Consider the following 57,671-nt stretch of genomic DNA (forward strand, 5'->3'; position numbering starts at 1 on the left):
CCGCGGCGCCGCGGCTCCGCGCTGCACTGCCGCGCCGCGCTCCCGCGCCGCGCCGCGCTGCCGCGCCGCGGCGCCGCGCTGCTCTGCCGCGATCTTGCACTTCCGGTCGGCCTTTTGCGGCTTATGGGGCATAGGTAGAGGCAGCAAGTGCAAGATCGCCGCGCCGGGTGGGGCGGGCCGCGCCAGGATGGGGCTCGCCGGGTCGCGCCGGGGTGGGGCGGGTCGCGCCAGGATGGGGCTCGCCGCGCCGCGCCGGGGTGGGGCGGGCCGCGCCGGGGTGGGGCGGGGCGCGTCCCGTGTCCTGCGTCGATCGTGGGGTTGTGGTGTCTCAGATTTGATGGTTGGCGGCTTTTGTGGCCTGCCTCAACTCCATGATCGACGCGGGTTGTCGTGGATCAGGTCACCCTGCGGCGGGGGCGGGGTGTGGGAGGACGGTGGGTAGGCTGAAGGGAGGGAAGGGAGTTCGCTGGTGAGGGTGTTGGCGGCGATGTCGGGCGGGGTTGACTCGGCCGTGGCGGCGGCGCGTGCGGTGGCCGCCGGGCACGATGTGACCGGGGTGCACCTCGCGTTGGCGCGCAATCCGCAGACGTACCGGACCGGGGCGCGGGGCTGCTGCACGCTCGAAGACTCCCGGGACGCCCGTCGGGCAGCCGACGTGATCGGCATCCCGTTCTACGTCTGGGACATGGCCGACCAGTTCCACGAGGACGTGGTGGACGACTTCGTCGCCGAGTACGCGGCTGGTCGTACCCCGAATCCCTGCCTGCGCTGCAACGAGAAGATCAAGTTTGCCGCGGTGCTGGACCGGGCGGTTGCTTTGGGCTTCGACGCCGTGGTGACCGGGCACCATGCCCGGCTGGGCTCGGACGGGCTGCTGCGGCGCAGCGTCGACGTGGCCAAGGACCAGTCCTACGTGCTGGCCGTGCTCACCCGCGAGCAGTTGGACCGGTCGATCTTCCCGCTCGGCGACTCGACCAAGGCGCAGGTCCGCGCCGAGGCCGCCGAGCGTGGCCTGGCGGTGGCCGACAAGCCCGACTCGCACGACATCTGCTTCATCGCCGACGGCGACACCCGAGGCTTCCTCGCCGGCCGTCTGGGCGAGGCGCCCGGCGACGTGGTGGACGCGAGCACCGGCGCGGTGGTCGGCAGCCACAGCGGCGCGTACGCGTACACCGTGGGCCAGCGGCGCGGGCTGCACCTGGACCGGCCCGCCGCGGATGGCCGGCCACGCTACGTGCTCTCCATCACCCCGAAGACCAACACCGTGACCGTCGGCCCGGCCGAGGCGCTGGAGGTGTCCCGGGTGCGTGCCCAGCGTCCGGTCTGGACGGGTGGCCCGCGACCGGACTCCCCGGTCGAGTGCGAGGTGCAGTTGCGCGCGCACGGCGACGTGGTGCCCGCCACCGTCGATCTCGACGGCGACACGCTGCACGCCGAGCTGCGCCGTCCGGTACGCGGCGTCGCCGCCGGTCAGGCCGTGGTGGCGTACCGGCCGGACCCGGCCGGCGACGTGGTCCTCGGCTCCGCCACCATCGCCGTCTGAGCGGTCGAGGTTCCCGAGCGGCCGGTGGAGACACCGGATAGCCTTCGGCCGTGACAGATCAGGCGTGGCCCTGGCCGGCCGGCGCGGCGACCGGTATCGGTTCGTTGCCCGGCACCGACATCGCCGAGGCCCAACGGGTGGTCCTCGGTGAGCTTCCCGAGCTGCCCCACCTGCCCGAGCTGCCGGCCCGTGGCCCCGGGGCCGACCTGATCGGCCGTACCGCCGGGCTGCTGGTCGAGCTGCCCGTCGAGCTGTACACGGGGCGTTGGCGGGTCGCCCCACGACCGGGCCGCGATCTGCGTCGGGCCCGTGACCTCATGGAACGCGACCTGGACCAGCTCGGCGAGCAGGCCGAGGAGTACGCCGGGACGATCAAGGTGCAGGCCGGTGGCCCACTGACCCTCGCGGCCGCCCTGGAGCTGCCGATCGGTGGCCGGCTGCTGCGTGACCCCGGCGCGGTGCGCGATCTCACCGGCTCGCTCGCCGAAGGGCTGCGCGCGCACGTCGCGGCGGTCGCCCGTCGACTGCCCCGCGCCTCGGTGCTGCTCCAGTTGGACGAGCCCTCGATGCCGACGGTGCTGGCCGGGCGGGTGCGCACCGAGAGCGGGCTGGGTGCGTACCGGGCCATGGAGTCGGTGGATGCCGCGGCGCTGTTGCGGGTGGTCGTCGAGGCGGTCGGCGTGCCGACCGTGGTGCACTGCTGCGCCCCCGACGTGCCGTTGGAGCTGATCCGTTCGACCGGCGCTGTCGGCGTCGCCCTCGACCTGGACCTGGTGAAAGACCTGGACCCGCTGGGTGAGGCGATCGACGCCGGCCTCGGGTTGTTGGCCGGGGCCGTGCCGACCCGGTCGCCGTCGGCCGGTTCCGCGCCGACCTCCGGGCAGGTCGCCGATCGGGTACGCCAGGTCTGGGATCGACTCGGCTTCCCCCGCCGGCAGCTCGCCGAGCAGGTGGTGGTCACCCCGGCCTGTGGGCTGGCCGGGGCGTCGCCGGAGTACGCCCGCGCGGTGCTCGCCGCGTGCCGGGATGCCGGGCGGCGACTCGCCGAGAGCTGAGTTTTCCTGTCGGACCCGGTGGGCAGGATGACGGTCATGATTGGACAGCTACGCACAGTGGTGATCGACTGCCCGGATCCGCGGGCGCTGGCGGCGTTCTACTCGGAGCTGCTCGGCATACCCCTGGTCGAGGATGACTGCGAGGACGACTGGGTGGTGCTGGGCGGCCCACGCGGGCAGCACCCGCGCCTCGCCTTCCAGCAGGCACTCAACCTGCGTCAAGCGGACTGGCCGGACCCGGAGCGTCCACAGCAGTTCCACCTGGACGTGACGGTGACCGACATCGAGGCCGCCGAGAAGGCGACGCTCGCGCTCGGCGCCCGTCGGCTGCCGGGCGAGGGCGAGGGCTTCCGGGTCTATGCCGACCCCGCCGGCCACCCGTTCTGCCTCTGCTGGGACTGACCCCGCCGACCCCACCCGCTGCCGCGCCGCCCGATGCGGTCAGCGGGTGGGCAGGTGGTGCAGACTGCGGACCCGCCGCCACAGGTTGGCGTCGCAGTTGCCGGCACGGTCGGCGAAGGCGTCCGGGCTGATCCGTGTCGGCTCGGTGAGACTGAGATAGCTGTCGTGCTCGGCGTCGGGATCCCAGGCCCGGGTGGGGATCGGCACGTGGTCGTCCCGGTCACTCTTGTCCTGACTGGTGATCTTCAGTACGTCGGCGCTCCGGGAGTCGACGCGCAGCACCAGACACGGCCGGACCTTCGACCCGGTGCCGTCCGCGTAGGGCACCTCGGCCCACCAGATCTCGCCCGGTGCCGGCGCGCCGGCCCCCCGATCGGTGCCGCGCGAGCCGGGTCGGGTGGCTGGCCGGTCGCTGCCCCGCGCGCCGGGCTTGGCGGCCGGCTCGCTGGTGCCGCGCGGTCGAGGCGGTGCGGGGCGGCGGCCACCGGTGCGGGCCGTGGTGCCCGACCCCGGTCGCCGGCTCGCCACCCGGTGCCGCCAGCTGTTCCACGCCCAGCCGGCGGCCACGGCCAGCAGGATCGTCATGGCCCAGAGCAGGGCTTCCGGCATGCTGACCTCCGCCTCGGGGTGACGCCGCCAGCGGCCACCGTGCGGCGATCGTCGCATGCCGTCCACTCCGCCGCTCGTCGGCCGCGCCGCCGGTTGGACTGCTGAGCTGCAGTGATCGAGGGGACGCACTGGACGGCGTGGCTGGGTGGGCGGCGGATTGTCTCACCGGCCCGCTACCGTGCCGGAGTAGCGTGATCAGGGGAGGTCGCAGGCGTGTCCGAAGGTGGCGGGGTGTCCGAGGAGCAGGTCGGTCAAGAGGTCAGCCCGGCGCAGGAGGCGGCGGCCGGCCCCGAGCCGACGCCGCAGGCGCGGGAGCAGCATGCGACGCTCAGCCGCGAGCTGACCGAGCACCAGTACCGCTACTACGTGTTGGACGCGCCGACCATCGCCGACGCCGAGTTCGACCGGCAGTTGCGCGAGCTGGAGGCGCTGGAGGGGGAGTTCCCGGCGCTGCGTACGCCGGATTCGCCGACCCAACGGGTGGGCGGCACGTTCTCCACCGACTTCACCCCGGTCACCCACGCCGAGCGGATGCTCTCGCTCGACAACGCCTTCGCCGACGAGGAGTTGGCCGCCTGGTCCGAGCGTGTCGAACGGGACGCCGGTGGGCCGGTGCCCTACCTCTGCGAGCTGAAGGTCGACGGGCTCGCGATCAACCTGACCTACGAGCGCGGCCGGCTGATCCGGGCGGCCACCCGGGGTGATGGCCGCACCGGCGAGGACGTCACCGCCAACGTGCGCAGCATCCGGGGTGTGCCCGGCGAGCTCACCCCGTCGGCCGAGTTCCCGGACGTGCCCGAGCTGCTCGAGGTCCGGGGCGAGATCTACTTTCCGATCGCCGCGTTCGCCGACCTCAACGCCGGCCTGGTGGAGCAGGGGCGGGCCCCGTTCGCCAACCCGCGCAACGCCGCTGCCGGCAGCCTCCGGCAGAAGGACCCTCGGATCACCGCCTCCCGGCCGCTGCGCCTGGTGGTGCACGGCATCGGTGCCCGGCGCGGGTTCCAGCCGGCGGCGCAGTCCGAGTCCTACACGGCGCTGAAGGCGTGGGGGCTGCCGACCAGCGACCGGTGGCGGGTGGTGCCCGACCTGGCCGGCGTCGCGGAATACATCGCCTACTACGCCGAGCACCGGCACGACGTCGAGCACGAGATCGACGGCGTGGTGGTCAAGATCGACCCGGTCTCCATCCAGGGTCGACTCGGCTCGACCAGCCGCGCCCCGCGCTGGGCGATCGCGTTCAAATACCCGCCGGAGGAGGTCACCACCAAGCTGCTCGACATCGACGTCAACGTCGGCCGCACCGGGCGGGTCACGCCGTTCGCCGTGCTGGAGCCGGTGCACGTGGCCGGCTCGACGGTCGCGCTCGCCACCCTGCACAACGCTCGCGAGGTGGAGCGCAAGGGCGTGCTGATCGGCGACACGGTGGTGCTGCGCAAGGCCGGCGACGTGATCCCCGAGGTGCTGGGCCCGGTGGTCGACCTCCGTCCCGCCGACGCCCGCCCGTTCGTGATGCCCTCGAGCTGCCCGTCCTGCGGCACCCCGCTCGCTCCGGCCAAGGAGAGCGACGTCGACATCCGCTGCCCCAACACCCGCAGCTGCCCGGCGCAGTTGCGCGAGCGGGTGTTCCACCTCGCTGGCCGGGGCGGCTTCGACATCGAGGTGCTCGGCTACAAGGGTGCGGCCGCGCTGCTCGACGCGGAGATCATCAGCGACGAGGGTGACCTCTTCCACCTCGACGCCGAGCAGCTGTCGCGGTCCCCGTTCTTCGTCAACAAGGACGGCAGCCTGGGCAGCAACGCCGTCAAGCTGCTGGACAATCTGGCGGTCGCCCGGGAGCGCGAGCTGTGGCGGGTGCTGGTGGCGCTCTCGATCCGGCACGTCGGCCCCACCGCCGCCCAGGCGCTGGCCCGGCACTTCCGCTCCATGCCGGCGATCGACGCGGCGAGCGAGGAGGAGCTCTCCTCGGTCGACGGGGTCGGGCCGACGATCGCGGCCAGCATCCGAGAGTGGTTCGCCGTGGACTGGCACCGCGAAGTGGTCGACAAGTGGACCGCGGCGGGCGTCCGGATGGCCGAGGAAGCGGTCGACGAGGGGCCACGTCCGCTGGAGGGGCTGACCGTGGTGGTGACCGGCACACTCGCCAGCTTCTCGCGGGACCAGGCCGCCGAGGCCGTGCAGAGTCGGGGCGGCAAGGTCAGCGGGTCGGTCTCCAAGAAGACGAGCTTCGTCGTGGTGGGTGACAACCCGGGCTCCAAGGCCGACAAGGCGGCCAGCCTCAAGGTGCCGGTGCTGGACGAGGACGGGTTCCGGGTGCTGCTGGACGCCGGCCCGGACGCCGCACGAGAGGTTGCCCAAGTCGAGGGCTGAGCGGTGTTGAGTGGGCGACGCGCCCGAGGCGCCGACGGCTGGCCGCGTATACCAACTTAATTACGACTACGACCGATTCGTGACTGTCATACCGGGAAACCTGGGCCTGGGGGCGTTTCATTGGGTCACGGCGTGCGCACGGGCACGCCGACCGTCGGTCGGGAGGTGTAGTGGAGGTCGCCGACCCGCGCAACTCCGTCCCGCCCGGGCGAGTGGCGCCGTTCGCCACCTTCATCACCGGCATCCTCGTGGTCGCCGTGCTGACCGCGGCCGGTCCACTCGCGACGCTCCCGGACCGGCTGCCCCGGCTGCCGGTGGCGTTCTGGACGATGGCCGCGCTCGCCGTGATCTGCGATGCCCGTCCGTTCGTCCCCCCGGGCCGCCGGCACTCCTCCGCGGTCTTCCCCTCGACCTGCTTCACCTTCGCGATCCTGCTCGGCTGGGGGCTCGGCCCGGCGGTGGCGGTGCAGGCCGTCGGGGTGGTCGTCGCGGGTTGGCGGATGCGGCACGCCGCGTGGCGGACGGCCTTCAACGTCGGCCAGTACGCCTGCGCACTCGCCGCCGCGTACGGGGTCACCCAGCTCGGGCCGGGCCCCATCTTCTCGGACGGTCGGCTGCACTGGACCGACCTGGCCGCCGTCGGCGGTGCCACGGTGGCCTGGTTCGCGGTCAACTACGGCCTGGTCAGCTGGGCCGTGCGGCTGCGCTTCGGTGACCGGTGGTGGCCCACCGTCCGGCAGGGCATCGGCTTCGAGCTGCTCTCCACCGGCTCCCTGTTGCTGCTCGCCCCGGTGCTGGTGGCCGCCGCGCGCACCAGCGCGGCGCTGATCCCGCTGGTGCTGGTGCCTCTCTTCGCCGTGTACCGGATGGCCCGGCTCACCGTCGAGCAGCAGCATCTCGCCGCCGCCGACCCGCTCACCGGGCTGCCCAACCGCAAGGCCCTGCTGGCCGAGGTGGCCGAGCAGGTGCACCTGCACGCCGACCGAGTGGCCCGTGGCGACCCCGACGGGCACCTGGCGCTGCTGCTGATCGACCTGGACCGCTTCAAGACCGTCAACGACGCGCTCGGGCACGCGGTGGGCGACCGGCTGCTGGTCGAGGTCAGCGCCCGGCTCGGCGAGTTGGAGCCCCGGCCGCAGATGATCGCCCGGCTGGGCGGGGACGAGTTCGCCATCGTGATGACCGGGCTGACCGACGCCGGTCAGGCACGGGAGCTGGCCGACCGGGTGGTCGGTGCGCTGGCCGAGCCCGTGCCGCTGGACGGGCTGCCCCTGGACGTGGGCGGTTCGATCGGCATCGCCCTGTTCCCCGAGCACGGCGAGGATTTCGCCACCCTGATGCGCCACGCCGACGTGGCGATGTACGACGCGAAGCACCGCAACGACACGGTGGCCGTCTACGCCCCGGAGTCCGACCACAACTCCGCTGAGCGGCTCGGCCTCCTCGCCGACCTGCGTCGGGTGCTGGAGTCCAGCCCATCGGCCGACGGTCCGCCCGACGCGCGGCAGGCCGGCGGGGACGGCGCGCACGCCGCACCGGCTGAGCCGGCTGATCCCGAGCGGACTGCCGACGTACCCCTCGGGTCGTCGTCGGAGGTGCGCGGCGGTGACGGCGCGGCGCTGCCCACCGGAGACGTGCCTGCCGCCGGTGCCGCGCCGCACGCGGCCGCGTCGCCGGTGATCGCCGCGGTGTCGCCGGCGCTCGGCGGCCGCTGGTGGAGTCGCCGTCGACGGCCGGGCACGGAGCTGGTGCACGCCGACGAGCTGATCAACCGGATCGCCACCGGGGCCGACCCGATCCGTGGCCGGAACGCCCGTGCCACGATCCCCGGCACCCGCCCGCACGCGCCGCGACCCGGGATCGGGCGGCGACCTCCGAACGGGAGTGCGGTGCCTGCTCCGCCGCTCGATGCCGGCCCTGCCGCGGGCGACGACGTCGGGCTGGGCACCCCGGCCGAGCGGCCGTCGTCGGCGGGCTGGGCGCACCCGGACGGCGAGTCCGTCGGCGACGCCGGTGAGATCACGATGTATTACCAGCCGCAGATCGCCATCGCCACCGGCGAGGTGGTCGGCGTCGAGGCGCTGCTGCGCTGGCGGCACCCCCGGCGGGGGATGGTCGACCCGGAGGAGCTGATCCGGGTCGCCGAGCAGAGCGCGGTGATGCGGCTGCTGACCCGGCGGGTCGTGGACGACGTCGTGGAGCAGCTCGCCAAGTGGTCGGCGGCCGGCATCGGGCTGCGGGCGGCGCTGAACGTGAGCGTGCGTGACCTGCACACCGGTGAGATAGCCGATCAGATCGCCGATCGGCTGGCCCGCTACGAGGTGCCGGCCGAGCGGCTGCAACTGGAGATCACCGAGGGTGCCCTGATGGCCGACCCGCGCCGGGTCCTGGCCACCATCTCCCGGCTGCACGGGCTCGGGGTGGCCATCGCGCTGGACGACTTCGGCACCGGGTACTCCTCAATGCAACACCTGCGTCGGCTGCCGCTCTCCGAGGTGAAGGTCGACCGCTCGTTCGTGCTCGGCATGGCCGACGACGCCGACGACGCGGCGATCGTCCGGTCGATGATCGAGTTGGCCGGGGCGCTCGGGCTGCGGGTCGTCGCCGAGGGGGTGGAGGACGAGCGGACCTGGCGGATGCTGCACGCGGCCGGCTGTGACGCCGCGCAGGGCTGGTTCTACGCCCGACCGATGCCCGCCGAGGAGTTGGTCACCTGGCTGGCCCGGTACCGGCCGGTCCGCCCGACCGGCGGCCCGGAGCCGGACGCCGGCCGTCGCCCCGCCCGCTGACCCGCCCGCTGCGGCGGCCGACGGACCGGCGGAGGGGGAGTCGGGGACGCGGCACCGGAGCGGAACAATAGACTCGCTCCGGTCACCGCGCGTCACGCTCCACCGCCGCGCGGCCGGCACATCGCCCGACCAGCAGGACATCAGAAGGGGGCACGGATGGCCGCCATCTCCCGCGAGGAGGTCGCGCACCTGGCGCGCCTGTCGCGGCTCGCCGTCACCGAGGAGGAGCTGGACACGTTCGCCGGCCAGCTCGACGTGATCCTCCAGGCGGTCGCCCAGGTCGGCGAGGTCGCCGCCGTGGACATCCCGCCGACCTCGCACTCGGTGCCGCTGACCAACATCCTGCGGGAGGACGTCGTCACGCCGTGCCTGACCCCGCAGGAGGCGCTGTCGGGCGCGCCCGACGCCGAGGACCAGCGATTCCGCGTGCCGCGGATCCTGAGTGAGGATGTGGCGTCATGAGCGGGCGGCAGCGAGCGAATCATCGATGCGGCGCGCTGATGCCTCGTGGCGTCGCGGAGCGAAGCGGAGTGACGGCATGAGTGATCTCACCAGAATGACCGCGGCGGAGATCGCTGCGCTGGTCGCCGGCGGCGAGACCTCCGCCGTCGAGGTGACCCAGGCGCACCTGGACCGGATCGCCGAGGTCGACGACCGGGTCCATGCCTTCCTGCACGTGGACGCCGACGGCGCGCTGGCCGCGGCCAGCGCGGTGGACGAGCGTCGAGCGGCCGGCGAGGAGCTGGGCCCGCTGGCCGGCGTTCCGGTCGCCGTGAAGGACGTGCTCGCCACCCGGGGTGTGCCGACCACCGTGGGGTCGAAGATCCTGGAGGGTTGGCGCCCGCCGTACGACGCGACGATCGTGCAGCGCCTGCGCGACGCCGGCACCGTGATGCTCGGCAAGACCAACATGGACGAGTTCGCGATGGGCTCCTCCACCGAATACTCGGCGTACGGCCCCACGCACAACCCGTGGGACCTGAGCCGGATCCCGGGCGGTTCGGGTGGCGGCAGCGCCGCCGCGCTGGCCGCGTACGAGGCGCCGCTGGCGATCGGCTCGGACACCGGCGGTTCGATCCGCCAGCCTGGCGCGGTCACCGGCACCGTCGGCGCGAAGCCCACCTACGGCGGCACGTCCCGCTACGGGCTGGTCGCGTTCTCCTCGTCGCTGGACACTCCCGGCCCGTGTGCCCGTACGGTGCTCGACGCGGCCCTGCTGCACCAGGTCATCGCCGGGCACGACCCGCGCGACTCCACCTCGATCCCCCTGCCGGTGCCGGACGTGGTGGCGGCGGCGAAGCTCGGCGCGACCGGCGACCTGACCGGCGTACGGCTCGGCATCGTGAGCGAGTTCGTCGGCGAGGGTGCCGAGCCGGGTGTGATGACCGCGTTCCGCGAGTCGGTGGACGCGCTCACCAAGATGGGCGCCGAGATCGTCGAGATCTCCTGCCCGACCTTCGGCTACGCGCTGCCGGCGTACTACCTGATCGCGCCGAGCGAGTGCTCCTCCAACCTGGCCCGGTTCGATGGCGTCCGGTTCGGCCTGCGGGTCGGCGACGACGGCAACCGGTCGCTGGAGGAGGTCATGTCGCTGACCCGCGAGGCCGGCTTCGGCCCGGAGGTCAAGCGCCGCATCATGCTCGGCACGTACGCTCTGTCGTCGGGCTACTACGAGGCGTACTACGGGCAGGCGCAGAAGGTCCGGACGTTGATCACCCGGGACTTCACCGCCGCTTTCGAGCAGGTGGACGCGCTGATCTCGCCGACCACCCCGTTCACGGCCTTCCCGATCGGCGCCCGCACCTCGGACCCGTACCAGATGTACCTGGCCGATCTGTTCACCATCCCGACCAACCTGTACGGCGGACCGGGCATCTCGGTGCCCTGCGGCCTCTCCGACGGCCTGCCCGTCGGCCTTCAGGTGATGGCCCCCACGATGGCCGACGACCGGATGTACCGGGTCGCCGCCGCGTTGGAGTCCGCGGTCGGCACGTTCACCCCGCCGACGCTCTAGCTCGGATGTCACCGCATCGGCGCCGAGGGACATGTCCCTCGGCGCCGATCGCGCGTCCGGGCAGGCGGGCGTCGTATCACGGCTGGCTCGGCGGCCCGGCGAGGTAGCGGCGGGCCTCCCGCAGACCACGCCAGCGGAACCAGGCGAGTCCTCCCCAGCCCAGGATCGCCAGTACGGCCAGCACGCGGGTGAACGGGTTGACCGGGCTCACCAGGGACCCCAGTTGGCTGAGGAGGCCCACCGCGAACAGCAACAGCAGCCAGCGTTGACTGACCCGGGTTCGCGCCTCCTTGCGAGCCAGCGCGTCCAGGCGAGGGTCGTCGGTGGACCCGTCGCGTAGCGCCTGCGCCATCCGCCGCCGCGTCGTCCGGTCGGCACCGGCCGTCCGGGGTAGCCGCCTCAGCAGCCGGCGGCCGAAGACGAGGGCGACGGCCGCGCCGACCAATGGAGGGATGAGCATCAGCCCGAACGACCCGAGCAGTTGATCGGACTTCACGCTGCCCGGGCTGACAAAGGTGGCGGTGCCCAGCACGGCCGCGCCGACCACGACGAGCGCGGCGATGGCGTAGGTGCTGCGGTCCGGCCTCTGCGTCACCTGCTCGTCGGTGGCGCCAGGTCCCTCGGCGGTCACCGCCGCCCTCGCTCCGGAGGCCGCCGGTTCAGCAGGTGCACCACGGCGTACGCGATCGCCACCGCGACCATCCCGGGCAGCGCAACACCGAGCACCAACGCGGCCGCCGAGTCCGGGTTCCGGTCCTCTCCGGCGGCGAGCCAACTGATCACGGTGACCACGGCGGCCACCGCCCACACCGCGACGACCGCGAGGATCGCCGGTCGGGCCGACGCCACGCGTGCCGGCCTCACGACTTCTCCCGGCCGCGCTCGCGCGAGTCCACCCACCTGCCCGCCGCCCTGGCGGCGGGCCACACCAGGAACGGGATGGCGAGCAGGAGCACCAGGAGCCCAAGGTCTCCCGGCGTCCGCTCACCGCCGGCGGCAAGCCAGAGGACCAGCGTCACCACCCACGCGGCCAGCACCGTCAGCAGGAACCGCCCGGTGTTGTTCCGTTGCCCCGACCCGGCCTGTCGGAGAGATCGATCATTCCCCGTATTCGTCATGGTCGACAGATACCCACGTGTCGGCGCGGACACACCCGGTCACGACCACTGCCGGTGTCTCGGGGAAACCCGGGCGACAGGCGGCCCGACAACCCCATTAGGCTGGACAGGTTCTGTCCGGATCGCGTCTGGAGCGTCTCATGACCACGACACTGCCCGCGTACGACGAGGTCGTCGCGCGCTACGAACCGGTGATCGGCCTCGAGACCCACGTCGAGCTGGGCACGAACACCAAGATGTTCTGTGGCTGCCCGACCGACTTCGGTGGCGAGCCGAACACCCGGGTCTGCCCGGTCTGCCTGGGTCTGCCCGGCTCGCTGCCGGTGGCCAACAAGGCGGCCATCGAGGCGATCATCCGGATCGGTCTGGCGTTGAACTGCTCGATCGCGGAGTGGTGCCGGTTCGCCCGGAAGAACTACTTCTACCCGGACATGCCGAAGAACTTCCAGATCAGCCAGTACGACGAGCCGATCTGTGTCGACGGTTACCTGGACGTCGAGGTCAACGGCGAGACGGTGCGGATCGAGATCGAGCGGGTGCACCTGGAGGAGGACACCGGCAAGACGCTGCACGTCGGCGGCGCCACCGGTCGTATCCACGGTGCGACCGAGTCGCTGGTCGACTACAACCGCGCCGGTATCCCGCTGGTCGAGATCGTCACCCGGCCCATCCCGGGCACCGGCGCGCTCGCTCCCGACGTGGCTCGGGCGTACGTCGGTGAGCTGCGGGACGTGATCCGTACGCTCGGCGTCTCCGACGTGCGGATGGAGGAGGGTTCGCTGCGCTGCGACGTGAACACCTCGCTCAACCTGCCCGGTCAGGAGTGGGGCACCCGCACCGAGACCAAGAACGTCAACTCGCTGCGCGCGGTGGAGCGGGCGGTCCGCTCGGAGATGCTGCGGCAGGCGTCGGTGCTCGACGCCGGTGGCCGGATCACGCAGGAGACCCGGCACTTCCACGAGGACACCGGCGAGACCACCCCGGGCCGCTCGAAGGAGACGGCGACCGACTACCGGTACTTCCCGGAGCCGGACCTGGTGCCGCTGGCACCGGACGCGGCCTGGGTCGCCGAGCTGAAGGCCGCCCTGCCGGAGCTGCCCCGGGTGCACCGGCGTCGGCTCCAGCAGCAGTGGGGCCTGTCCGACCTGGACATGCAGTCGGTGCTGAACGCGGGCGCGGTCGAGCTGATCGAGGCCACGGTCGCCGCCGGCACCACCCCGGCCGCCGCCCGTAAGTGGTGGCTCGGCGAGCTGTCCCGCCGGGCCAACGAGAGCGGTGTCGAGCTGGCCGACATCGGTGCCACCCCCGCCCAGGTCGCCGAGCTGCAGGGGCTGGTCGACGCCGGCAAGCTCAACGACAAGATGGCCCGTACGGTGCTGGAGGGCGTGGTCGACGGCGAGGGTTCGCCCACCGAGATCATGACCAGTCGGGGCCTGGAGGTCGTCTCGGACACCGGCGCGCTCACCGCCGCCGTGGACGAGGCGATCGCCGCCAACCCCGCCATCGCGGACAAGATCCGTAGTGGCAAGGTCGCCGCGGTCGGCGCGCTCGTCGGCGCGGTCATGAAGACCACCCGCGGTCAGGCCGACGCGAAGACGCTGCGTGAGCTGATCCTGGAGCGCCTCGGCGTGCAGGGCTGACAACCCGGATCGGGCCGCCGCCGTGACCCGGCGGCGGCCCAGCACCATGCGCGGCCACCCCCGCCGCCTCCCCTCGCGTGGGCGTCAACGGCGACGCCCGGATGGAGCCACCGTGAACGAGCACGACCTCGACGTCCTCGACGAGATCCAGCGGCGGGTGCTCTGGCTCGCCACCCGGATCGTGGACGCCGCCAACCACGACCGGGCCACCGGCGACGGCGTGAAGGTCGGCGGGCATCAGGCGTCCAGCGCGTCGCTGGTCACCGCGATGACCGCGCTCTGGTTCGCGCACCTGGACGCCGAGGACCGGGTGGCGGTCAAGCCGCACGCCTCCCCGGTGTTCCACGCCATCCAATACCTGCTCGGCAACCTGGACCGCTCGTACCTGCCCCGACTGCGGGCGCGCGGTGGTCTCCAGTCGTACCCGTCGCGCACGAAGGACCCCGACGAGGTGGACTTCTCCACCGGTTCGGTCGGTCTGGGCGCGGCGGCGCCGCTGTTCGCGGCCGCCACCCGGCGCTACGTCGACGCGCACTTCGGGGCCCGTCCGCACTCCCGGTTCGTCGCGCTGATCGGCGACGCCGAGTTGGACGAGGGCAACATCTGGGAGGCGGTCGCCGACCCGGCCACCACCGGCCTGGGCAACGTCATGTGGCTGGTCGACTTCAACCGCCAGTCGCTGGACCGCGTGGTGCCCGGCATCCGGATCAACCAGTGGCGCGGTCAGTTCGAGGCCGCCGGCTGGCACGTCGTGGAGGTCAAGTACGGCCGCCGGCTCGCCGAGGCGTACGCCCGGCCGGGCGGCGAGGCCCTGCGCGACTGGATCGACGCGATGCCCAACGAGCAGTACCAGTCGCTGTTCGGGCTGACCGGTCCGGCGCTGCGCAAGCAGTTCCTCGACGGTGCGCCGGCCGGCATCGGGGAGTTCATCGCCGACATCACCGACGAGGAGCTGGGCCCGCTGGTCACCGACCTGGGCGGGCACGACCTGGAGGCGATGCTCGACGCGTACGCCCAGTGCGACGCGGTCACCGACCGGCCCAGCGTCGTCTTCGCGTACACCGTCAAGGGGTGGGGGTTGCCCATCGCCGGCAACCCGCGTAACCATTCGGCGCTGCTCAGCACCGACCAGGTCGACGTGTTGCGTACCGCGCAGGGGTTGACCCGGGAGACCGAGTGGGACCGCCTCGACCCGGCGTCACCCGCCGGCATCCGGGCCGGCGCCCGCCGCGAGGCGCTGTCCCGCGCGCCCCGCGAGCGGTCGTTGGGGGTCACCGTCCCGGAGAGCACGGGAGTACGCGCCAACAAGCCGATCTCCAGCCAGGAGGTCTTCGGTCGGGTGCTCGTGGACCTGGCCCGGAACCGGGAGGTGGGCCGCTACCTGGTCACCACCGCGCCGGACGTGGCCACCTCCACCAACCTGGCCGGGTTCATCAACAAGACCGGGGTGTTCGCCCCCACCGAGCAGCGTTCCTGGACCGAGGACCGGATGCTGCGCTGGACCGAGAGCCCCGCTGGGCAGCACATCGAGCTGGGTATCTCGGAGATGAACCTGTTCCTGCTGCTCGGCCAGCTCGGCCTCTCCTGGGACCTGTCCGGGCAGCCGCTGCTGCCGGTGGGGACGGTGTACGACCCGTTCGTGCTGCGCGGCCTGGACGCGTTCCTGTACGGCACCTACTCCGGCTCCCGGTTCGTGGTGGCCGGCACCCCGTCGGGCATCACCCTGGCCCCGGAGGGCGGCGCACACCAGTCCACGATCACCGCGTCGGTCGGCTTGGAGCTGCCCGGGGTGACCTTCGTCGAGCCGGCGTACGCGACCAGCCTGGACTGGCTGCTCTGCGACGCGCTCGGGCAGATCGCCGGCGGTTCGGCTCCGGCGGCGACCGCCGCGCCGACCGAGGACGGCGCGTACTACTTCCGGCTGAGCACCCGACCGCTGGACCAGGCGCCGTTCGAGGCGGCCCGGGCCCGGCTCGGCGACGCGGTGCTGCGCCGGCAGGTGGTCGCCGGGGCGTACCGGCTGGTCGACGCGCACCAGTCGTACCCGCACCTGGTCGACGCGCCGGTGGTGCAGCTCGCCGCCTCCGGTGCGGTGCTGCCCGAGGTGCTGGCCGCCGCGGCGGAGCTGGCCGAGGAGGGCGTCGCGGCGCACGTGGTGGACGTGACCTCGCTGGACCGGCTCTACCGGGCCTGGCAGCGCACCCTGCGGCAGGGCGTCCGCACCGCCACGGTGCCGAGCGTGCCGGGCGCGCTGCGGTCCGCATTCGCCGACCGGGTGCCGGTGGTGACCGTGCACGACGCGGCGTCGCACGCGATGGCCTGGCTCGGTTCGGCGGTCGGCGCACCGGCGGTGCCGCTGGGGGTGGACGAGTTCGGCCAGTCCGGCAGCGTCGCCGACCTGTACGAACTGCACGACCTGCTGCCCGGCAGCATCGTCAACGCGGCCCTGGCTGCCCTCGCCCTGCGCTGACCGTCTCGACGCCGAAGGCTCAGCGCGTCGGGGTGGGGGAGACCGAGGCGGGCGCGCCGGCGGCGGGGTTCTCCACGACGTGCCGTTCCAGGTTCACCTGGGACTGCCCGGTGCCGCCGATGGTGATGTCGTCGTAGGCCTGGAGCATCTTCTGCTGGTCGAAGTAGAGCACGCTCATCGACAGCGGGGTCGGCTTCTCACCCTCCAGGCCGCGCAGCCCCGCGCCACCGGTGGAGCCCTCCACGAGGAGCGCGGTGGGCTGCTGCCCCGGCGCCTGGGGCAGCTTGGAGACCTGCCGGGCGTGCGTGTGCCCGGCCAGCACCAGTGGGCAGGTGCCGGCGAGCGGTCCGGCCGACGCCGGGTCGTGCACCAGCGCGATGTTCACCGGTCGCGGCGAGTTGCGGATCGTGGCGGCGAGCTGCTCGCCGGCCCCGATCACCTGGTCGGCCACCTGCTGGGTCAGCCCACTGCCGGCCGGGGAGGTGTTCTTGTCGGGGGTGAAGCGCGGGTCGCCGATGCCGGCGATGGTCAGCCCGGCGACCGTGGTCGTCGCGTTGTTCAACACGATCGCGTTCGGCTGGCGGGCCACCGCGGCACCCGTGCTGCCCGAATCGTGGTTGCCGCGGATGAAGACGTACGGCTTCTTGAGCAGGCCGATCGAGGCGACGAAGGAGGCCTCCGGCTCGCTGCCCCAGTCGGTGATGTCGCCGGTATCGATGACCGCGTCGATGCCGAACTGCTCCACGACGGTCCGGATCAGCGTCCAACCGGTCGGGTTGAGGTGCATGTCGGACACGTGCAGCACGCGGGTGGTGCCCGGCGCCGGCTCGTACACCGGCAGCGCCGACACCGTGGTGTAGAGCTGACTGACGTTGCCGACCAGGCGCTCGAGCTGCTCGGCGTACTTCGTGTAGTCGTTGGCGATGCGGCGGGCGTCGCCGACGATGGCCGGCGCGTTGACCAACAGCCCCTCGTAGCGCGGCTCCTCGATCGCCTGTGGCCGTATGGTGGCCACGGCCGTGCCGAGGCTGCCGGCGGTGACCAGCAGGGCCAGCCCGCCCGCCCAGGCGGTCCGTCGCATGTCGCGGAAGACGAGGCCGGCCAGCACCAGGGTGACCAGCACCGCCGCGGCGAGGGTCCGCAGCCCGAGCCGCATCACCCCGGAGCGGACGTCCTCGACGGCGCTCTGGCTGGCCCGGGCGATGCTGGCCGGGTCGCCGATCAGCGCCTCGGTGCGCCGCTGGTCCAGTGCGCCCAGCCGCACCGTGAGGTGTGTCGGCCCGTCGTGGCTGTCCAGTTGGAGCGCGCCGAGCGGCGGCACGTCGACCGTGGTGCTGCCGTCGGTGGCCGGCGCGAGAGTGACGGTGGCCCGGAACGGGCCGATGTCGGTGTCCATCCGACCACCGCCCAGCACCCCGAGCACCACCCCGGCCAGGGCCACGGCGAGCACGGCGAGGATCACGCCGGCGCGACGCAGCGGCCCGAGCCACCGGGCGCCGTCCATCAGCTCCGACCGCCGTCGCCGCCGGCGAAGACCACCCGCAGGAGCCGGTCGTCGTCGGGTGCCGGGGTGCCCCGCCCGTCGTGGTTGGAGGTGCTGACCCAGAGCGAGCCGTCCGGTGCGGCGGCCACCGCGCGCAGCCGACCGTACCGGTCGGTGAGCAGCTCGGTGGGCTGGCCGAGCATGGTGCCGGTGTCGGTCAGCTCCAACACCCAGAGCCGCTTGGCGCGGAGGCAGGCGGTCACCAGCAGCCGGTCCGTGGCGGCCAGGCCCGAGCAGGACGCGTCCGAGGTCGCCCACTGGGTGATCGGGTCGACGTACCGTTTGTCGCCGGCCCGCCCCTCGACCTGCGGCCAGCCGTAGTTGCCGCCCTTGGTGATCTGGTTGATCTCGTCCCAGGTGTTCTGGCCGAACTCGACGGCGTACATCCGCTTGGCGGCGTCCCAGGTGAAGCCCTGCACGTTGCGGTGCCCCAGGGACCAGACCGGCGAACCGGGGTACGGGTTGCCCGGGGCCGGCTTGCCGGCCGGGGTGATCCGCAGGATCTTGCCGCCGAGGCTCTTCACGTCCTGGGCGCGCGGGCGCTCACCGGCGTCGCCGGTGCTGACGTAGAGCTGGCCGTCCGGCCCGAAGCCCAGCCCACCGCCGTTGTGCACACCGGCCTTGGGAATGCCGGTGAGGATCGGGGTGGGCTGCCCGCCGAGTTGCAGCTTGGCGACCCGGTTGTCCTGCTCGGTGGTGTAGTAGACGTAGACCGTCTTGTCCCGGTCGTAGCCGGGGGAGATGGCGATGCCGAGCAGGCCACCCTCGCCGGCCGCGGCCACGTCGCTGATCGTCTGCACCGGCCGGACCCGCAGCCCGTCCGGCCCGGACTCGGGGCCGACCTGGAGGATCCGGCCCCGGTCCCGCTCGGTGACGAGCGCGCCGCCGTCCGGGAGGAAGGCGATGGCCCACGGCACCCGGAGCCCCTTGGCCAGCACGGTCGCCACCGCCTGCTGCCCTCCGCCGGGGTCCGCCGAGGACGATGGGGTGGGCAGGTTGGGTGGCTCGCCGGCCGGGTCCGGAGCTGGCTCGCCGAAGCTGCAACCGGCGGTGACCAGCAGGGCCGCGCAGGATGCCGCGAGGGCCGCGCGCAGGCGGCGGGTGCGAGGGTACGAGGGACGGGCGCTCACCCGGCCCAGCGTAGCCCGACCGGGCGTCCCGGGCGGGGCTCGACAGGATTCGACGGCGGGGTCGGCGGTCCCGGGTGGACCGCTCAGCGGGCCCGTACGGCCAGCAGCGCGGTGTCGTCCTCACGATGCTGGATCGAGGCGAGCAGCAGGTCACACAGCTCGTCGAGGGGCAGGGTGTCGGTGCCGGTCAGCCGGTCCACCAGATCGGCCAGCCCGACGTCGATGGGCCGGTCCCGCCGCTCGATCAGCCCGTCGGTGTAGAGCAGCAGGGTGTCACCGGCCGACAGACTGGTCGACTGGCTGGTGCGCAGCACCGGCCGGGCCAGGCCGAGCAGTGGCTCCGGCGGCGCTTCGAGCGTCTCCACCGTGCCGCCGACGCGGACCAGCAGGGCCGGCGGGTGCCCGGCGTTGCACCACGTCACCGTCCGGTTGCCGGACCGCTCGGGACAGATCCGGACCAGCGTCGCGGTGGCCGCCGTCGGCAGGCGCAGACCGCTGATCGCGCCATCCAGGTGGGTCATCAGCTCCCCGACCGCGTCCGGCCGGCCGAACGCGTTGCCACGGACCAGGTTGCGCAGCTGACCCATGGTCGCCGCCGCCTCGATGTCGTGCCCGGCCACGTCCCCGATCGCCGCGATCACGTCCCCGTCGGGCTGGACGAAGGCGTCGTACCAGTCGCCGCCCACCTCTACCCGATGGGCCGCCGGCTGGTAACGCGCCGCCAACTCCATCTGCGGTACGACCGGCAGCCGCGGCAGCATGCTGTGTTGCAGCACCTCGGCGACGTGCCGCTGCTCGCCGTACATCGAGCTGTTGCCGATCGCCTGCCCGGCGCGGCGGCCGATGTCCACGGCGGTGAGCAGGTCACGGTCGTCGAACTGCTGGCGCTTGGCGTCGTTGACCAGGGTGATCGCGCCGAGCACGGTGCCGCCGGCGGCCCGGACCGGAACGCTGAGGTAGGAGGCGATGCCGAGCCGGTCGGCGATCGACGCCATCTCCGGATCCGTGGTGCCCCGGGACACGTCGGCCAGCGATGCGACGCCGCCGAGCCGGGGCTGACCGGTTCGCAGCACCGCCCGGATGATCGACTCCGGGCTCAATCCGGTGCGCAGCAGCTCCGCGAAGCGGTCGACGTCCGCCCTTCGGGCCGGATCGCGGTGTACCGCGGCCACCTCGCGTGGCTGACCGGTCGGCCCGACCACGGTGAGCAGACACCAGTCGGCGAGCAGCGGCACCATGGTGTCGGCGAGCCGGCGCAGCGCGGTGCCCACGTCCAGGGTGCCGGCCAGCGTCTCGCTCACCCCGGCGAGCATCTCCAGCCGCTCGTGCGCCTGCACGACCCGTCGTCGCGCCTCCTGCGCACCGTCCAACGCGATGCGCAGCCGCAGCTCCGACGAGCAGGCGGCGGCCAGGTCGGCGAGCGTCCGCAGCTGCCCGGCTGTCCAGGCGCGCGGCTTGCTGTCGATGGCGCAGAGCGAACCGAGGACCCGGCCGGCGAGGTCGGTCAGCGGCATCCCGGCGTACGCGACCACGCCGAGGTCCTCGATGGCCAGGTTGTCCCGTACCCGGGGGTAGAGCCGGGCGTCCGGCAGCACCATCGGCGCCTCGACGTCCACCACGTGCTGGCAGAACGAGTGGCTCAGCGGCGTCTGCCGGCGTTCCGCCCAGGGCTCCGGCAACCCGACCGCGCCGGGGAAGAACTGTCGGTCGGCGGAGACCAGCGAGACCAGCGCGACCGGCACGTCCAACAGGTCGCTGACCAGCCGGGCGAACCGGTCGAACGCCTCGTCCGGGGCGGCGTCCAGCCCGGTGTCGGCGAGTGCCCGTAGCCGTGCCGGGTCGCTGAGCGCCGGTGGCGGGGCGATCGCGCGCCGGGGGCGTGCGGGAGAGCCGTCGGTCATCGAGCACCTGTCTGCTGGGGCGGAGGCCGACCGGCGCTCCGACCCCTCGTTATACCTTCCCCGCGCCCGGGCCGAACCACGGTGTGCCGAGTCTCGCCTCCTCCGGCGCGCAGCGCCACCCCCGGGGCGTCGCGGGTTCGTCGCCGTGCCCGCCGCACCGGGGACTATCGTCGGCGGACGTGAAGGTATGGATTCCGCACCGGGCCGGTTTGGACCTCATCGGCGAGCTGCCGCAGGACGTGACGGTCGAGGTGGTCGAGCACGCCGACCAACTGCCGTCCCCGGTGGCCGGGGTGCGGTTCTGGGTGCCGCCGTTCCTGTCCGGCTCGGACGCGACCGCGCTGCTGCACGAGCTGCCCGATCTGGCGGTGGTGCAGCTGCTCTCCGCCGGGGCGGACGCCTGGACCAGCCGGATGCCGACTGGCGTCACGCTCTGCGACGCCCGGGGCGTGCACGACCCGTCCACCGCCGAATGGGTGGTCACCGCGATCCTGGCCCAGCTGCGCGCCTTCCCGACTTTTGTCCGGGCTCAGGCGGACCGGCGGTGGGCGTACGACGGGGTCGCTCCGACCGACGAGCTGACCGGCAAGCGGGTACTGATCGTCGGGGCCGGTTCGATCGGCACCGCGGTGCGGGCCCGGCTCGCCCCGTTCGAGGTCGACTTCACCCTGGTCGCCCGGACCGCCCGGCCCGAGCAGGGGGTGTACGCCGTCGAGGAGCTGCCCCGGCTGCTGCCCGAGGCCGACGTGGTGGTGGTGCTGGTGCCGCTCACCGACCAGACCCGTGGCCTGATCGACAAGGCGTTCCTGGCCGCGATGCCGGACGGCGCGCTGCTGGTCAACGCCGCACGGGGGCCGGTGGCACACACCGACGCGCTAGTCGCGGAGCTGGGCACCGGTCGGATCTCGGCGGCGCTGGACGTCACCGACCCGGAGCCGCTGCCCGCCGACTCGCCGCTCTGGACGATGCCGAACGTGCTGCTCACGCCGCACGTGGCCGGATCGGTGCGAGGGCTGCTGCCGCGGGCCTACCGATTGGTCGGCGACCAGGTACGCCGATTCGCCGCCGACCAGCCGCTGATCAACGCGGTCGTCGACGGCTACTGACCGGTCGACCCCGCCGCCGGGTCGGGCAGCGCCTGACCGGTGGCGGCGACCAGCCGGGGCAGGTCCGCGCCGCGGACCGCCGGCAGGACGACCTGCTGACCGTCGTCGAGCCGGGCGACCGCCCGCCCGCGCGGGTCTGTGGTGAGCTCGACGACGCGGTCCCAGCCGATCCGGCGCTGACCGGCCAGCGCCCGCAGGCGCAGCCCGTCGGCGTTGGCATCGGTGCCGGCCCGCCAGGCCCACAGCCCGACGGCGAGCGGGACGAGCAGCACCGGCAGCAGGTACGCCCGTGCGGCGGCGAGCGGCAGGGCACCGATGAAGGCGATGACCGCGGCGGCCAGGATGGCTTGGCTGTACCGGAAGCGGACCGTGTTGGACGTACTCACCCTGCGATGATCCCACCCCGGCCCGGTCCGGCTCACGGCGGGCGGTGCCGGCCGGCCTGCTCACGTCGTACAGTGACACGGGCCACTGCTTCGTTCCGGTGACTTACGCGTTACCGATTCCTCCGCCGATCGTTCTCAATCTGTTGGGCAGCGGACCACGCACCGTCCGATGCCCCGTCGCACCGTCGCACCGCCCCCGTGCCCCCTCACGAAGGCGACCGCCGTGCTCCTCGCGTACCCGTTCCGCGCTCTCGTCACTCACCAGGTGGCGCCGGAGGTCGCCGTCTCCACGGCGGTGGCGCTGCTCGTCCTCGCCGGCACCGGCGGCCTGGTTCCGCCGCCGGTGGTGATCGCGCTGGCCGGTGGCGCGGGCGCGACCCTCGCCGGGGTGCGGCTCTCCCGACTGGCCACCCGTCGTCGGGCCACGCAGCGTATGGCGGGCGTGCTGCTCGATGCGGCGGTGGTGGCGGCCGGTCTCACGGTCGCCGTGCTGCCGCTGGTCGACAGCGGGCACCGGGTCGCCGCGCTGGTCGGGTCGCTCGTGGTCGCCGTCCTGGCCGCGGCCGGGCTGACCCGGCTGCCCGGCCGGCCCCAACCGACGGTCCGGGTCCGGCTGCGCTGGCTGGTCGAGGGCATCGGCCCGGCCATTGGGCTGGCCCTCGCCGGCTGGCTGCTGCTACCCCACGACGTCGCGCCGGCCCCGGCCCGGCTGGCCGCCGTGCTGGTGCTCGGCGGGCTGGGAATGGCCGCGCTCTGTGCGTTCACCGGCCCGCACCGGCGTACGGGCGCGGCGACCTGCCGGGGTGGCGTCCTGCTCACCCTGGTCGGGTTGACGCTGCTGGCCATCCTGCCGCCCGCGGCCGCCGGGCGTGAGGCGTTGCTGGCCGTACCGCCGCTGGTCCTCGGCATGCTGCTCACCGCGCTCGGTGCGGGGGAGGCGCTGGACGCGGTTGACGTGGAGCCGGCAGCCGACCGGGTCGCACCGGCCTGGCCGCGGGCGGTGCTTCCGGCGGCGGTGCTGCTGCTCGCGGCGGGCCTCTACCTGGGCGCGGGCTGGGCACCGGACCGGACGACCGTGCTGCTGGCCCTGGCGACCGTGCCGCCACTGGTGCTGCGCGAGTTGCTGCGCGCCGGTGAGCCGTCCACCTCCGACCGGCCCGCGGCGCACCGACGGCCGACCCGCCGAGGGATCCGCCGCCGTCGCGCGGCTGCCGACGTGCCCTGGTTCGGGCTACCGGACCGTCCGGCCGGGCAGCCCGACGACGGGCCGTCCACCTCGAGCGATCTCGGGTCGACCTGGCCGCCCGAGGACGGGCCGGGCTGGTCCCCGCTGACCCGCCGGTCCGCCTCGGCGGGCAGCGCCGGCCCGGGCGACCGGGCGGCTCTGTTGGATGCCCTCGCCGCGATCGGCGACGTGCCGGAGCCGGTCGGCGCGCTGCTCCTGGTCGACCTCTACTCCGTCGACGGCGTCGGCCCCGCGCTCCGGGAGGATCTGCTGACCGACGCGGTTGGCCGGGTCCGTCCGATCGTCGGCCCCGGCGACCTGGTCACCGGATGCGCGGGTACGGGTTTCGCCGTGGTCACCGCGGCCGGCCCCGTGCTGGCGTACGCGCTCGGCACCCGCCTGCTGACCGCGCTCGCCCCGCCCTACCTGCTCGGCGGCACGGTGCTGCGGGTGCAGGCGAGCATCGGGCTGGCCGAGGTCAGCGGCGCCGGGCCGGCGGACGTGCTCCGTCAGGCCGAGCTGGCCCGGCGGCGGGCCGTGCAGCTGGGCCGGGACCGGGTCGAGTGGTACGACGCGTTCCTGGAGGAGCAGCTGGTCCGGCGGCTCGACCTGGAACGTGAGTTGCCCGGTGCGGTGGCGCGCGGCGAGTTGGACCTGGTCTACCAGCCGGTGCTCGACCTCGCCGACCGGCAGCCGGTGGGCGCCGAGGCGCTGTTGCGCTGGCGCAGCCCGGTGCTGGGCACGGTGCTGCCGGCCGAGCTGCTGCCGGTCGCCGAGGATCTGGATCTGGTCGGCGAGCTGGAGTGGTGGGTTCTGGACCGGGCCTGCCGGCAGTTGGCCGAGTGGTCGGCGGGCACCCGCGAGCTGTGGATGGCGGTCAACGTCACGACCCGGGAGCTGACCACCCCCGACTTCGTGCAGCGCACCGCGGCGGTGCTGGCCGCGTACGGGGTGCCGACGGAACGGCTGGTGATCGAGGTCGCGGAGCCGAGAGTCGCGGCTGATCTGTCGACCGTGGTGGCGCGGCTGGCCGGGCTGCGGTCGTTGGGCGTCCGCACCGCGCTGGACGATTTCCGGGCCGAGCACGCCTCACTGGCCCAGCTCCGCCGGCTGCCGATCGACCTGCTCAAGGTCGGCCCGGAGCTGGTGGGCGCCCGGCCGGACGGGCAGCCACCGCTGATCGACGTGGTGGTCAACGTCGGCGAGCGACTGGGCGTGGAGATCGTCGCCGAGGAGTTGGAGTCACCCGAGCAGGTCGAGGGCGCGCATCGGGCCGGCTGCCGGTACGGGCAGGGGTTCGCGTTGGCGCGTCCGGCCACCGCGGAGCGGGTCGAGGCGTACTTCGAGGAGTTCCCCTCGGCGTCTCGCTGACCACCGAGATGATCTACCGTCAGGTGCCCGCCGGGGCGCATGACGGAAGGTGCGGTGAAAGTCTTGAGTCGACAGGCACTCCACGACGGCTGGACCCTGCGGGCGGCGGCCGGAGCGCCGGTGCCGGACGACATCGCCGGGCGGGCCGTGCCGGCGACCGTGCCCGGCAGCGTGCACACCGACCTGCTCGCCGCCGGGCTGATCCCCGACCCTTACCTCGACGACAACGAGCGGGCGCTGGCCTGGATCGGCCGCACCGACTGGGTCTACCGGACCACCTTCGCTCACCAGCCGGGCGACGACGACCGCGTCGACCTGGTCTGCGCCGGGCTGGACACGGTCGCCACGCTCACCCTCAACGGCGTCGAGGTCGGCCGCACCGAGAACATGCACCGGGGCTACCGGTTCGACGTCCGGTCGCTGCTGCGCGACGGCGACAACGACCTGGTCGTCGCGTTCGACTCCGCCTACCGGTACGCCGAGGCGCAGCAGGAGCGGCTCGGCGACCGACCCAACGCCTATCCCGAGCCGTTCCACTTCATCCGCAAGATGGCCTGCAACTTCGGCTGGGACTGGGGCCCGACGCTGGTTACCGCGGGCATCTGGCAGGAGATCGGCCTGCACGCCTGGTCCACCGCCCGGCTGGCCACCGTCCGCCCGCTGGTCACCGTGGCCGGCCGGGACGGGCAGGTCGAGCTGCACGTCGAGGTCGAGCGGGTCGCGGCCGTCCCGCTGACCGTCCGGGCCACCGTCGCCGGTGTCAGCGCCGAGGGGGTCGTCCCCGCCGGGCAGCGCACGGCCGTGCTGACCCTCACCGTCGCCGAACCCGCACTGTGGTGGCCCCGGGGATACGGGGAGCAGGCACGCCACCCGCTGGAGGTGACCCTGCACGCGCCGGACGGCGAGGTGCTGGACAGCTGGTCCCAGCGGATCGGGTTCCGGTCGGTCCGGCTGAACACCAGCGCCGACGAGCACGGCACCCCGTTCGAGTTGTCGGTCAACGACGTTCCGGTCTTCGTCCGCGGGGTGAACTGGATCCCGGACGACGTGTTCCCCACCCGGGTCACCCGGGAGCGGCTGGCCGAGCGGTTCGACCAGGCTCTCGCGGCGAACGTCAACCTGCTGCGGGTCTGGGGTGGTGGCCGCTACGAGTCGGCGGACTTCTACGACCTCGCCGACGAGCGGGGGCTCCTGGTCCAGCAGGACTTCCTGTTCGCCTGCGCCGCGTACCCGGAGGAGGAACCGTTCGGCAGCGAGGTGGCCGCCGAGGCCGCCGAGCAGGTGACCCGGCTGGCGCCGCACCCGTCGCTGGTGCTCTGGACCGGTAACAACGAGAACATCTGGGGCTGGCACGACTGGGACTGGCAGCAGGCCCTCGCCGGGCGCACCTGGGGGCGCGGCTACTACCTCGACGTGCTGCCCCGGATCGTCGGCGAGCTGGACCCGACCCGCCCGTACTGGCCGGGCAGCCCCTGGTCGGGCACCGACGAGATCCACCCCAACGATCCGGCGCACGGCACCACGCACATCTGGGACGTGTGGAACACCGACGACTACGTCAAGTACCGGGAGTACGTGCCGCGTTTCGTCGCCGAGTTCGGCTACCAGGGTCCACCGACGTACGCCACGCTGCGCCGGGCGATCAGCGACGAACCCCTCGCGTACGACTCGCCGGGCATGGCGCACCACCAGAAGGCGGCCGGTGGCGACGCCAAGCTCCAGCGGGGCCTGGACGCGCACCTGCCCGCCCCGGCGGACTTCGACGACTGGCACTACCTGACCCAGCTCAACCAGGCCCGGGCGATCCAGCTCGGGGTGGAGCACTTCCGCTCGCACCGGGGCGTCTGCGCGGGCACCATCGTCTGGCAGCTCAACGACTGCTGGCCGGTCACCTCCTGGTCGGCCGTCGACGGCGACGGCCGGCGCAAACCCCTGTGGTACGCGCTGCGCCACGCGTACGCCGATCGGTTGCTCACCGTGCAGCCCCGCGAGGGTGGCCTGGCCCTGGTGGCAGTGAACGACGGTGGCACGCCCTGGCGGGCGTCCGCTTCGGTGACCCGGCTGACGCTCACGGGCGATTCCCGGGCCAAGACGACGCTGGAGCTCGACGTCCCCGCGTACTCGACGGTCACGCTGGCGCTGCCGGCGGACCTGGCGCGGCCGGAGGAGGCCCGGCGGGAGCTGCTGGTGGCTTCAGCCGGCCCGAGCGCGCGGCGGGCGCTCTGGTTCTTCGCGAAGGACCGGGACGTCGAATGGCCGACAGCGGCCTGGGACGCGACGGTCGAGCCGGTCGACGGAGGGCAGCGGGTCCGGGTCGCCGCCCGCACGGTGCTCCGCGACCTGACCCTCTACGCGGACCGGCTGGACCCAGCGGCGTCCGTCGACGAGGCCCTGGTGACCCTGCTGCCGGGTGAGTCGGTCGCCTTCACCGTGCGGTCGGCTGGGCCGCTGGACCCGGCGGCACTCGTGGCCCGGCCGGTGCTGCGCTGCGTCAACGACATCGCGCGGAGCTAGGCCGTCCGCGGCCGCCGCTTGATCAACACGACTTCGCTGATATGGCGGTATCCGGGTCGACCGGATACCGCCATATCGCTGATTTCGTGTCGATCATTGCGGCCGACGGCGCGGCCGGCTGCGGCGCGCGTGGAAGGTCAGGCGCGAGCGGCGGCGAGCACCTGGCCGACGAGGGCACCGGACGTGCCGGAACGCTCGTACTCGGGCCGGTGCAGGGTGCCACCCATCAACGGCGCGAGGTTGCGGTGCACCGCCGGGCCGTCCGACTTGACCAGCGCCGCGAAGTGGTACTCCGACGCGCCGGTGGCCTCGACGATCCGGGCGATGTTGCGGGGCGTGATGCCGCCGCCCGGCATGATGATGATCCGTCCGGCGGCCCGCCGGACCAGCTCGGCGATGAGCGGTGCGCCCTCCAGCACGCTGACCTCCTGACCCGAGGTCAACACCCGGTGTACGCCCAGCTCGATGAGCTGCTCCAGCGCGGCGTACGGCTCACGGACCATGTCGAAGGCCCGGTGGAAGGTGATGCTGGCGTCGCCGGCGGCGGCGATCAGTCGACGCGTGGTGGGCACGTCGATGTCGCCCTCGGCGGTGAGGGCGCCGATCACGATGCCGTGCGCGCCGGCCGCGACGGCGGCCTGTACGTCACGTTCCATCGCGTCGACCTCGAGCGCCGAGTAGATGAAGTCGCCAGCGCGCGGCCGGACGATGACGTGCACCCGGATCCGGCTCACGGTGCGCAGGGCCGTCTCGATGGTGCCGAGGCTGGGGGTCAGCCCGCCTTCGAAGAGCGCGGAGCAGAGCTCCACCCGGTCGGCGCCGGCCTCCTCGGCGGCTACCGCTCCCTCGACGCTGTCGATGCAGATCTCGAATGTGCTCATCAGTTTCCCTCTTCGCTGCGGGACGGGCCCGCGGTCCAGTCGATGTCGGCGGTGATGGCGCCCACGGGTACGCCGCCACCGAGCACCGGTACTCGGCGCAGCGCCTCGGCGCCACCCACCGGCACGCCGGCGGCGTCCAGTGCGGCGAGCGCGATCGCGGTCGTCGCCCGAGGGCTGCCGTCGATGGCCTTCACGGCCACCGCGTGACCGTCCGGGGTGGCCACCGCGAGCACACCCTCGGCACCGCCCTTGGCGAGGACGCCGGGCAGGGCGCGCATCAGGTCGGTGTTCGGATGTCCGTGCCAGCCGCCGACGTACTCCGGGTGTCGTCGCATCGCCGCGGCCACCCGCGCCTCGTCGGTGCCGGCGGGTGCGGTGACCAGGGCCTGGAACGTCCGGGCCAGGCCGGTCAGCGGGAGCCCGAACAGCGGGGCTCCGCAGCCGTCGACCGCGAGGTGCGTGACCGGGGTGCCGGCCAGCCGGGCGACGGTGTCGGCGGTCTCCCGCTGCACCGGATGCGCCGGGTCCAGGTAGTCGTGCGTGCTCCAGTTCCGGCGGGCGGACGCGACCAGCATCGCGGCGTGCTTGCCGGAGCAGTTCATCCGGATCCGGTCGCGCTGTGCGCCAACCCGAAACAGTCGCTCCCGGGTCGCCTCGTCCTCCGGCCAGTCCTCGGGGCAGCCGAGGGCGTCCTCGGTCAGGCCCGCGGCGGCCAGCATCGCGCGTACCACCGTGACATGGCGGTCGTCGCCGGTGTGGCTGCCGGCGGCGATGGCCAGGGCCGGCCCGGTCAGGGCCTCGCCGCCGCGCGCCGAACCCGGCGCGGCGGTCGCGGCGATCAGGCAGGCCAGCGCCTGTACCGGCTTGAGGGTGGAGCGCGGCAACACCGGTTCATCGGGTACGCCGGCGGACAACGCGACGCGGCCGTCCGGATCGAGCACCACGACGCTGCCGTAGTGGCGGCTCTCGACGAAGCCGTTGCGGGTGACCCGGGCCAGTTCGGCGTGGTGGGTAGCGGTCACCGGGGCGTACTCCCTTCGGTGAGCAGCGGAGGCACGTTCCCGACGGCCTGCCGGCGGCGGCCGGTGCGGCGGCCGTTGCGGGCCTGGAGCACGCGGGCGAACTTCGACAGCGAGGCGTTGACCACCAGGTAGAGCAACGCCACCATCAGGAACGTCTGGATCAGCAGCTGGGTGTACGACGAGAGCACCTGGCCGCTGTAGAGCAGCTCGGTGTAACTCACGACGAACCCGAGCGAGGTGTCCTTGAGCAGCCCGACGAGCTGGCTGACCAGGGACGGGGCGAGTTGCATCAGCGCCTGCGGGAGCACCACCAGCGCCATGACCTGCCCTCGGCGCAGCCCGACGGCCAGCCCGGCCTCGGTCTGGCCCTTGTCGAGCGCCCGGATGCCGGCCCGGAAGATCTCCGCGAACGCCGCCGAGTTGCTGACCACCAGCGGCACCACGAGCTTCCAGAACAGCGGGAAGTTGAGCCCGTACTGCGGCAGGGCGAAGAGCGTCACGTAGATCAGCAGCAACGCGGGCACGGTCCGGAAGATCTCCACGTACGCGCCGGCCAGCCAGCGCAGCGGCCGGTGCGCCGACAGCCGGCCGAGGGCCAGCAGCAACCCGATCGCGGAGCTGAGCACGGCGGTGGCCGCGGCGGCGCGCACGGTGGCCCAGAGGCCGTTGAGTAGGTACCGCCAGATCGGCCAGGTGGTGAACGGCTGCCAGCGGTCGGCAGCCAGCTCACCGTGGCTGGCGAACTGGTGCACGGCCGCGACCAGCGCGCCGAGCAGGGCCACCGCGCCCAGCACGGTGGCGATCCGGATCCGCCGTCGGGCCCTGGGGCCCGGTTCGTCGAAGAGGAGCTGTGTGCTCTGGGTCATCGGACGATCGCCAGCCTTCGTTCCAGCGCGCCGGTGCACTGACCGATGATCAGCGCCAGCAGCATGTAGGCGAGGCCGGCACCGGTGAAGACGGCGATCGGCTGGGCCTCGACGAGGTTCACGTTGTTGGCGGCCTGGGTCAGCTCGACCACCCCGACGGCCGCGGCCAGCGAGGTGTTCATCAACAGCGCGATCAGGATGTTGCCGATGGGCTGGATCACCGCGCGCAGTCCCTGCGGCAGGATCACGTGCCGCAGGGACTGGCTGAAGGTGAGCCCGATGGCGCGGGCCGCCTCGGCCTGCCCGATGCCCACCGTGTTGATGCCGGCCCGGATCGCCTCCGCGAGGTAGGCGCCCTCGTACGCGGCGATCACGATGGCGGCTGAGGTGAACAGCGGGAACGTGATGCCGATGGTCGGCAGCGCGAAGACGAAGAGGACCAGCAGCGCCAGCAGCGGCAGGTTCTGCAGCACCTCGACGTAGACCGTGCCCACGCCGCGCAGCGTGGGCACGGGAGCGATCCGCAGGGTGGCCACCACGATGCCCAGCAGCATCGCGCCGATGGTGGTCACGACGGTCAGTTCGACCGTCGTGACCAGCCCGTGGCCGAGTTCACTGAGATGTCCGGTGAGGGCGTTCATCGTCGCGGCAGGGCCCTCAGGAGCCTTCGACCGAGCCGATCGCGGGCGGCGTGGGCTTGCCGCCCTCCACCACCGAGCCGAGGGTGCCCTCCCAGACCTTGGCCCAGGTGCCGTCGGCCTGGATCTTCTTCAGCCAGTTGTTGACGAACTCCTTGAACTGCGCGTCCTCGCGGTTCAGGCCGATGCCGTACGCCTCGGTGGTGAACGGCTCGCCGACCACCTTCATGCCCGGGTTCGACTTGGCGTCCGAGGCGAGCAGCGTGAAGTCCTGCACGTACGCGTCGCCGCGCTTCTGCAGCAGCGCCTGCACGGCCTGCGGGTCGGTGCCGAAGGCGATCTGCTTCGAGCCGGGGGCGGCGGTGGGCAGCGCGGTGACGGCCGGGGTGTTCGCCCCGACGATCACGTTCTTGCCGGCGAGGTCCTTGACGCTCTTGATCGAGGTGTCGTCCTTGCGGACGGCGACCGCCAGGCCGGAGGTGAGGTACGGCCCGGCGAAGGCGATCTGGGTGGCCCGCTGCGGGGTGATGGTGTACGTCTGGAAGACCACGTCCACCGACTTGGCCTGGAGCAGGGCCTCCCGGGTCTGGGTGCCGATGGTCGTCGTCTTCACCTCGGGCTTGCCGATGATGTACTTGGCCAGCAGCTTGGCCATGTCGGCGTCGAAGCCCTCGATGGTGCCGGTCACCGGGTTCTGCTGGGCGAGCAGCGGCGCGTCCAGGGAACCACCGATGTTGAGGTAGCCGCGCTTGCGGATCTCCGCCATCGTGGAGCCGGCCGGAATGTCGGCGTCCGAGGCCACCGGGGCGGCGTCGTACACCGACTGGGCGATGACGCCGTCGGCGCCGGCGCCGGGCTTGCCGGGCAGCGCCGGCGCGGAGCTGTCGCCATCGCCGCAGCCGGTCGCCGCGAGCGCGACGGCCAACGCGGTGACGGTCAGCGCCGCTGCGCGTCGCCGGGTGAAGCTCGTGTGCATCAGTGACATGCCACCCTCCCGTGGGGGCTAGTGCTGGAGGATCTTGGACAGGAAGTCGCGCGCCCGCTCGGTCTGCGGTGCGGCGAAGAAGTCGTCGGGGGCGCCGGACTCGACGATCCGGCCGTCGTCCATGAAGACGACCCGGTCAGCGGCACGGCGGGCGAAGCCCATCTCGTGGGTGACCACGATCATCGTCATCCCCTCGGCGGCGAGGGAGACCATCACGTCGAGCACCTCGTTGACCATCTCCGGGTCGAGCGCCGAGGTCGGCTCGTCGAACAGCAGCACCTTCGGCTGCATGGCGAGTGCGCGGGCGATCGCGGCGCGCTGCTGCTGACCACCGGAGAGCTGGGCCGGGTAGTGGTCGGCCTTGTCCGCGATGCCGACCCGCTCCAGCAGCGCGTACGCCCGCTCCTTGGCCTCGGCGCGGGGGATCCGGCGGACCTTGGTGGGGCCGAGCGTGATGTTGTCCAGCACGGTCTTGTGGCCGAAGAGGTTGAACGACTGGAAGACCATCCCGACGTCGGCCCGGAGCCGGGCCAGCGCGCGGCCCTCGGCCGGTAGCGGCGCCCCGTCGATCTCGACACTGCCCGCACCGATGGTCTCGAGGCGGTTCAGGCAGCGGCAGAGGGTCGACTTGCCGGAGCCGGAGGGGCCGACGACGACCACCACCTCGCCCGCGTCCACCGTCAGGTCGATGTCCTTGAGCACGTGCAGGGGGCCGAACCACTTGTGCAGGCCGTTGATCGCCACCATCGGTGCCACAGGCTGCCCCCACTTTCTACGACGCTCGAACTAAGAACTTCCTTCTTCGAACCAACAGCGCCATCTAAAGGTAGACAGCAAACTAAGTCAACAGGTTGCTTGAACAAACGCTGGGTGCTAAGAACCAGTCGTGACGATTGACGACACACCGCGTGAAACTTTCCGGGGTGGGCCACGAGAGCTGCTCCGCCTGGTGGCCAGCGGAGCGGCGGTCAGTCGTGCGGATCTGGCCCGGTTGTCCGGGTTGTCACCCTCGACGGTCTCCCAACGCGTGGAGGCCCTGATCAGCCAAGGGCTGCTCGAGGAGGCCGGCGCGGGCAAGTCCCGAGGCGGTCGGCGGCCCCGTCAGCTCGCCGTGCCCACCGGCGGCGCCGTCGTCGGCGCCATCGACCTGGGCGCGCACCACGCCCGGATCGGCACCCTGGACCTCTCCGGCCGGGTGGTCGAGGCCCGGACCCGACCGGTACGCATCGACGACGGCCCCGAAGCGGTGCTCGGCGCGCTACTGGCCGAGGTCGCCGGGTTGGCGCCGGCCGGTGCGCTGCGCGGCGTCGGCATCGGCATCCCCGGCCCGGTGCAGCACGCCACCGGACGGATCGTCAGCCCGTCCCGGATGCCCGGCTGGAACGGCTTCGACGTCGCGGCGTTCTGCACCGATCGGGTCGACGCACCGATCATCGTGGACAACGACGCCAACCTGATGGCGCTCGGCGCGCATCGCACCGCACACTCCGAGATGGACCATGCCGTCTACATCAAGGCTGGCACCGGAATCGGCTCCGGAGTCATCTCCGACGGACGGCTGCACCGGGGCGCGCAGGGCTCCGCCGGAGACATCAGCCACTGCCGCGTGGTGGCCGATCCCGCGCCACTGTGCAGCTGTGGCAACGCCGGCTGCCTGGAGGCGGTGGCCAGCGGCGCAGCCCTGGTCACCGCGCTGCGGGAGCAGGGTGTACCGGTCGCCGACCTGACCGGCGTCATCCGCCTGATCGACGACGGCGACCGGCACGCCACCGCCCTCGCCCGACAGGCCGGCCGGGCGATCGGCGAGATCCTGGCCGTCGTGGTCAACTTCTTCAACCCGCAGGTGGTCGCCATCGGCGGCCGGCTGGCCGAATGCGAACCGGTGCTGGCCAGCATGCGGGCCACCCTCTACGAGCGCTGCCTGCCGCTGGCCACCCAGACCCTGCTCATCGAGCGGATCACCACCGGCCAGGACGTCGGCATCACCGGCGCCGCCCACCTGGTGATCGACCAAGTAGTAGCAGTCGACTGACCGTTCAGTCGGCGTTGACGAGAAGGTCGAACCCATACACCGCTTGGGCGCCGGCACAGTAGACAGTTCGGCTGTCCGGTCCCACCGCGATGGGTTCGGGCAACGCGTCTATTCGGACGGTGGTGAGATGTTCACCGTTCTGCGTATCGCAGATGTAAATGGTCCCGTCGGTGCTGGTGCTGACTAGCCAGGTTCCGTTCGGGGCCACTGCCAGCGCTTTGACCTTGCTGTCGTGGCCGGCGAAAGTGTGTTGCAGGTTGCCGGTGCTCGGGTCCGAGATTCGCACGGTGTTGTCGTTGCTGGTGCTGGCGAGCCAGGTTCCGTCCGGTGCCGCCGTCAGCGCTGTTACCTCGCTGTTGTGGTGCAGGTTGCCGGTGCTCGGGTCCCAGATTCGCACCGACTGATCGTCTCCGCTGACGCTGGCCAGCCAGCTTCCGTCGGGTGCCACCACAAGCGCGATTGCCCCCATGGTCTGGCCGGTCAGGGTGTGTTGCAGGTTGCCGTTGGTTGCGTTCCAGATTCGCACCGTTCCGTCGTGGCTGGCGCTGGCGAGCCAGGTTCCGTCAGGTGCCACGACCAGTACCCTTGCCCTGCTGGAGTGGCCGCCCGGGGTGTGTTGCAGGTTGCCGTTGGTTGCGTTCCAGATTCGCACCGTTCCGTCGCTGCTGGCGCTGGCGAGCCAGGTTCCGTCGGGTGCTGCCACCAGTGCCCTCACCCAGCTGGCATGGCCGGTCAGGATGTGTTGCAGGCTGCCGGTTCTCGGGTCCCAGATTCGCACCGTCCGATCGTCACTGCTGGTCTGTGCGCTGGCGCTGGCTAGCCAGGTTCCGTCGGGTGCCACGGCCAGTGCCGTCACCCCGCCGGTGTGAGCGGTCAGGGTGTGTTGCAGATTGCCGGTTGTTGGGTCCCAGATTCGTACCGTCTTGTCGTTGCTGGTGCTGGCTAGCCAGGTTCCGTCGGGTGCCACGGCCAGTGCCGTCACCCCGCGGGTGTGGGCGGTCAGGGTGTGCCGCACGTTCCCGGTTGTTGGGTCCCAGATTCGCACCGTCTTGTCGTTGCTGGTGCTGGCTAGCCAGGTTCCGTCGGGTGCCACGGCCAGTGCCGTCACCCCGCCGGTGTGGGCGGTCAGGGTGTGCCGCACGTTCCCGGTGGTCGGATCCCAGATTCGCACGGTGCCGTCATCGCTGGCGCTGGCCAGCCAGGATCCGTCTGGTGCCGCTAGCAGCGCGGTTATCCAACTGGTATGAGCGGTCAGGGTGTGCCGCGCAGTCCCGGTTCTTGGATCCCAGATTTGCACTGGTCCGAAGTCGCTGGTGCTGGCTAGCCAGAGTCCGTCAGGCGCCACCACCAGCGCAATTATGCGGCTGTCACGGCCGGTCAGGGTGTGCCGTACGTCGCCGGTAGTTGGGTCCCAGATTCGAACCGTCCCGTCTCCGCTGGTGCTGCCCAACCAGGTTCCGTCCGGCGCTACGACCAGCGTAGTCACCATCCCGGCGTGGCCGGTGAGGGTGTGCCGCACGTTGCCGGTTACCGGATCCCAGATTCGCGCTGTCCCGTCATCGCTGGCGCTGGCCAGCCAGGTTCCATCGGGTGCCACCACCAGCGCTCTCACCGGGCCGGCATGGCCGATGAGGATGCGTTGGAGTGCGGGGTGCGGAAGGTCGGGCGGTGGCCATCGGTTGGCCAGCCGCGGCCGTGGGAGGGTAGGCACATAGGTGGCCAGTAGGGGCGCGAGGTCGGTTTCGTTGTGTAATCGGCTGACCAGCACGTTGCCGAGAGCGTCGGGTGGCTCGGTGGGGGTTAGCAGGTGACTGTTCTGCCTGATGGCTCTGAGTAGAACCTTCGCTGTGGTGGTGTTGACGTGTGACAGGTCGGCCTCGACGCCGGCAGGGCCGTGGCGTTGCAGGCGGGCGGTGACCCAGCGCAGGTCGGTGACGGTGGCCGCGAGTTCGTCGTGTCGGCCGGCGGCGTGGAGGTGCTCGGCCAGGCGCGCCACGAGGTAGTCCTCGGTGGCCGGCAGCGTCCACCAGGCCGTGGTAATTGAGGCGGTCGGTGTGGTCAGTGGTGCGGCGGCGTCGACGAGCAGGTTGTGCAGCCGCGTCCGCTGGCCAGCGTCGGTGGCGTTGCGAAGCAGGTAAGCCCGGACGATGTCGTGCAGCCGGATGGTGCCGGTTTCGGCCTCGTAACGCAGCAATAGCGACATGCTGGCCAGGATCGTGCACACCCGCCGTGTGCCGCGCGGTGTCAGGCCGCCGGTCCTGGCCCACAGAAGATTAAGCACCGACAGCGGTATGTCGACGTCCTCGCCGAAGATGGCCAACTCGGTGAATCGGTCGCCGATCGCCGGATCGAGCAGGTCCACGCCTGCACGTATGGTCGCTTCCACCGCGCGGCCGCTACGAGCGGCGTCGTCGAAGTCGAAGCCGGCCGGGCCCTCCTCGATGAGCCGATCCGCGAAATCCCGCAAAGCCCAGGCCGCTGACGAGCCGTAATCCTCTACGTGGCGGACCACTGTCTGGTTCGCGATACTGAGCAACACTGGCCAGCGGCCGGTCGCCGACAGGATCCGGGCGACGAGACCAGCCGGCGGATCCTCGAGGTCGCGGGTCAACAGTGCTGCTGCCTGCATTGCGGACATCCTGTCGACCCACACACTGGACCGCGCCGGCACCAGACCGCGCCGACGGGTAGTGATCAGTCGACGGCACCGCGCTCCACCTTGGCGGAACGGGTCCAACTGGTCCGCCCGCCAGACATCATCGACAACCAGCAGGACCGGGTCGGGCTGGCTGTCCAGTAGCGTGCCCAGCCGATGCCCGGCCTGCACCGGATCGGTAAACCCGCTCCGGGCGCCGGTGAGATGCTCGATCAGGTTGTTGACCCGCCCGGCAAGGTCGGCGCCGCCGGAGTGCTCGCCAACCGTGATCCACAGCAGACCACCCGGGAACCGGTCCCGCACTCGCCGTTGATGGCACACCCAGGCGGCCAAGGTGGTCTTCCCGAATCCGCCGGTGCCGTGGACGCCGGCCACCGCTATCGGTCCGTCCGCGTCCCCGGTCACCAGGTCCAGTAGCGGGTCAGCCAGTTCGGGCCGCGCGACCAAGCCTGCTGTCTGCGGCGGCGCCATCCACGGCCGGCTCACCACACGAGATAGGCGGCTATCCCGGAAGACGTTGATCGTCCCGTCCGGTGCGTTGAATTGATGCGCGTGGTCATGTGCCTCGAAGCGGTCGCCCCCGGCCGGCTCAGCGATCTCACTCACGACGAGGGCCGCTCCCACAGGTGGCCCGTGACCGTGATCGAGCCGCCCGGCGCGTTGTACTGCGTCGCGTTGTCAGTGGCGACGAACGTGTTCACCCAGTGCCTCTGCGCGGCGGGCAATCGCTGGCGAAGCTCTCCCGCCCAGCCCCGCAACTCGTCGTCGAGATCCGGATACTCCTGCACCAGATCAGCGAGTCGCTGCTGCCACACCAGCGCCAGCCGCTGCCGAACCTCAACCTGTTGCCTGACCGGTGCCGCAGCGATTTCCGCAGCTGTCTCATCAGCCCAAACCTCTGCGAGATCGGCCCGCCGCTGGCCCGCCCGACCGAACAGCCGTGCTATTCCCGCCCGCGCCGACTGCCAGGCATCAGTGGCAGCCGCGCCAGCCAGAGCCGACCCGCCTGCTGCCACCGCCGAGAGGATCCAGCCCTCAAGCACAGCGAACTCCCGTCCGACGTACCGCAGGTTCGCGACCTACCGTAGCTGCCGAACGCACCCAGCGAAATCAGTCGTCTCGTCGACTTCGGGACGAGCTGCAGTACCGGGTGCCTACGGCCGGGTGGCTTGGCCGCGGGACAGTGCGCGTGCAGCAGCGACGAAGGCGCCATCATCAGCGGACCGCGGGCACCGTCCTCACTCGGCACCCCTCGACGGACCAGGCTCGGCCGCTGGTCAACACGGGGTCGCTGATGTTGCGGTGTCCGAGTCGTTGGGATACCGCGTTTTCGCTGATCTCGTGTTGATCACCGCCCGCCCGCCCGCCGGCGCGGCGGGCGGCGCGGGGTGCTTACTCCGGGACGCGGCGGTAGGCGCCGTCGCTGGCTGAGGTGGCCATCGAGGCGTACGCGCGCAGTGCCGCGGACACCGGCCGCTGCCGGTCGGTCGGGGAGTACGGCTTGTCGCGCTTCTCCTCGGCCACCCGGCGTGCCTCCAACTCGTCGGCCGGCACGTTCAGCTCGATGGACCGGTTGGGGATGTCGATGACGATCTCGTCGCCCTCGCGGACCAGGGCGATCAACCCGCCGGAGGCCGCCTCGGGCGAGACGTGCCCGATGGAGAGCCCGGAGGTGCCGCCGGAGAACCGGCCGTCGGTGAGCAACGCGCAGGACCGCCCCAGCCCACGCCCCTTGAGGAACGACGTGGGGTAGAGCATCTCCTGCATGCCGGGCCCGCCCTTCGGGCCCTCGTACCGGATCACCACCACGTCGCCGGCGACGACCTGCTTGGCCAGGATCGCCGTCACGGCGTCGTCCTGCGACTCGTAGACCTTGGCCGGGCCGCGGAAGGTCAGGCAGTCGTCCGGCACACCCGCGGTCTTCACCACGCTGCCCTCGGGGGCCAGGTTGCCGTGCAGGATGGCCAGCCCGCCGTCGGCGGAGTACGCGTGCTCGCGGTCCCGGATGCAGCCCTCGGCCGCGTCCGTGTCCAGCGACGACCAGCGGTTGGTGGTGGAGAAAGGCTCGGTGGTACGCACGCCGCCCGGCGCGGCGTGGAACAGCTCGACCGCCGTCGGGGTCGGCGAGCCACCCCGCACGTCCCAGTCGGTCAACCACTGGGCCAGCGAGGGGGAGTGCACCGCGTGCACGTCCCGGTTGAGCTGACCGGCCCGGTCCAGCTCGCCGAGGATCGCCGGGATGCCGCCGGCGCGGTGCACGTCCTCCATGTGGAACAGCGGCGAGTTCGGTGCGACCTTGGCCAGGCAGGGCACCCGGCGGGAGATCGCGTCGATGTCGGCGACGCCGAAGTCCAGCTCGGCCTCGCGGGCCGCCGCGAGCAGGTGCAGCACCGTGTTGGTGGAGCCGCCCATCGCCACGTCGAGGGCCACCGCGTTCTCGAAGGCGGCCTTGGAGGCGACCGTACGCGGCAGCACCGAGTCGTCGTCGCCGTCGTACCACCGCTTGGCGATGTCCACGACGGTGCGGCCGGCCTCGACGAAGAGCGACCGACGCGCGGCGTGGGTCGCCAGGGTCGAGCCGTTGCCGGGCAGCGCCAGCCCGATGGCCTCGGTGAGGCAGTTCATCGAGTTGGCGGTGAACATCCCGGAGCAGGAGCCGCAGGTGGGGCAGGCCGAGCGCTCGATCTCGCCGAGCTGCTCGTCGGTGACCGCCTCGTTGGACGAGGCGATCATCGCGTCGATCAGGTCGATCTTGCTGTGTACGACGCCCTCGATCGCCATCGTCTTGCCGGCCTCCATCGGGCCACCGGAGACGAAGACGGTCGGGATGTTGAGCCGCAGCGCGGCCAGCAGCATCCCGGGGGTGATCTTGTCGCAGTTCGAGATGCAGACCAGGGCGTCCGCGCAGTGCGCGTTGACCATGTACTCCACGGCGTCGGCGATCAGCTCGCGGCTGGGCAGCGAGTAGAGCATGCCCCCGTGGCCCATGGCGATGCCGTCGTCGACGGCGATGGTGTTGAACTCGCGCCCCACCCCGCCGGCCTCGGCGACCGCGTCCGCGACCAGGCCACCCATGTCCTTGAGGTGGACGTGACCCGGGACGAACTGGGTGAAACTGTTGGCGATGGCGACGATCGGCTTGCCGAAATCGTCGTCGGTCATCCCGGTGGCCCGCCAGAGGGCCCGGGCGCCGGCCATCGTCCGACCGTGGGTGGAGGTCTTCGACCGCAGCTCAGGCATGCGTACCAGCATGACACCGTGGCCGGACCGGCGGCCCGGCCACGTACGCCGTGTCCCAACAGATGCACACCCGGTCCCCCACGGGTAGCGCTCATCCGGCACTCTTGACGGCGTGCACTTCCCCCCGGGCATGGTCGCGGTCGCGGCGCTGAGCGGGCTCGTCGCCGCATCGGCCGCCGTGCTTCTGACCGTGGTCGCGCGGCGGCGTTCCGGCCCCCGGCGGCAGGCGCACCTGCTGCTCGCGGTGGCCGCCGGGATCGCCCTGCTCAGCCTGCTGGCCGGGGTGGCGGCCGTGCTCGCCGCGCACGACCACTGGGCGCACGAGCAGGGTCAGCGCACCGGCTGGGCCACCCTCGTGGCGATCGGCACGGCGGTGAGCGGGTTGGCCTTCTCCGGCGGCCTTCTCCGCCTGCCGGGAGTGGCCGCCACCGCGGCCGGGACCGCCCGGCTCGCCCTGGACGGCCTCGTCATGGCCACGGCGCTGTGGTTCGTCGGTTGGGTGCTCTTCTCCGAGCCCACTCGGCTGCTCGGCGCCGCCACCCCGATGGCCTGTCCGGCGATCCTGCTGGCCACGGTGAGTGCCGCGCTCGGCGCCGGGCTCGCCGTGATCGTGATCTTCCGGGCCGCCACCCCGCGCTGGCGGCTGACCACACTCGGCGTCGGCATCAGTCTGGTGACCTGCGGCGGGTTGGGTCTCGCCGCCGGGCTCTGCCAGGCCGGGCCGACCATGGCGCTGACCGGTGCCACGATGCTGGCCGCCGGCCTGCTGACCACCGCACTCGCGGTGCACCGGGCCGACCGGCCCGGCCAGGTCGAGTTGGACCTCGTCGGTCGCGACGGTGAGTACGCGGTCGCCCCGATGCTGGCGATGGCCGCCTCGGCGATGTACCACCTCAGCCAGGACGGGCGTTTCACCGCGCCCGGCATCGTGGCCGGCAGCGTGGAGGGCTTCGCCCTGGTGGCCCGGCAGTACCTCAGCCTCAAGGACGTCCGCGGCTACGCCAGCCGGCTGGCCGAGCGGGAGGCGCACTTCCGCGAGCTGGCGCACACCGATCCGCTGACCACGCTGGCCAACAGGCGCGGGCTGCTGCGTGCGCTCCATCAGGCTGCGGCGGCGGGTGCCCCGTGCGTGCTGCTCGGGCTGGATCTCGACGGCTTCAAGAACGTCAACGACATGCGCGGCCACGACGTCGGTGACGCCGTGCTGGCCGAGGTGGGCCGGCGGCTGCGCGGCAACCTGCGCCCCGGCGACGTGGCGGCCCGCCTCGGCGGCGACGAGTTCGCCGTCATCATGCCGGGTCGGCCGGAGGACGCGGACCGCGTCGCCGAGCGTCTGCTCGGGGTGCTCAACCGCCCGTACGACCAGCCGGACGGCCCGGTCTTCCTGTCGGTGAGCATCGGCGTGGCCGGCTGGGCCGGCGTGCCGGACGTGGAGCTGTTGCTGCGCCATGCCGACCTGGCGCTGCGCTACGCCAAGCAGCGGGGCAAGAACCGCATCGAGCGGTACGACGCCGCGTACGACAAGTTGCTGCGCCGGCGCACCACGCTGGAGCACGAGATGCGCGGGGCGATCGAGCGCGACGAGCTGCGGCTGGCCTTCCAGCCGGTGGCCTCGCTGCCCTCGGTGCGGCCGGTCGGCGCCGAGGCGCTGCTCCGCTGGCACCACCCCGAGCTGGGCAACGTCCGTCCGGACGAGTTCATCCCGCTGGCCGAGGAGTGCGGGATGATCGCCACTCTCGGCGCCTGGGTGCTGCATCAGGCCTGCTACCAGCTCTCCCGCTGGCTCGCCGACGGGCACGACGTCTGGGTCTCGGTGAACGTCTCCCCACGCGAGCTGCACGCCCCGGAGTACGTGGTCCAGGTCGCCGAGGCGCTGCGCGCCCACCACGTGCCGCCGCAGCGGCTGGTGCTGGAGGTCACCGAGCACGCGGTGGCCACCGACCTGGACGAGTTGATCCGGCGGCTGACCGCGCTGCGGCTGACCGGCGTACGGATCGCACTGGACGACTTCGGCGCCGGCTACTCCTCGTTGGGGCAGCTACGTCGACTGCCCATCGACATCCTGAAGATCGACCACAGCCTGGTCGCCGAGCACGAGCCGGTTCGGCCGGTCGGCCAGGACGGGCCCGCGTTCGCGCCGATGGTCGACATCGTCATGCGACTGGGCCACCAGTTGGGGCTCGAGGTGATCGCCGAGGGGGTGACCACGCCGACCGAGTTGGCCGCGGTGGTCGCCGCCGGTTGCCGGTTCGGCCAGGGCGCGTTGTTCGGTTGGGGGGTGCCGGCCGAGCACCTGGAGGCGATGTTGGAGGCGGCCACCTCACCGGGTGCCCGGCCCGCCCCGCTGCCCACGCCGCGTCGGATTCCGAGCGGGTCCGGGCAGGTCATGCCGGCTGCGGAGGGCGTGTCACCGGCCGCCGCGCCGTCCACCGTTAACCAACATGTGGGATCAGTTGACTCATCGCGTGAGATGCGTCAGGCTTAGCCGCATGTCGTCGTACCGGTCTCTGCGAGTACTTACCTGAGCGCACTCTCCCTCACCGAGAGTGCGCTGGCCCCGTGCATCTGCACGAGGGCCGTTTTTATTGCCAAACCCCAGCCACTCCAGCCGGAGGCCTGAACCGCCATGACGAGACCCACGCCCGAGACCCTCGCCCACACCGCCCGGCGGGCCCGCGCCACCGCCGAGCCGGCCGGTGACGTCGACCCCGCCACCGCCCGCGCCGCCGCCACCCCGGTCGTCCCGGCGGTACGGACACCCGCTCCGGCCCAGGTCTCCGGTGCCGGTTCGCTCGTGCGGTCCCTGGAAGCGCTCGACGTCGACGTCGTCTTCGGCATCCCGGGCGGGGCGATCCTGCCGGCGTACGACCCGCTCTACGACTCCACGGTCCGGCACATCCTGGTCCGCCACGAGCAGGGCGCCGGGCACGCGGCGACCGGGTACGCGCAGGCCACCGGCAAGGTCGGCGTCTGCATGGCCACCTCCGGCCCGGGCGCCACCAACCTCGTCACCCCGATCGCCGACGCCTACATGGACTCGGTGGCGATGGTGGCGATCACGGGTCAGGTGGCTCGCCCGTCGATCGGCACCGACGCCTTCCAGGAGGCGGACATCCAGGGCATCACCCTGCCGATCACCAAGCACAACTTCCTCGTCCAGAGCGCCGAAGAGATCCCGCAGGTGCTGGCCGAGGCGTTCCACCTGGCCAGCAGCGGCCGCCCCGGTCCGGTGCTGGTCGACATCCCCAAGGACGTGCTCCAGGCGCCGACCACCTTCGTCTGGCCGCCCACCCTGGACCTGCCCGGTTACCGGCCCACCCTGCACCCGCACGGCAAGCAGATCCGCGAGGCGGCCCGGCTGATGACCGCGGCCCGTCGGCCGGTGCTCTACGTCGGTGGCGGGGTGCTCAAGGCCGGTGCCACCGACGGGCTGCGCAAGCTGGCCGAGCTGACCGGCATTCCGGTGGTCACCACGCTGATGGCGCTCGGCGCGTTCCCCGACTCGCACCGGCAACACCTGGGGATGCCCGGCATGCACGGCACCGTCGCCGCGGTCTACGGCCTGCAGAAGGCCGACCTGATCGTCGCGTTGGGTGCACGTTTCGACGATCGGGTCACCGGCCAGCTCGACTCGTTCGCCCCGGACGCGGCGGTGGTGCACGCCGACATCGACCCCGCCGAGATCGGCAAGAACCGGCACGCGGACGTGCCGATCGTGGGTGATGCCCGACACGTCATCGACGAGCTGATCGCCGCGGTGAGTGTCGAGCGGGCGGCGGGGCACGAGGTGGCCCTGGGCGACTGGTGGGCACAGCTGGACGACCTGCGTAACCGTTACCCGCTGGGCTACGAGGAGCCGGCCGACGGCACGCTCTCCCCGCAGTTCGTGATCAAGCGGCTGGGCGAGATCGCCGGCCCGGACACGATCTTCGTGGCCGGGGTGGGCCAGCACCAGATGTGGGCCTCCCAGTTCATCTCGTACGAGAAGCCGTACACCTGGTTGAACTCCGGCGGGCTCGGCACGATGGGCTACGCGGTGCCGGCGGCGATGGGCGCCAAGGTCGGCAAGCCGGACACCGTCGTGTGGGCGGTGGACGGCGACGGCTGTTTCCAGATGACCAACCAGGAGCTGGCCACCTGCGCGCTGGAGGGGATCCCGGTCAAGATCGCCGTGATCAACAACGGCAACCTCGGCATGGTCCGCCAGTGGCAGACGCTGTTCTACAACGAGCGGTACTCGAACACCGACCTCGGCACTCACAAGCACCGCATCCCGGACTTCGTCAAGCTCGCCGAGGCGCTGGGATGCGTCGGGCTGCGCTGCGAGAACGCCGAGGATGTGGACGCGACCATCGCCGCCGCCATGGAGATCAACGACGCCCCCGTGGTGATCGACTTCGTGGTCGGTAAGGACGCCATGGTCTGGCCGATGGTCGCCGCCGGCACCAGCAACGACGAGATCATGTTCGCCCGCGGCGTCCGCCCGGCCTTCGACGAGGATGACATCTGACCATGAGTGAGCACAGCGAACGAATCAGCGGTCAGGTCATGACCGAGCGAAGCGAGGTCGTGGCATGACCATGCACACCCTGTCCGTGCTGGTGGAGAACAAGCCCGGTGTGTTGGCCCGGGTCTCCGGCCTGTTCTCCCGGCGCGGGTTCAACATCGACAGCCTCGCCGTCGGCGAGACCGAGAACCCGGACGTCTCCCGGATCACCATCGTGGTCAACGCGGAGTCATCCCCCCTGGAGCAGGTCACCAAGCAGCTCAACAAGCTGGTCAACGTGCTCAAGATCGTCGAGCTGGACCCGCAGGTCTCGGTCGCCCGGGAGTTGCTACTGGTGAAGGTCCGCGCCGACCGGTCGGCCCGCACCCAGGTCCTGGAGACGGTCAACCTGTTCCGCGCCCGGGTGGTCGACGTGGCACCGGACACGCTGACCATCGAAGCCACCGGCACGCCGGACAAGCTCGACGCGCTGCTGCGCGACCTCGAGCCCTTCGGCATCAAGGAGATGGTCCAGTCCGGGCTGGTGGCGATCGGGCGCGGCTCGCGTTCGATCACCGCCGGTCCCGCGCTCCGGGCCGCCTGAACCGACCCATCCGCACCAACCACGACGGGCCAATCGGGCCGTCGTACCGAAAGGGAAGTTCCATGAGTGTTGAGGTGTACTACGACGACGACGCCGATCTCGGCCTGATCCAGGGCAAGAAGGTCGCGGTGATCGGTTACGGCAGCCAGGGCCACGCACACGCGCTGTCGCTGCGTGACTCCGGCGTCGACGTGGTGATCGGTCTGCCGGAGGGCTCGAAGAGCCGCGCCAAGGCCGAAGAGCAGGGCCTGCGGGTGGTCACGCCGGCGCAGGCGTCCGCCGAGGCCGACGTGATCATGGTGCTCGCCCCGGACACCGCCCAGCGTTCCCTGTACACCGAGTCGATCGCCCCGAACCTCGCCCCGGGCAAGGCGATCTTCTTCGGGCACGGTTTCAACATCCGGTACGGGCTGATCAAGCCGCCGGCCGAGGTGGACGTGGCGATGGTCGCGCCGAAGGGCCCCGGCCACCTGGTCCGTCGGCAGTACGCCGATGGCAAGGGTGTGCCCTGCCTGGTCGCCGTCGAGCAGGACGCCAGCGGCAACGCGTTCGCGCTCGCCCTGGCGTACGCCAAGGGGATCGGCGGCACCCGTGCCGGTGCGATCAAGACCACCTTCACCGAGGAGACCGAGACCGACCTCTTCGGCGAGCAGGCGGTGCTCTGCGGCGGCGCGGCAGCCCTGGTGCAGACCGGCTTCGAGGTGCTCACCGAGGCGGGCTACGCCCCGGAGGTGGCCTACTTCGAGTGCCTGCACGAGCTGAAGCTGATCGTCGACCTCATGTACGAGGGCGGCATCGCCAAGATGCGCTACAGCATCTCCGACACCGCCGAGTACGGCGACCTCTCCCGTGGCCCGCGGATCATCGACTCCCGCGTCAAGGACGAGATGCGCAAGATCCTTGGGGAGATCCAGTCGGGCGAGTTCGCCCGGGAGTGGGTGGCCGAGGACGAGGCGGGCCGGCCCAACTTCACCAAGTGGCAGGCCGAGGGCGCCGCGCACCCGATCGAGGAGACCGGCAAGAAGCTGCGCGGCATGATGAGCTGGGTCGACCGCCCGATCACCGAGACCGCCTGACGTCTCCACCGGGCTGTCCGGCCACTCCCGGCCGACCGACGGTTCATCGACGGCCGGCGATCCAGCGCTCTCCCCAGCGCGGGTCGCCGGCCGTCGGCCGCGGCGCTCCTCCGCACTGCGTCAACGGCCGTCGGCCGTGGCGCTCCTCCGCAGTGCGTCAACGGCCTTCGATCGCCTCGGCCTCACCCGCTGCCCAGGCCGCCTCTTCGTATCGGCCGAGGCCCTTGAGAATGCCGGCCAGCGTACGCAGCGCGACGATCAACCGTTGCTGGTGACGGACGGGATCGTGGTCGGCCAGCCAACGGTAGTGCCTGACCGCATCCTGAGCGGCCGTCACGGCCGCCTCCGGTTCGCCGAGCCCTGCGTGACACCTGGCGATCACGAACAACAGTCCGCCCAGCGTCGGCCGTAATCGCCGTGGCTCCCAACGGGCAAAGAAGGTCAGGTCCTCGCGGACGTCCGCTGTCAGCGTCAGGGCCTCGGCCCACCGTCCCGCGGTGGCGAGGGAATCGGCCAGCCCTGCCACCGCGTCAGTCCGGGCGGGCCAGTACTTGAGCCGTGTCCAGCCGGAGAGCTGCCGAAAGATCTCGACCGCCTCCTCGCGGGCGGCCAGCGCCTCGGCCGGCGCGTCCAGCACCGAATGGCAGTGACCGAGCACGGTGAGCGACCGCGCCAAGGAGATCTGCTCGTGGACGCCGAGTGGCGCGCAACGTAACCATGTCTCCCGGGCCTGCTCGGCAAGCGGGAGTGCGTCCCGGGAAGCGTGGGGGCAGAGTTGACCGGCCATCATCAGCCTGGCAGCGGCCAGGACGACCAGCCCGTCCCGGCCGGTCACGTCCTCGACGTACCCGATCGCCTCCCGGCCCTGCTCAAGGGCAGAGGACAGGGTGCGGTCATCGGGGACCGAGGCCTGCGCGACGAGCGCCCGCGCGAGCCCCACCTCGTGCCGGCCTGGCTGGTCCTGGATCAGCCGCCGATAGAGCGCGACCGCCTCGTCGGCTGCGGCGGTGCGGCGGAGCACGAAGCTGCGGCGGATCTTCACCTGTTGGGACCGGGTGACCAACGCCTCGGCCAGCCCGGGGCCGAACCGGTCGACGTCGAGGTGGGCGAGGCGGCGGCGCAGCGCGATGCGAACAGCGAGCGACATGGCGCCTCCTGTCCGAGCGGGGGTGCTGCGTCCGTTGTAGGCGAGCGAGGCAAGAGTGAACGGGAGGTGGCCGTCGCCCGACGCGGCGTGTGAGGGCCCTCACCCCATTGACCGGAACATGCCGACGAGCGAGCCCCTACGATCGCCTGTAGGTGCGTAGCCGGCACCTGACGGCCACGGCACGGATCAGCGCAGGGCGCAGTGACGCACCTTGTCGCCCCGGCCGATCGCAAACACGACGTCTACGAGGACCGATGAATCCTGTCGTACTGATCGCCGAAGAACTCGCTCCCGCCGCCATCGACGTGCTCGCCCACGACTTCGACGTTCGTCATGTCGACGGCACCGACCGTCCGGCCCTGCTCTCGGCGCTCTCCGAGGCCGACGCTGTCATCGTGCGCAGCGCGACGCAGATCGACGCCGAGGCGGTCGCCGCCGCGCCGCGACTCAAGGTGGTCGCCCGGGCCGGCGTCGGGCTGGACAACGTCGAGGTGCCGGCCGCCACGGCGCGGGGCGTCATGGTCGTCAACGCCCCCACCTCCAACATCGTCTCCGCGGCCGAGCAGGCCGTCGCGCTGCTCCTCGCCGTGGCCCGCAACACCGCCAGCGCCAGCTCCGCGCTGAAGGCGGGGGAGTGGAAGCGGTCGAAGTACACCGGCGTCGAGGTGCAGGGCAAGACCGTCGGCGTGGTCGGGCTCGGCCGCATCGGGGTGCTCTTCGCGTCTCGAATCGCCGCCTTCGGCACCCGGCTGATCGCGTACGACCCGTACATCCAGCCGGCCCGCGCGGCGCAGCTCGGCGTACGCCTGGTGGGCTTGGAGGAGCTGCTGCGGGAGAGCGACTTCATCTCCATCCACCTGCCGAAGACCCCGGAGACCGTGGGCCTGATCGGTGAGAAGGAGCTGGCGATCGTCAAGCCCGGCGTCCGCATCGTCAACGCCGCCCGTGGTGGCCTGGTCGACGAGCAGGCGCTCGCCGACGCGATCGCCGAGGGTCGGGTCGGCGGCGCCGGCATCGACGTGTACTCCAAGGAGCCGTGCACCTCGTCGCCACTGTTCGCCTTCGACAACGTGGTGGCGACTCCGCACCTGGGTGCCTCCACGCACGAGGCGCAGGACAAGGCCGGCCTGGCGGTGGCCAAGAGCGTGAAGCTGGCGCTGCAGGGCGAGTTCGTCCCGGACGCGGTCAACGTGCAGGCCGGTGGCGTGGTCGCCGAGGACGTCCGGCCGCTGCTCCCGTTGGCCGAGAAGCTCGGCCGCGCGTTCACCGCCGTCGCGGGCGGGATCGCCGCCAGCGTCACGGTCGAGGTCCGCGGCCAGATCGTCAACCACGATGTCTCGGTGCTCAAGCTCGCCGCCACCAAGGGCCTGTTCAGCTCGGTGGTCGAGGAGCAGGTCACCTACGTCAACGCGCCGCACCTGGCGGCCGAGCGCGGCGTCGAGGTCACCCTGGCCAGCCTGGCCGAGACGGCGGAGCACCCCACCCTGGTCACGGTGCGCGGCGCGCTGCCGGACGGTCGGACGGTCAGTGTCGCCGGCACGGTCACCCACACGGGCACCCGGGACGTCATCAAGCTGACCGAAGTGGACGGTTTCGACGTGGAGATCGGCGCGGAGGGCATTCTGCTCTTCCTGCGCTACGTCGACCGGCCCGGCGTCGTCGGCACGGTGGGCACCCTGCTCGGCGAGGCGGGCATCAACATCGCCGCCATGCAGGTGGCGCGGCGGGAGGCGGGCGGCGAGACGTTGATGACGCTCACCGTCGACCAGGCGCTCGGCGCCGACCTGCTGACCTCGGCGGCCGACTCGATCGGCGCGACGGCGGCCAGCGCCGCGGATCTGCGCGACGAGTAGTCCCACGGCAGCACCACGGGGGGCCCGGCGATCCGCCGGGCCCCTTTGGCATACCCGGGGCGGAGTGTCCGTGCTGCCCGGGTCGGGTCAGCCGGGCAGCCGCGCCGGAGGCGGATAGACCGAGCCGTCCTGCGGGTCGAACAGCATCAGCCCGTGCTCACCGGCCAGCCGCTCGATGTCCAAGAGCACCTGGTCCGCACAGGTCGGGTGCAGGTTCAGCTCGACATGGTCGTGCGCGGCGTGCAACGGCGCCACCGCCCACGGGCTGTCCGGGCCGGGGTGCCGGTCCGGGTACGAGGCGGTGATCGCTCGGTAGAAGCTGACCACCCGTGGGTCCGGGTAACGGTCCACGTGCTGCCCCTGCCGGCAACCCTTGACCGCTGCCCGCACGTCCTCGGGCGTCGCCCCGTCCGCCAGGGCCCACACACTCAGATCGAAACTCACGGCGGACAGCGTGCCACTCAGCGTTCACCATGTCGAAACTGCCTCGCCCCAGGCCAATCACCGACCTGCGATCCTCCGACCAAGACGGTCCGCTGTGGAGACTCTTGCGTCGAGTTGCGTCGATTCGCTAGCGTACGGACTGCGGTCACTGGCCGAGTTCGCGGCGTCGGCCCGTCTTCGGGTGACGCGGTCGACGTCCGGCGCGACCGGTCCGCACCCCTCGGTTGCGCAAGCCACGCGCACTCGTCGCTGACCGGCCCCCACGGTCGTTGCCGAGACTGTGGGGGCCGATCGCGCCCCCGCCCCCGCCCGCCGCGCCCCGCCCCCGCCCGCCGCGCCCCGCGCCGCCCCGGCCGCGTCGATCTAGGGCGTATCGCCGTGTATTGAGATCCACCAGCGAGGATTTTCCCTAGATCGACGGGGGAGCCGCTCAGCGATCGACGGGGGGAGCCGCTCGGCGATCGACGGGGGGGAGCCGCTCGGCGATCGACGGAGAAGCCCTCGCTCAGCGCCGGTGGGCGAAGAGCGCGCGGTATTCGGAGCCGGCTCGGAACCACGCCAGCCCGGTGGGGCCGGCGGCGTACAGCGCGGTGGCGTAGGCGTCGGCGATCGCCAGATCGGGGCCGACGACGGTGGCTGCGATCATCTGGTCCGCCACCTCGCCGGTGTGCGGGTCCACCACGTGCCCCTGCCGGCCGGTCACCCCCGAGGTGCCGACCGCGCCGGCGGTCATTTCCAGCACCAGCGGCGCGCGTTCCGGCGCGGTGGGATGGTGCACCGCCACGCGCCAGGGCCCGCCGTGCGGTGCGTGACCGCGCACCACCAGATCGGCGCCGGCGAGCACGGCGTAGTCGTGGATGCCGGCAGCGCGCAACCGCGCCGCGACCCGTTCCACCGCCCAGCCGCCGAGCAGGCCGCCCGGGTCGAAGCCGCCGGGCACCGCCCACGCGTCGAACCACCCGTCGGTGGCGGCGCGCATCGCGGCGCAACGATCCACCAGGTCGGCCAGCGGGGGGTACGAGTCCGGGCTGATCTCGCCTCGGCGCAGCTTGGAGACCAGGCTCTCCGGCCGGTTCGGCCCGTACGTGAGGTCGATGGCGCGCAGTTCCGCGACGCTGTCGCGCAGCGCCTCGCCGACGCCCCGACGGCCGAGCCTCTCGGGAGCGTTGATGATCAGGGTGTACTCGGCGGTCGCGGTGCGGACGGTGTGCTGCACGGCGATCCGGCCCTGGGCGGCGTCGGCCGGGTCGATCCGGTTCCGATGGGTGCCGAGCCGCAGGTCCGGCCGACGGTTCCGGAAGACCGACGGATCCGGCCAGCGGGTCCGCGGCTGCTCGTCGATGCGCATGGCATCTGCCCCCTCGCACGTGGTGCCGCGACGTCGCAACACCGTGTCGCAGGCCCCCGTGACCCGCTGACCCCCACGCTAGGCAGCGGAGATGACCGCCCCATGAGTCCCACCTGAGAGGGTGCTGTGTATTTGCATCCCAAATTCTGGAAGCTTCGTACCGGAAAGCGGGATGGCGACGTACCGTGGCCCCGACGGGGCAGTCGAGCAGAGGAGTGCGGGCGTGGCACGGATCGCGGTGGTGGCCGGTGACGGCATCGGGCCCGAGGTGGTCGCGCAGGCCCGCAAGGTCATCGACGCCGTGCTGCCCGGTGTGCAGGCCACCGAGTACGACCTCGGCGCCGCCCGCTGGCACCGTACCGGAGAGGTCCTGCCCGACTCGGTGCTGGCCGAGCTCGCCGAGCACGACGCGATCCTGCTGGGCGCGGTCGGTGACCCGACGGTGCCGCCGGGGGTGCTCGAGCGGGGACTGCTGCTCAAGCTCCGATTCGCCTTCGACCAGTACGTCAATCTGCGCCCGTCCCGCCTCTGGCCCGGGGTGGCCGGCCCGCTGAGCAGCGTGAAGCCCGGCGAGGTCGATCTGGTGGTGGTGCGCGAGGGCACCGAGGGGCTCTACGCCGGGGCCGGCGGTTCGCTGCACCGGGACACCCCCGCCGAGGTCGCCACCGAGGAGAGCCTGAACACCCGGCACGGCGTCGAGCGGGTGATCCGCGACGCGTTCGCCCGGGCCGGTCGCCGGGAGCGGCGCAAGGTCACCCTGGTGCACAAGACCAACGTGCTCACCCACGCCGGGTCGCTCTGGGCCCGCACCTTCGACGCGGTCGCCGCCGAGCACCCGGACATCGCCACCGAGTACCAGCACGTCGACGCCGCCGCGATGTTCCTGGTCACCCAGCCGCAGCGCTACGACGTGGTGGTCACCGACAATCTGTTCGGCGACATCCTCACCGACATCGCCGCCGCGATCACCGGTGGCATCGGGCTGGCCGCCAGCGGCTGCATCAACCCCGAGGGGGCGTACCCCTCGATGTTCGAGCCGGTGCACGGCTCGGCTCCGGACATCGCCGGGCAGGGCGTCGCCGACCCGGTCGCCGCGGTGCTCTCCGCCGCGCTGCTACTGGAGCAGCTCGGGCATGCCGAGGCCGCGGCCCGGGTCAACGCGGCGGTCGCCGCCGAGCTGGCCGGCCGGACCCCGGGCGTGGCGCTGCGCACCGCCGAGGTCGGCGACCGGCTCGCCGCCCACGCCGTAGCCTGACCGCCCCGGGCCCTTGGTGGCGCTCGGGTCGGTCCGGCGTGCCATCCGTGCCCGCTGCCAGCACCGACCGGCGCTACCTCTGAACGAGCGTTCGGGGTAGGTTTCTGACACAGCCATGTCGGTGTGCGATCCCGCATGCCGTTGTCCCGCAGGGAGGTCAGCGCGATGAGCGGTGGTGACAAGCTCGACTTCGAGATCCGTCCGAATCCCGCGCCGGTATCCGTCGCCGATCGGGCAACTCTGCTGACCAATCCCGGGTTCGGCCGGGTCTTCACCGACCACATGGTCACCGTCCGGTACGCCGACGGCAAGGGCTGGTACGACGCCCGGGTGGAGGCGCGTGGCCCGATTCCGATGGACCCGGCCAGCGCGGTGCTGCACTACGCGCAGGAGATCTTCGAGGGGTTGAAGGCGTACCGGACGGCCGACGGTGGCGTGACGATGTTCCGGCCGGACGCCAACGCCGCCCGGTTCGCCGACTCGGCGCAGCGGATGGCGATGCCGGCGCTGCCGGCCGATGTCTTCGTCGACTCACTGCACAAGCTCATCGAGATCGACCGCGACTGGATTCCCACCGGCGAGGACGGCAGCCTCTACCTGCGGCCGTTCATGTTCGCCAGCGAGGTGTTCCTCGGCGTCCGGCCAGCCAACGAATACCTCTACCTGGTGATCGCGTCGCCGGTCGGGGCGTACTTCCCGGGTGGGGTCAAGCCGGTCACCGTCTGGGTCTCACCGGATTACACGCGGGCAGCTCCCGGCGGCACCGGCGCGGCCAAGTGCGGTGGCAACTACGCCGCCTCGCTGGCGGCGCAGGCCGAGGCCATCGAGGCCGGCTGTGAGCAGGTGGTCTTCCTCGACGCGGTGGAGCGCCGGTTCGTCGACGAGCTGGGCGGCATGAACGTCTTCTTCGTCTACGACGACAACACGGTGGTCACCCCGCCGCTGACCGGCACGATCCTGCCGGGCATCACCCGGGACGCGGTCATGACGCTGGCCGGCGCGGCCGGGCACCAGGTCGAGGAGCGGCCGGTCACCTTCGCGGACTGGCAGGCCGACGCGGCCAGCGGCCGGCTCCGCGAGGTCTTCGCCTGCGGCACCGCCGCGGTGATCACCCCGATCGGCGGGGTCCGGTTCCCGGACGGCGAGTTCCTGATCGGCGGTGGCGAGCCCGGTCGGGTCACCATGGAGCTGCGCCAGCAGTTGGTCGACATCCAGCGGGGCGTCGCCCCCGACCCGCAGGGCTGGGTCCACCGGGTCTTCTGACACCCACTCCGCCGTCGATCTAGGGCATATCGTCGTGCTCCGAGATCCACTCGCAGCGATATGCCCTAGATCGACGCGCACGGAGGGACGGCGGCTAGTCGAGCAGGTGGTCGCGCAGGGCGGCGAGCTGCTCGTCGGTCACTCCCGCGTGGCGCAGGTAATCCTCGATCGACCCGTGCCCCTCGCGCAGCTCGGCGAGGAAGGTCTGCATCGCCTCGGCGGGCGATGCCAGGAACGGCGCCGGCACGTCCACGCCGTCCGGGTTGGTGGCGGCCAGCCAGGCGCTGTACCGGGCCGACGCCTCGCTGCTCAGCGCGTAGTCCGCGGCGATGTCGGCGTCGTCGACCCCCAGCACCGCGAGGGTCAACGCACAGACGATGCCGGTGCGGTCCTTGCCCGCGACGCAGTGCACCACCACGGGGGCGTTGGCGGCGTCCGCGATCAGCCCGACCGCCTCGGCCAGCCCCGCGGTGCCGGTCTGCGCCAGGTCGGCGTACCGGTCCGCGAGGTAGCGGGCCAGGCTGGTGCCCTCCTCGTGCGGCTGGTCGGTCCACTCGGTGTGGTCCGGGTGGATGTGCCGGTAGGTCAGCCCCTGGTACGCCGGCACCCGGCCGTCCCGGTCCACCTCACTCGGGCGGCGCAGGTCGATGACGGTACGGATGCCGAACGCGGCGAACGCGTCCCGGTCCTGTTCGGTGAGGCGGTGCAGCGAGTCGGAGCGGTAGAGCCGGCCCCGGCGTACGGTGCGGCCGTCGTGGCCGAGGTAGCCACCGGCGTCGCGGAAGTTGAAGGTCGCGGGCAACGAGATCTGTCGGCTGTCGTCGATGGCGTCCACGCTGACACGGTAACGGCCGGCAGGGCTGTCAGCCCCACCGGCCGTCAGTCCCGTTCGGTCAGCGGGCGGTGCCGGGCGGCAGCGCGCCGTACGTCTCGTCGTAGTAGCCGCCCAGCTGGTCCCGGTAGGCCGGGTCGCTGTGGCTGGCCTCGTCGTACTCCGGGGCGGCCTTGATCTGGTCGCGGGTGCGGTCGATGGAGACCGTGCGGTCGTCGTGGTTGACCTGGTTCACGGTGCCGGCCGGCAGCATCACCTTCTTGCCGAAGACCCACGGGCCGGTGTCCACCACCAGGTAGCTGCCGTCCACCTCGTGACTGGCGCTGTCGATCTTGCCGATCCCGCCGTCGGTGGCCTCGACCTTGTAGCCGACCAGATCGGCGTCGGCCACCCCGGCCTGGTCCCGGTAGCGCCAGGGGTCGAAGGCGCCGGCGGGCGCGCCGCCGGCCACGGCACCCTGGTCGCCGCCGCGCAGCGGGTCCGGCCCGGCGTGGGTGGCGTGTGGGTCGATCCTGTCCATGCCGTTCACTCCTGCCTGTCGCCGGTCGTCCCGGCGTCGTGGGTGCGTCCCCGCAGGAGCTACCCGGCGGGCGGGGGCCGGAAACAGTGGGGCGTACCGGATCAGGCCAGTGCGGCCTCGGCGTCCAGGGTGACCGCCGCGGCGTGCACCACGGCGGAGATCCGCAGCGCCTCCAGCACCTGCTCGCGAGTGAAGCCGAGGCCGCGCAACGCCGTCTCGTGCGACTCCAGGCAGGCACCGCAGCCGATGATCGCCGACACGCCGAGGCACCAGAGCTTGACGTCGCCCTTGTGCACGCCGGGCCGGGCGACGATCCGCATCCGCAGTCGGGCCGGCATCGAGGCGTACCGCTCGTCACCGATGAGGTGCGTGGCCCGGTGGTAGACGTTGGTCATCGCCATGGTGGCCGCCGCCGCCTTGGCCGCCTCGATGCCCTCCGGTGTGAGGTGCCCGGAAGCCTCGGCCGCGATCTCCCGCAGGACCATCGGATTGCGGGCGGCCACCGCACCGGCCAGCGCGGTGCCCCAGGCCTGCACGGGATTGAGCGCCGTGGTGGTGGCAATCGAGCCCAGGTTGAGCGTGATGTCCGCGGCGTACCCCGGCAGGGCCGCCTTGATCGCGTCCAGGCCCATGGTCCTCCTTGCGAGTTACGGAACGGCGGGCGCCATCCCGCCATGTGGATTGTTCCTCCCAAAACCAGGGGAGGGGTGGCAGAGTGACGAGCGTGACCAGCACCGCCCTGATTATTGCGACCTAGCGCGCCGGCCCCCCTCCGCCGAGCGCGCAGACCTCCCGCATCCGCGGGAGGTCTTTTTGTTGCTCCGAGAAAGGATCCTGATGACGTTCCAGGTCTTCGACACGACCTTGCGCGACGGCGCCCAGCGCGAGGGGCTCACCTACTCGGTGATCGACAAGCTGGCGGTGGCCCGGCTGCTCGACGAGTTCGGCGTCGGCTTCATCGAGGGCGGCTGGCCGGGCGCGGTGCCCAAGGACACCGAGTTCTTCCGCCGGGCACGTACCGAGCTGGACCTCCGGCACGCCGTGCTGGTCGCCTTCGGGGCCACCCGCAAGGCCGGTGTCGCCGTCGCCGACGACCCACAGGTGCGCGGCCTGCTGGACGCCGAGACCCCGGCGGTGGCGCTGGTCGCCAAGGCCGACATCCGGCACGTCGAGCGTGCGCTGCGCACCACCGGCGCGGAGAACCTGGCGATGATCCACGACACCGTCAGCCACCTGGTCCGCGAGGGCCGCCGGGTCTTCGTCGACGGCGAACACTTCTTCGACGGCTACCGCCACGACCCCGCGTACGGCGCGGCCGTGGTGCAGACCGCGCTGGCCGCCGGCGCCGAGCGGATGGTGCTCTGCGACACCAACGGCGGCATGCTGCCGTCCCGGGTGACCGCCGCGATCGTCGACCTGACCAGTCGGCTCGGCATCGACGCGGGGCTGCTCGGCATCCACGCGCAGAACGACACGGCCTGCGCGGTGGCCAACACGATCGTGGCCGTGGAGGCGGGCGTCCGCCACGTGCAGGGCACCGCCAACGGGTACGGCGAGCGCCCCGGCAACGCCGACCTCTTCGCGGTCGTCGCCAACCTCCAACTCAAGCTGGGCATGCCCGTCCTACCGGACGGCTGCCTGGAACAGATGGTGCGGGTCTCGCACGCCATCGCCGAGATCGCCAACATCGCCCCCGACACCCACCAGGCGTACGCCGGGGCCGCCGCCTTCGCCCACAAGGCGGGGCTGCACGCGAGCGCGATCAAGGTCGACCCGTTGCTCTACAACCACGTGGACCCGTCGGTGGTGGGCAACGACATGCGGATCCTGATCACCGAGATGGCCGGCCGGGCCAGCGTCGAGCTCAAGAGCAAGGAGCTCGGCCTGGATCTGGCCGGCCGTCCGGAGGCCCTGACCCGGGTCACCAACCGGGTCAAGGAGTTGGAGGCCGGCGGCTGGTCCTTCGAGGCGGCGGATGCCTCCTTCGAGCTGCTGGTCCGCTCCGAGCTGCCGGAGGGCCTGCCGGCCCGACCGTTCACCCTGGAGTCGTACCGGGTGCTGGTCGAGCACCGCGAGGACGGCGCGGTCGTCTCCGAAGCCACCGTCAAGATTCGGGTACGCGGCGAGCGGGTGATCGCGACCGCCGAGGGCAACGGCCCGGTCAACGCCCTGGACGAGGCGCTGCGGGTCGGCCTGGCCCGGCACTACCCGCAGCTGCGCGGCTTCGAGCTGGCCGACTACAAGGTGCGCATCCTGGAGGGCAGCCACGGCACCGGGGCGGTCACCCGGGTGCTGCTCGAGACGGGCGACGGCGCCGGCCGCGACTGGACCACGGTGGGCGTGCACCCCAACGTGGTCGAAGCGAGCTGGCACGCCCTGGTGGACGCGCTCACCTATGGCCTGGCCCCGGCCCCCGCGCAATCCTGATCCCCACCGTGGAGTGGGGGGTCACGGGGTGGGGAGGGTGAGGGTGGCCAGGACGGGGCGGTGATCGGTTGCGGGGAGGGTCAGCACTCGCACGGTTCGCACGGCGATGCGGTGGTCGACCAGCACGTGGTCGATGGTGACCGGTGGGATCAGGTCTCCGTCGTACGGGCCCCAGGTGCCGGTCAGCCCCTCCCCGGTGGCGTCGGCGGCGTCGACGTAGCCGGTGCGCAGCAGGGCCCGCAGCGGGCTGTGGTCCAGGGTGGAGTTGAAGTCTCCGGCGAGGATCCGCAGGCCGCCGTCCGGGGTGGCCGGTGGCTGGGCGATCAGGTCGGCCCGCCAGGCGCCGACCTGATCCAGCGCGTACGGGGCGGCGGGGTGGGCGGACTCGACGCGGACCGATGGCCCGCCGGGGACGGTCAGGGTCCCGTACGCCTGACTGAAGCCCCAGCCGCCGCGGTTCTGCCGGATGCCGGCGTCGGTGATCGGCCACCGCGAGTAGAGGCCGGAGCCGGGCGTGCCGACCTGCGCGTTGAGCTGTCGGTGGGGCAGTAGCCGGTCGAGGCCGAGCCGGTCCAGGGCGGCCTGTGCGTCGGGGGTGAACTCCTGCACGGTGAGCACGTCGACCCGGTGTCGGCGGACCAGTTCGACGAGCGTCCGCGCGTCGGCGGCGCCGGCGAGCAGGTTGGCCGTGAGCAGTCGGACGGTCGGGCCGGCCGCCGCCGGTTGTGGGGCGGCCAGCGCCCGGGGTGCGACCAGACCGACCAGCGCTACCGCGGCCAGTGCCGCGACGGCCGCCGGCCACCAGCGCCGCAGGGCGAGGGTGAGGGCCAGGGCCACCACACTCCATCCCGCGACGTACGGGGTGAAGGCGAGCGCCTGCACCAGTGGCCCACGGTCGAGGCCGGCGAGTCGG

45 protein-coding genes (1 of these 45 running past the window's edge) are annotated in these 57,671 nt (G+C 72.2%); 21 read left to right on the top strand and 24 right to left on the bottom strand.

Features of this window, described 5'->3' with window-relative positions; translation table 11 throughout:
* The first annotated feature begins 469 nt into the window (after window positions 1-469).
* From mnmA to V6V47_RS26045, 3 genes are read left to right on the top strand one after another with little or no spacing between them, the layout of a single operon-like run.
* Complete coding sequence (gene mnmA / locus V6V47_RS26035; protein ID WP_334631001.1) at window positions 470-1,543, top strand: tRNA 2-thiouridine(34) synthase MnmA; 1,074 nt, start codon at window positions 470-472, stop codon at window positions 1,541-1,543.
* A gap of 50 nt (window positions 1,544-1,593) precedes the next feature.
* Complete coding sequence (locus tag V6V47_RS26040) at window positions 1,594-2,598, top strand: methionine synthase (protein ID WP_334631002.1); 1,005 nt, start codon at window positions 1,594-1,596, stop codon at window positions 2,596-2,598.
* Window positions 2,599-2,634: 36 nt separating this feature from the next.
* A complete protein-coding gene (locus tag V6V47_RS26045; RefSeq protein WP_334631003.1) occupies window positions 2,635-3,000 on the top strand; it encodes a VOC family protein in 366 nt (121 codons plus the stop codon).
* A 39-nt stretch (window positions 3,001-3,039) separates the two neighbouring features.
* On the opposite strand, the gene V6V47_RS26050 is transcribed toward V6V47_RS26045, so the two are convergent.
* Window positions 3,040-3,666 (bottom strand): type II toxin-antitoxin system PemK/MazF family toxin, encoded by a 627-nt coding sequence (locus V6V47_RS26050; RefSeq protein ID WP_334631004.1) that lies wholly within the window; start codon window positions 3,664-3,666, stop codon window positions 3,040-3,042.
* Window positions 3,667-3,840: 174 nt separating this feature from the next.
* On the opposite strand from V6V47_RS26050, the gene ligA reads away from it, so the two are divergent.
* From ligA to gatA, 4 genes are all read left to right on the top strand, one after another.
* Entirely contained in the window at window positions 3,841-5,976 is a 2,136-nt protein-coding gene (gene ligA, locus V6V47_RS26055) for an NAD-dependent DNA ligase LigA (RefSeq protein ID WP_334631005.1), read from the top strand.
* Window positions 5,977-6,146: 170 nt separating this feature from the next.
* Window positions 6,147-8,765, top strand: a complete 2,619-nt coding sequence (locus tag V6V47_RS26060) for a bifunctional diguanylate cyclase/phosphodiesterase (protein WP_334631006.1) — start codon at window positions 6,147-6,149, stop codon at window positions 8,763-8,765.
* Window positions 8,766-8,921: 156 nt separating this feature from the next.
* Window positions 8,922-9,227: an Asp-tRNA(Asn)/Glu-tRNA(Gln) amidotransferase subunit GatC gene (gatC, locus tag V6V47_RS26065; protein WP_334631007.1), complete on the top strand. Its 306-nt coding sequence runs from the start codon at window positions 8,922-8,924 to the stop codon at window positions 9,225-9,227.
* Between the two features lie 76 nt (window positions 9,228-9,303).
* Window positions 9,304-10,779, top strand: coding sequence for an Asp-tRNA(Asn)/Glu-tRNA(Gln) amidotransferase subunit GatA (gene gatA, locus V6V47_RS26070; RefSeq protein WP_334631008.1), 1,476 nt, complete (start codon window positions 9,304-9,306; stop codon window positions 10,777-10,779).
* Between the two features lie 76 nt (window positions 10,780-10,855).
* Here the strand turns inward: gatA and V6V47_RS26075 are convergent, their stop codons facing one another.
* Genes V6V47_RS26075 through V6V47_RS26085 form a run of 3 tightly spaced genes read right to left on the bottom strand, consistent with a single transcriptional unit; the run spans window position 10,856 to window position 11,897 of the window.
* Window positions 10,856-11,410 carry a hypothetical protein gene (locus V6V47_RS26075; RefSeq protein ID WP_334631009.1) on the bottom strand — a complete coding sequence of 185 codons (555 nt, stop codon included), beginning with the start codon at window positions 11,408-11,410 and terminating at the stop codon, window positions 10,856-10,858.
* Window positions 11,407-11,643: a hypothetical protein gene (locus tag V6V47_RS26080; protein ID WP_334631010.1), complete on the bottom strand. Its 237-nt coding sequence runs from the start codon at window positions 11,641-11,643 to the stop codon at window positions 11,407-11,409. Before V6V47_RS26080 ends, V6V47_RS26075 begins: the two co-directional genes overlap by 4 nt.
* Window positions 11,640-11,897 carry a hypothetical protein gene (locus V6V47_RS26085; protein ID WP_334631011.1) on the bottom strand — a complete coding sequence of 86 codons (258 nt, stop codon included), beginning with the start codon at window positions 11,895-11,897 and terminating at the stop codon, window positions 11,640-11,642. Before V6V47_RS26085 ends, V6V47_RS26080 begins: the two co-directional genes overlap by 4 nt.
* A 140-nt stretch (window positions 11,898-12,037) precedes the next feature.
* On the opposite strand from V6V47_RS26085, the gene gatB reads away from it, so the two are divergent.
* Window positions 12,038-13,537 (top strand): Asp-tRNA(Asn)/Glu-tRNA(Gln) amidotransferase subunit GatB, encoded by a 1,500-nt coding sequence (gene gatB / locus V6V47_RS26090; protein WP_334631012.1) that lies wholly within the window; start codon window positions 12,038-12,040, stop codon window positions 13,535-13,537.
* A 112-nt stretch (window positions 13,538-13,649) separates the two neighbouring features.
* The gene (locus V6V47_RS26095) at window positions 13,650-16,007 is read left to right on the top strand and encodes a transketolase-like TK C-terminal-containing protein (protein WP_334631013.1); all 2,358 of its coding nucleotides are present in this window, start codon (window positions 13,650-13,652) and stop codon (window positions 16,005-16,007) included.
* A gap of 19 nt (window positions 16,008-16,026) precedes the next feature.
* On the opposite strand, the gene V6V47_RS26100 is transcribed toward V6V47_RS26095, so the two are convergent.
* The 3 genes from V6V47_RS26100 to V6V47_RS26110 all read right to left on the bottom strand — a co-directional run bounded on the left by V6V47_RS26100 (window position 16,027) and on the right by V6V47_RS26110 (window position 20,581).
* Window positions 16,027-17,511, bottom strand: coding sequence for a metallophosphoesterase (locus V6V47_RS26100; protein ID WP_334631014.1), 1,485 nt, complete (start codon window positions 17,509-17,511; stop codon window positions 16,027-16,029).
* Entirely contained in the window at window positions 17,511-18,680 is a 1,170-nt protein-coding gene (locus V6V47_RS26105; RefSeq protein ID WP_334631015.1) for a PQQ-dependent sugar dehydrogenase, read from the bottom strand. The genes V6V47_RS26100 and V6V47_RS26105 overlap by 1 nt, the downstream gene beginning before the upstream one ends.
* Before the next feature lie 83 nt (window positions 18,681-18,763).
* Window positions 18,764-20,581 (bottom strand): SpoIIE family protein phosphatase, encoded by a 1,818-nt coding sequence (locus V6V47_RS26110; RefSeq protein ID WP_334631016.1) that lies wholly within the window; start codon window positions 20,579-20,581, stop codon window positions 18,764-18,766.
* A 179-nt stretch (window positions 20,582-20,760) separates the two neighbouring features.
* Here V6V47_RS26110 and V6V47_RS26115 point away from each other — a divergent pair, with 179 nt between their 5' ends.
* Window positions 20,761-21,687, top strand: a complete 927-nt coding sequence (locus tag V6V47_RS26115; protein ID WP_334631017.1) for a 2-hydroxyacid dehydrogenase — start codon at window positions 20,761-20,763, stop codon at window positions 21,685-21,687.
* Here V6V47_RS26115 and V6V47_RS26120 read toward each other — a convergent pair.
* Window positions 21,681-22,073: a PH domain-containing protein gene (locus tag V6V47_RS26120; RefSeq protein ID WP_334631018.1), complete on the bottom strand. Its 393-nt coding sequence runs from the start codon at window positions 22,071-22,073 to the stop codon at window positions 21,681-21,683. The genes V6V47_RS26115 and V6V47_RS26120 overlap by 7 nt on opposite strands.
* Window positions 22,074-22,296: 223 nt before the next feature.
* Between V6V47_RS26120 and V6V47_RS26125 the strand changes: the two genes are divergently transcribed.
* The gene (locus V6V47_RS26125; protein WP_334631019.1) at window positions 22,297-24,669 is read left to right on the top strand and encodes a GGDEF domain-containing phosphodiesterase; all 2,373 of its coding nucleotides are present in this window, start codon (window positions 22,297-22,299) and stop codon (window positions 24,667-24,669) included.
* A 39-nt stretch (window positions 24,670-24,708) separates the two neighbouring features.
* Window positions 24,709-27,183 carry a glycoside hydrolase family 2 protein gene (locus V6V47_RS26130; protein ID WP_334631020.1) on the top strand — a complete coding sequence of 825 codons (2,475 nt, stop codon included), beginning with the start codon at window positions 24,709-24,711 and terminating at the stop codon, window positions 27,181-27,183.
* 137 nt (window positions 27,184-27,320) lie between these two features.
* Here the strand turns inward: V6V47_RS26130 and V6V47_RS26135 are convergent, their stop codons facing one another.
* From V6V47_RS26135 to V6V47_RS26160, 6 genes are read right to left on the bottom strand one after another with little or no spacing between them, the layout of a single operon-like run.
* A complete protein-coding gene (locus V6V47_RS26135) occupies window positions 27,321-28,064 on the bottom strand; it encodes a copper homeostasis protein CutC (RefSeq protein ID WP_334631021.1) in 744 nt (247 codons plus the stop codon).
* Complete coding sequence (locus V6V47_RS26140) at window positions 28,064-29,086, bottom strand: asparaginase (RefSeq protein WP_334631022.1); 1,023 nt, start codon at window positions 29,084-29,086, stop codon at window positions 28,064-28,066. Before V6V47_RS26140 ends, V6V47_RS26135 begins: the two co-directional genes overlap by 1 nt.
* Entirely contained in the window at window positions 29,083-29,952 is an 870-nt protein-coding gene (locus tag V6V47_RS26145; RefSeq protein ID WP_334631023.1) for an amino acid ABC transporter permease, read from the bottom strand. Before V6V47_RS26145 ends, V6V47_RS26140 begins: the two co-directional genes overlap by 4 nt.
* Window positions 29,949-30,593 carry an amino acid ABC transporter permease gene (locus V6V47_RS26150; RefSeq protein WP_334631024.1) on the bottom strand — a complete coding sequence of 215 codons (645 nt, stop codon included), beginning with the start codon at window positions 30,591-30,593 and terminating at the stop codon, window positions 29,949-29,951. The genes V6V47_RS26145 and V6V47_RS26150 overlap by 4 nt, the downstream gene beginning before the upstream one ends.
* A 16-nt stretch (window positions 30,594-30,609) precedes the next feature.
* A complete protein-coding gene (locus tag V6V47_RS26155; RefSeq protein ID WP_334631025.1) occupies window positions 30,610-31,575 on the bottom strand; it encodes a glutamate ABC transporter substrate-binding protein in 966 nt (321 codons plus the stop codon).
* An 18-nt stretch (window positions 31,576-31,593) separates the two neighbouring features.
* A complete protein-coding gene (locus V6V47_RS26160) occupies window positions 31,594-32,322 on the bottom strand; it encodes an amino acid ABC transporter ATP-binding protein (RefSeq protein ID WP_334631026.1) in 729 nt (242 codons plus the stop codon).
* A 139-nt stretch (window positions 32,323-32,461) separates the two neighbouring features.
* Here V6V47_RS26160 and V6V47_RS26165 point away from each other — a divergent pair, with 139 nt between their 5' ends.
* Window positions 32,462-33,607 (top strand): ROK family transcriptional regulator, encoded by a 1,146-nt coding sequence (locus V6V47_RS26165; RefSeq protein WP_334631027.1) that lies wholly within the window; start codon window positions 32,462-32,464, stop codon window positions 33,605-33,607.
* Window positions 33,608-33,611: 4 nt separating this feature from the next.
* Here V6V47_RS26165 and V6V47_RS26170 read toward each other — a convergent pair whose 3' ends face one another.
* The 3 genes from V6V47_RS26170 to ilvD all read right to left on the bottom strand — a co-directional run bounded on the left by V6V47_RS26170 (window position 33,612) and on the right by ilvD (window position 39,503).
* Window positions 33,612-36,869 (bottom strand): NB-ARC domain-containing protein, encoded by a 3,258-nt coding sequence (locus tag V6V47_RS26170; RefSeq protein ID WP_334631028.1) that lies wholly within the window; start codon window positions 36,867-36,869, stop codon window positions 33,612-33,614.
* On the bottom strand, window positions 36,866-37,306 hold the full coding sequence (locus V6V47_RS26175) for a hypothetical protein (protein WP_334631029.1): 441 nt from the start codon (window positions 37,304-37,306) through the stop codon (window positions 36,866-36,868). The genes V6V47_RS26170 and V6V47_RS26175 overlap by 4 nt, the downstream gene beginning before the upstream one ends.
* 349 nt (window positions 37,307-37,655) lie before the next feature.
* Entirely contained in the window at window positions 37,656-39,503 is a 1,848-nt protein-coding gene (gene ilvD / locus V6V47_RS26180; protein ID WP_334631030.1) for a dihydroxy-acid dehydratase, read from the bottom strand.
* Between the two features lie 130 nt (window positions 39,504-39,633).
* Here ilvD and V6V47_RS26185 point away from each other — a divergent pair, with 130 nt between their 5' ends.
* The 4 genes from V6V47_RS26185 (at window position 39,634) to ilvC (ending at window position 45,669) form a co-directional block, all read left to right on the top strand.
* Window positions 39,634-41,988 (top strand): putative bifunctional diguanylate cyclase/phosphodiesterase, encoded by a 2,355-nt coding sequence (locus V6V47_RS26185; protein ID WP_442934309.1) that lies wholly within the window; start codon window positions 39,634-39,636, stop codon window positions 41,986-41,988.
* A gap of 141 nt (window positions 41,989-42,129) precedes the next feature.
* Window positions 42,130-44,013: an acetolactate synthase large subunit gene (locus tag V6V47_RS26190; RefSeq protein ID WP_334631032.1), complete on the top strand. Its 1,884-nt coding sequence runs from the start codon at window positions 42,130-42,132 to the stop codon at window positions 44,011-44,013.
* 64 nt (window positions 44,014-44,077) lie between these two features.
* Window positions 44,078-44,593, top strand: a complete 516-nt coding sequence (gene ilvN / locus V6V47_RS26195) for an acetolactate synthase small subunit (RefSeq protein WP_089017348.1) — start codon at window positions 44,078-44,080, stop codon at window positions 44,591-44,593.
* Between the two features lie 62 nt (window positions 44,594-44,655).
* Window positions 44,656-45,669 carry a ketol-acid reductoisomerase gene (gene ilvC, locus V6V47_RS26200; RefSeq protein ID WP_334631033.1) on the top strand — a complete coding sequence of 338 codons (1,014 nt, stop codon included), beginning with the start codon at window positions 44,656-44,658 and terminating at the stop codon, window positions 45,667-45,669.
* A gap of 157 nt (window positions 45,670-45,826) precedes the next feature.
* Here the strand turns inward: ilvC and V6V47_RS26205 are convergent, their stop codons facing one another.
* Complete coding sequence (locus V6V47_RS26205) at window positions 45,827-46,816, bottom strand: hypothetical protein (protein WP_334631034.1); 990 nt, start codon at window positions 46,814-46,816, stop codon at window positions 45,827-45,829.
* A gap of 254 nt (window positions 46,817-47,070) precedes the next feature.
* On the opposite strand from V6V47_RS26205, the gene serA reads away from it, so the two are divergent.
* Complete coding sequence (gene serA, locus V6V47_RS26210) at window positions 47,071-48,669, top strand: phosphoglycerate dehydrogenase (RefSeq protein ID WP_334631035.1); 1,599 nt, start codon at window positions 47,071-47,073, stop codon at window positions 48,667-48,669.
* Between the two features lie 87 nt (window positions 48,670-48,756).
* Here the strand turns inward: serA and V6V47_RS26215 are convergent, their stop codons facing one another.
* Window positions 48,757-49,113: a hypothetical protein gene (locus tag V6V47_RS26215; RefSeq protein WP_334631036.1), complete on the bottom strand. Its 357-nt coding sequence runs from the start codon at window positions 49,111-49,113 to the stop codon at window positions 48,757-48,759.
* A gap of 505 nt (window positions 49,114-49,618) precedes the next feature.
* Entirely contained in the window at window positions 49,619-50,461 is an 843-nt protein-coding gene (locus V6V47_RS26220; protein ID WP_334631037.1) for an FAD:protein FMN transferase, read from the bottom strand.
* Between the two features lie 223 nt (window positions 50,462-50,684).
* On the opposite strand from V6V47_RS26220, the gene V6V47_RS26225 reads away from it, so the two are divergent.
* Complete coding sequence (locus V6V47_RS26225; protein WP_334631038.1) at window positions 50,685-51,716, top strand: 3-isopropylmalate dehydrogenase; 1,032 nt, start codon at window positions 50,685-50,687, stop codon at window positions 51,714-51,716.
* 165 nt (window positions 51,717-51,881) lie between these two features.
* Window positions 51,882-52,979, top strand: coding sequence for a branched-chain amino acid aminotransferase (locus tag V6V47_RS26230; protein WP_334631039.1), 1,098 nt, complete (start codon window positions 51,882-51,884; stop codon window positions 52,977-52,979).
* A 94-nt stretch (window positions 52,980-53,073) separates the two neighbouring features.
* Here the strand turns inward: V6V47_RS26230 and V6V47_RS26235 are convergent, their stop codons facing one another.
* The 3 genes from V6V47_RS26235 to V6V47_RS26245 form a co-directional block, all read right to left on the bottom strand.
* Window positions 53,074-53,814 carry a tyrosine-protein phosphatase gene (locus tag V6V47_RS26235; protein WP_334631040.1) on the bottom strand — a complete coding sequence of 247 codons (741 nt, stop codon included), beginning with the start codon at window positions 53,812-53,814 and terminating at the stop codon, window positions 53,074-53,076.
* 58 nt (window positions 53,815-53,872) lie between these two features.
* Complete coding sequence (locus V6V47_RS26240; protein ID WP_334631041.1) at window positions 53,873-54,331, bottom strand: PRC-barrel domain-containing protein; 459 nt, start codon at window positions 54,329-54,331, stop codon at window positions 53,873-53,875.
* Window positions 54,332-54,432: 101 nt separating this feature from the next.
* A complete protein-coding gene (locus tag V6V47_RS26245; RefSeq protein WP_334631042.1) occupies window positions 54,433-54,963 on the bottom strand; it encodes a carboxymuconolactone decarboxylase family protein in 531 nt (176 codons plus the stop codon).
* Window positions 54,964-55,168: 205 nt separating this feature from the next.
* On the opposite strand from V6V47_RS26245, the gene cimA reads away from it, so the two are divergent.
* The gene (cimA, locus tag V6V47_RS26250) at window positions 55,169-56,758 is read left to right on the top strand and encodes a citramalate synthase (protein WP_334631043.1); all 1,590 of its coding nucleotides are present in this window, start codon (window positions 55,169-55,171) and stop codon (window positions 56,756-56,758) included.
* A gap of 21 nt (window positions 56,759-56,779) precedes the next feature.
* Here the strand turns inward: cimA and V6V47_RS26255 are convergent, their stop codons facing one another.
* On the bottom strand, window positions 56,780-57,671 hold the 3' portion of the coding sequence (locus V6V47_RS26255) for an endonuclease/exonuclease/phosphatase family protein (RefSeq protein WP_334631044.1). Its footprint extends 116 nt past the window's final position; only the last 892 of its 1,008 coding nucleotides appear in the window; its start codon lies beyond the right edge, outside the window; its stop codon occupies window positions 56,780-56,782.

The organism is Micromonospora sp. CPCC 205539 (genome assembly GCF_036906815.1).
Classification (GTDB): Bacteria; Actinomycetota; Actinomycetes; order Mycobacteriales; family Micromonosporaceae; genus Micromonospora.

Bases quoted from the DNA above. Each gene is read 5' to 3' on its own strand.
- V6V47_RS26050 (WP_334631004.1), bottom strand. From the start codon at position 3,666: ATGCGACGATCGCCGCACGGTGGCCGCTGGCGGCGTCACCCCGAGGCG.
- V6V47_RS26240 (WP_334631041.1), bottom strand. From the start codon at position 54,331: ATGGACAGGATCGACCCACACGCCACCCACGCCGGGCCGGACCCGCTG.
- V6V47_RS26045 (WP_334631003.1), top strand. From the start codon at position 2,635: ATGATTGGACAGCTACGCACAGTGGTGATCGACTGCCCGGATCCGCGG.
- cimA (WP_334631043.1), top strand. From the start codon at position 55,169: ATGACGTTCCAGGTCTTCGACACGACCTTGCGCGACGGCGCCCAGCGC.
- ilvC (WP_334631033.1), top strand. From the start codon at position 44,656: ATGAGTGTTGAGGTGTACTACGACGACGACGCCGATCTCGGCCTGATC.
- V6V47_RS26245 (WP_334631042.1), bottom strand. From the start codon at position 54,963: ATGGGCCTGGACGCGATCAAGGCGGCCCTGCCGGGGTACGCCGCGGAC.
- serA (WP_334631035.1), top strand. From the start codon at position 47,071: ATGAATCCTGTCGTACTGATCGCCGAAGAACTCGCTCCCGCCGCCATC.
- V6V47_RS26160 (WP_334631026.1), bottom strand. From the start codon at position 32,322: ATGGTGGCGATCAACGGCCTGCACAAGTGGTTCGGCCCCCTGCACGTG.
- V6V47_RS26085 (WP_334631011.1), bottom strand. From the start codon at position 11,897: ATGACGAATACGGGGAATGATCGATCTCTCCGACAGGCCGGGTCGGGG.
- gatA (WP_334631008.1), top strand. From the start codon at position 9,304: ATGAGTGATCTCACCAGAATGACCGCGGCGGAGATCGCTGCGCTGGTC.
- gatB (WP_334631012.1), top strand. From the start codon at position 12,038: ATGACCACGACACTGCCCGCGTACGACGAGGTCGTCGCGCGCTACGAA.
- V6V47_RS26190 (WP_334631032.1), top strand. From the start codon at position 42,130: ATGACGAGACCCACGCCCGAGACCCTCGCCCACACCGCCCGGCGGGCC.
- V6V47_RS26100 (WP_334631014.1), bottom strand. From the start codon at position 17,511: ATGGACGGCGCCCGGTGGCTCGGGCCGCTGCGTCGCGCCGGCGTGATC.
- V6V47_RS26230 (WP_334631039.1), top strand. From the start codon at position 51,882: ATGAGCGGTGGTGACAAGCTCGACTTCGAGATCCGTCCGAATCCCGCG.
- ilvD (WP_334631030.1), bottom strand. From the start codon at position 39,503: ATGCCTGAGCTGCGGTCGAAGACCTCCACCCACGGTCGGACGATGGCC.
- V6V47_RS26185 (WP_442934309.1), top strand. From the start codon at position 39,634: ATGGTCGCGGTCGCGGCGCTGAGCGGGCTCGTCGCCGCATCGGCCGCC.
- V6V47_RS26150 (WP_334631024.1), bottom strand. From the start codon at position 30,593: ATGAACGCCCTCACCGGACATCTCAGTGAACTCGGCCACGGGCTGGTC.
- V6V47_RS26145 (WP_334631023.1), bottom strand. From the start codon at position 29,952: ATGACCCAGAGCACACAGCTCCTCTTCGACGAACCGGGCCCCAGGGCC.
- V6V47_RS26155 (WP_334631025.1), bottom strand. From the start codon at position 31,575: ATGTCACTGATGCACACGAGCTTCACCCGGCGACGCGCAGCGGCGCTG.
- V6V47_RS26110 (WP_334631016.1), bottom strand. From the start codon at position 20,581: ATGACCGACGGCTCTCCCGCACGCCCCCGGCGCGCGATCGCCCCGCCA.
- V6V47_RS26130 (WP_334631020.1), top strand. From the start codon at position 24,709: ATGACGGAAGGTGCGGTGAAAGTCTTGAGTCGACAGGCACTCCACGAC.
- V6V47_RS26135 (WP_334631021.1), bottom strand. From the start codon at position 28,064: ATGAGCACATTCGAGATCTGCATCGACAGCGTCGAGGGAGCGGTAGCC.
- gatC (WP_334631007.1), top strand. From the start codon at position 8,922: ATGGCCGCCATCTCCCGCGAGGAGGTCGCGCACCTGGCGCGCCTGTCG.
- ilvN (WP_089017348.1), top strand. From the start codon at position 44,078: ATGACCATGCACACCCTGTCCGTGCTGGTGGAGAACAAGCCCGGTGTG.
- V6V47_RS26205 (WP_334631034.1), bottom strand. From the start codon at position 46,816: ATGTCGCTCGCTGTTCGCATCGCGCTGCGCCGCCGCCTCGCCCACCTC.
- V6V47_RS26220 (WP_334631037.1), bottom strand. From the start codon at position 50,461: ATGCGCATCGACGAGCAGCCGCGGACCCGCTGGCCGGATCCGTCGGTC.